The organism is Clostridium sp. YIM B02551, assembly GCF_022324735.1.
GTDB classification, from domain to species: Bacteria; Bacillota; Clostridia; order Clostridiales; family Clostridiaceae; genus Clostridium_T; species Clostridium_T paridis.
Genome location: NZ_JAKGTF010000001.1, coordinates 230,687 through 288,357, shown reverse-complemented (window position 1 = coordinate 288,357; position 57,671 = coordinate 230,687). Strand labels below are relative to the sequence as shown.

Genomic DNA, 57,671 nt, shown 5'->3' with positions numbered 1-57,671 from the left:
TTTTCTTCTAAAGTGCAAGCATATAAAATAATCAAATCAATCCGAGATAACTTATTAACCTCTTCAAAATATGCATTCCCTTTCATTGAGTATTTTATATGAAGCATTTCATAAAACTCTTCAATGCCACTTTTATCAATATCCTTAATATAAGTTAGTAGGTTGCAAAATCTCTCAGACAATACTTCTTGTCCTTTATATATTTTTCTTTCCTTAATCACTAATTCTTCACTGATCTCTCTTATAATTGTAATATTATCATCTTTAATAAGTTTGTCTAAAACATTTGGATACTTACTCCAAAGTCCTATTATTACATTAGTATCTAGTAAATATTTTATCATAATTATTACCCCTAAATTTATGACATAAATAGATAGTAAAACACATAATTCCCATACATTACGGATAATTTTAAATATTTTATAGCAGTTTATCTTTATTTTTCCTTAATATTGGATTAAAATTATTAGTATCTACGAATAAAAAAGGAATACTATTTTTCGTAATATGTTCTTTTTATAACTTAATTATACAGAATAAGAGAGGTAAAACTATGTCAAACGAAATTAATTCTTCTAATTTTATAAGAAATATAGTCCTAGAGGATCTTGAAAGTGGTAAGCATAAAGAGATTATTACCCGCTTTCCACCTGAACCAAACGGATACTTACATATAGGGCATGCTAAATCTATTCTTTTAAACTTTGGTTTAGCAGGAGAATTTAATGGAAAAACTCATTTAAGATTTGATGATACTAATCCAGTTAAAGAAGATACTGAATATGTTGAATCAATTAAAGAAGATGTAAAATGGCTTGGCGGAAATTGGGATGAGCTTTTCTTTGCATCTAATTACTTTGATACAATGTATGAAAAGGCTGTTTTATTAATAAAAAAAGGTTTAGCTTATGTTTGTGATTTAACCGCTGAAGAAGCTAAAGAATATAGAGGTACATTAACTAAACCTGGTAAAGAAAGTCCATATAGAAATAGATCTATTGAAGAAAACCTAGATTTATTTGAAAGAATGAAAAACGGAGAATTTGCTGACGGTGAAAAGGTTCTAAGAGCAAAAATAGATATGGCTTCACCAAATATAAATATGAGAGATCCAATTATCTACAGAATATCTCACTCTACACATCATAATACAGGAGACAAGTGGTGTATATATCCAATGTACGACTTTGCTCATCCATTAGAAGATGCTATAGAGCACGTAACTCACTCTATTTGTACTTTAGAGTTTGAAGATCATAGACCTTTATATGATTGGGTAGTACGTGAATGTGAAATGGAAGCTACTCCAAGACAAATTGAATTTGCAAGATTAAACATGACTAATACCGTTATGAGTAAGAGAAAGCTTAAGCAGTTAGTTGATGAAAAAGTCGTTGATGGATGGGATGACCCAAGAATGCCTACTATTTCTGGATTAAGAAGAAAAGGTTGTACTCCTGATGCATTAAGAAATTTCTGTACAGCAATTGGTGTTGCTAAAGCTAATTCTGTTGTTGATTCTCAAATGTTAGATTATTTCATAAGAGAAGATTTACAACTTAAAGCACCACTAGCTATGGCTGTATTAAATCCACTAAAGCTTGTAATAACTAACTATCCTGAAAATGAAACAGAAATGCTTGAAATTGAAAATAACTCTAAAGATGAAACTCAAGGTACTAGATTAGTTCCATTCTCAAGAGAATTATATATTGAGAGAGAAGATTTCATGGAGATTCCTCCAAAGAAATACTTTAGACTATTCCCTGGTAACGAAGTTAGATTAAAGGGAGCATATTTCGTTAAATGTAACGAAATAATTAAAGATGAAAATGGTGAAGTAATAGAAATCCACTGTACTTATGACCCAGAAACTAAGAGTGGTTCTGGATTTACTGGTAGAAAGGTTAAAGGAACAATCCACTGGGTAGATGCTAAATCTTGTGTTCCTGCAGAATTTAGATTGTATGAACCATTAATATTAGATGATTCAGAAGAAGGTGAAGATAAACACTTCTTAGAACAAATAAATCCAAACTCAATGGAGATATTACAAGGCTTTATTGAGCCAACTGCTATTAAAGATGCTAAACCTCAAGATAAATTCCAAATGGTTAGAAATGGTTTCTTTAATGTAGATACTAAGAATACTACTCCTGAAAAATTAGTATTTAACAGAATAGTATCTTTAAAATCATCATTTAAATTAAGCTAATAGCAAAGAATACCGTGCTAAAAAAACTAGCACGGTATTTTTAATTTTATTTATATTTATTATTAATTTAATTCTCTACTACATTTATTTATAAAGTTTATGATGGATATTGTAATTATAATCGTTGCAGCAAAAATCGCAAATGTATATATTAGTGCTAATATAGGTATGAATATCAATATTAGCACCATCCAGACTGCTATTTGCAACGTCAAATAGAGTTTCCATTTTTTCTGAGAGGCTTCAGCTAGCTCATACTGCTCTTGCGTATAAGCAACATCATGTATTCCCATAAATATATTATATACAACTAGTAAATTAAGAACTACTACTACGATACCTATAACTGCACCTAAGATTCCTAAAGAACCAAAGTGAATTCCCTCTGCTTGAGTAGGTCTTTGGTAAATTGAAAATATAGATAAAACTATCAATGCTATATTATATTTTGAAGCCAAGCTAAAAAACTCACTTCTTGAATTAAGATCTCTAAAAGCAAATGCAAATAACACATAACCAACTACATCTGGAAAAATATCAAAGCCTTGAATTCTAAAACTAAGCATTATAAATATAAAACCCAAATATAATTTACTTAACCCTTTTTCAACCATATAATTTCCCCCTCATATTTCCCAATTAATTATAAACTACTTTACACTTTTAATAACCACTGGCTCAAACCTATATATTTGTTCAATATTAGGATATTTTTCTTTATCAACTTCGCTTAAGAACATATCTATTGGCCTTGCATATACTCCACACTCTCCATATAAAGCTTGCCAGGAATGTCACATACTTTTTTAATAATTTATATTTTTACAGACGAAATTCAATGCATACTATTTTCAGTAAATTATTATATAAATTTAAAATCTTTCTAAAAAACAAATAAGTGATTTTTCCATCATTATCTTATGTCTGTTTAGATATTAAAGAATCTAACTTATAAACTTTCATCATTACCAGCATCACTGAATTCTAAATTATCTGAATCAATATTTAAATCAACTTGCTAAACATTTAGTGAACCCTAAATTCATCTAAAACTGTAGCGGCTTCTTCGTAGTTTATTTCAATAAGCATCTCCAAGATTTCTTCAAATGCCGTTGTCAAATCATCATCTTCTTTTATTCTGTCACTAAAATCTAAGAAAGCTTTTGTTATCATTGTTAGAACAATATCTTTTTTCTCTCTTACTATTTCTACAAACACATCGGAGCTAGATTTATTTGTTCGCGGAGTATTCTTGAACGCATCTCTTACTGATAAAAGTATCTCTGGCAGTAATTTATCTAAGTGAAGTTTATAAATTGTATCCAGCATCTGTTTTAAATGAAATCCGCCATATTTTCTGAATAAATCATTTAAAAACTGCTTATCTTGATAAGAGTACCCTGATTGGAATTTACTCCAATTTCCGCCACCTCCATATTTAGTAATAGACAATATTAGCGATTTGTACAATTCGACTTTAATCTTTTCTTCTTTTAATTCCATAATCTTACTCTCTAATGAGTAAATAATCTTTTCACAATGAGCTCGCCTATCCTTATCACTATGTGAATCAAAATACTCCGAAAGTAATGCCCCAAACACATTAAGATAAAACTTTATAGTTTCACTCGTAAATATTGAAAAATCAACCTCTGTAAAAAGAATGTCTAAAACAATTGAAGTATTAGTCTCACTTGCGACAAGTTCTCTTTTAAAAAAATCCATAACTTCATAAAGTGGATAAACTCCAAGTATATCATGCGAATGACGTGTATGCTCAGTTATTTTCCATACATTAATCATAGCCGTAAATGCTTTCTTAACAATCATTGCAAAATTAGCATCCTCTAAAGACAGCCCACAGTTAATAGCGTAGCATAATGTTGTTATATCATAATTGTCCATTTCAAAGTTAGATAACTCAAGCTTTGTATTATTGAATAAATACTCTATGATTATTTCATCTTTCTGACTTTTATATTTTTTTCTCTTATCCTTTTCTATATAATAATCAACTCCTAAAAGTTTGGGTTGTGCATTTGGTATAAATTTAAAATTTTCTTCTTTTCTATATTTATTAGTATATTTGGCATTGAATTTTTGATGATTCATTTCATCTTCTGCAAGCTTATAAATTGTATTGAATATAGCTCTTGCAAGTTGTTGATTGGTTCTTAAATATAATTTCGCATAACGTGCTATTTTCATTACGATTCCATCTTGTCCCTTATACAACATCAAATCTAGAACTAGTTGCTTTATCTGTTCTTTTATTGAGTCACAAACCTTTGTTTCTATTTGTGAAAAAAGTACAAAGCAATATCTATATTCAAAAACAAAACTCTTTCTTGAAAAATACCGTCTTATTCCATCTATCCATAATTGGCTAAATCTTGCTCTTGTGTTGTCATCAAGTGCCTTATCATTTAGAGCCATACTAATTAAATCAATAAGAAACTTATCATATTTTTCAGGTATACTACAATTTTTTCTTTTTTCTAACAGTAATTCTATCGCATCAAGACAATCTTTTAATTCAAATTTATTTTCACTTATTTTTTTATTGCAATCATCAATTAATAATGCGATGGAACTTTCAGGCAGTCTTTGTTTTTCATTTTCAATTGTTATCTTCTCCGCTTCGCCAGTGACGGTTGGGTACAATGCTATTGTAGTATCGTTAACCTTTACTGCCAGCGCTGTTCGTAAATCCATCTTTTGAATTTGCAAATAACTAGTTGCATTTATTTTATCATTTGGCACAATCGAATAGAGATAGTCTAAAATTTTGTAACACTTTACTTTAATTTCTTCACCATAATAAATTTCAGAATCTCGGACATAATCCAACAAATTATACTGCTTAATATCTTTTTTATTGTACCTATCAGGAAGTGGAAAAGGTGTTCCCATCTTTATGAACATTTGTTTTTCATACATTTCTATATATGGATCTTTTATTGATAAAGAAAGTCTTGTTAAGTCATTAAGGATAATATCAATATTTGTTGTTAGCTCTAATGCATAGCCAGGTAGCTTTTGACAAAACTCCATTCCTATATCAGCGATAATTGTTAGTAATGCTATATTATTTGATTTTTCATAGATAAGCTTTTTAACATTTTCAGCAAATTTAACAGTTTCTTTATTCTCAACAGCATCGTTTTCTATAGCACTGCGCAGCACTTCTTTTAAACAATATATTAAGTCACTTATAACCGTTGGCATTCTATCCTCTTCAGTAGTGGCTAACCACATTTCTGGTAAACCCAGATAAGACTTTTTTATGTTATCTTCAATAAAATTAATTTCATAAGTTAGTAAACCATTTTCATGTTTTTTTGCCAAATCTAATATTGCTTTATTAACAAAATCAATGGCCCAATTCATGCCTAACAAGAAATTTTTTTTGAATAAGAAATAAAAGAAATTACTATCTATTGCACTGTTCCGCGTTGATTCACTCCCATAATGCTCTGCATTTTTATTCAAACCATACTGATAAGAAATATCATGTCTATCTCTTTCATAAAATCCAAAGTCATGGCGATCGCGTTTTTTCTTAGGTGAATATGTCCAAAATATTTCTGCAAGATTGCATAATTCCATCGGTAAATATTCTGCTAGTTTCGTGTGCCTAAATTTGAGAGTTTCCTCGATAATATCTTCTGCCAGTCGCACCTTACCTCGTTCGTCGCATTTATAGTAAGAGTTTAACCTCCCCCAAAATTCTTTTATCCACTCTTTTGAATATTCTGCCATTAGATAAATAGGTGTAAGCAAACCATTTACAATATCATCTAATTTATAGTAATTTTTTGCTTCATATTCGACTATGTATTTATCAATGATATATTCCAAAATGCGACAAGCATCTTCTGCTATCTTCTTGTCTTTCAACTGTACTTTAGAATAATCTGTGCAAATTTTCACTAAATCTAATCGTAAAATTTCATCTTTTTCGTACAGTTTATTTTCTTCAATTAAATTTATTAGACTTCCCCTCCCCTCTCCACTTGGTCGTAACTGAATGTAAGAGGGCAACTTTGCAAAAAAGTCATTATTAATTTCAAAGGCATATAAGTTTGTTATTTTGATAAAATCATTAATCATCCCGTTTTTAATTATCGTTTGCCCATACTCACTAAAAAATTGACCACAATATCTTGATTTTACTAAACCTATTTCGGTTTGCTTTCTCCAATCTTGTGGCATTTTTGTTGAAAAAACCAATTCAAATAAGAATCTTTCACGATTATTCTTTGCTAATAATTTATTTGAAATCCAAATTTGATAACGCCTATAAATACATCTGCCAAAGGTTTTTATTTGCTCAAAAAATTCATTATACTTACCTTTGCATTTATTAAATTCGTTATCTAAATGCTGTTCAAAGCAAATATCTTCAAAAATATCATACTTTAATCTAACGGTTTCTTCATTTCTAACTAGTACCCCTTTTGAGACTAACTTTTTTATTGTTTTTGTGTCATAATTAGTGCTGGTCGCACCAAGTAAAAAATCCTTAGCCCTTGTAAAAACTATTGACTCAACAACTTTCTTAATCTGGTTGTCATCTAAACATATTATATGTTTCCAAATATGCTCTCTTAGTTGATTCTCATCAGAAATGTTATCAATGTTAGTTATTTCTGAAACTATCAAATTTATATAAAATGGTGATTTCAAAAGTTCAGCATACGAATTCATTTCCAACATTTTATTAATAATAAAGTATTTTCTAGCAATCGCCAATTGTTCTGATATTGTTAATTTGGGCACCTCGTATGAATAAACTGAGTAATTACTTTCAATTTTCATAAAAGCGTTTTTATCACTTGTACGACACGAAGTAATTATTTTAGCAGCTGGATATTTCTTGGTACTTTCATAGAGAGCACATAATAAATCAAGTTTTGTAGGACTATCTGCAATAAATTCAAGAGAATCTATAAAAAATATAATAGGCTTGCCATTTAAGTATTCAAGAGTTTGCCTAACATTAAACCCCCAGATATTGTTTATGTCACTTTCCTCAATAAATCGTTCTGCTCTTGCATAAATAAGGTTTCCTTCTTCTTCAACAATCTTCTTGCAAAGAACCGACTTACCGCTACCAGCTCCTCCTTGTATGGAAATATTTTTATGATTTTCTGCTTTTATCTTGGAAATAATCTCACTTCGATCGATTTCGTATTCTTTATTTATTTTGCAATCTAAATTACCCAGTCCAATACTTTTGCTATTCGCAATAGCTTCTTCAAATTTATATAAATTATCTTTAATACTCTCTACTTCTCTCTTAAGCAGTTTATATAGATCAATCTGAAAATCAAGATTGTTTATTGCTTTTTGAAGAATATTATTTGTAGTAATTAAGTCGTTTGCTTTAGTAAATGAAATACTACCTATCTGGTCATTTCCAGTATAGTCTTTTACCTTGTCCACACTATCATTGTTAAGCATGAAAAACTTTACATTTGTCAATGTGTTAATTTCGACTTTCTTTGAATCCCTAATACTTTCAAGAGTTTTTTTTATTTTTGCTGGAATGTCTTTCGCAGTACTTACTTGTATGTAAGTTTGCTTATCCGCAGAGATCAAATCAACACAAGGATAAGTGTATGTATCAATATTTAAATTACTAAACCTCTGGCCAAAGTATAGACTTCCTACTTCAATTGCAAACAACTCAAATAATTTAGCAGCATCAAAAAGTCCGTTAATATTAAGTAACTTGATTTTCTCTTCATATGCAGAAATATAATCTGCTATAAATTGAATTCGCTCGTCCGATTTTTCCAATTCTATTCCCCCCTTAACTTCTTTGTATTACAACTATTAACCTTCTGTAATTCACTTTTTAAATACAATACATATTCCATATCTCCATGGCACATATAATTTCAACGCTTCATCCACTTACAATAGTGATTTTCGTTTCACCTGCTCCTCATAACTTCAATTATGTAATAACTATCAAATTTACAAACTGCTCATCCCCATAGCAAACTAATTTCTTTAATTTACTGTGGAGCTACTACTACAGCAACACAGTAAATTGAACGTAACTTTTATATATAAAAGATGTCTTTTACATCTAAAGAGTCTTTTAAAACTTGTTATATTTATTATTGTATATCTTTAGGAGATTTGCTTCAACAAAAGAACATCATTTGAAAATTTTATCAAGTATTACTTTTTATTTCGAAAATTTTCAATACCCAAAGTCAGAATTCTTGTTTTGGTAACATTCATATTTATAAAGAACTACTATGCTTTTCAGAGAGTTTACTTAAATCAGATACTAATTTTTAGTTAACACAAAAATATAATAATAACCCACGAAATTTTATTAGATTTTCGTGGGATTTACGGTAGATGGAAGCGACTTGTAACAATCCCTTCAATTATATTCTTATTATTAAACTTTTTAGTCTATTAATTTGGGTTCTCTACAGATACGCTTCTCCATATTCATACTAAGTGAGGTTTTTTTATTTATTTCTTTACTGGCTTCTTTAATGCTCTTACTATTGCAAAAGTTGCCAATGCACAAGCTCCATTTATAAGCTTTTTTTAGTATATTCTTTTTTTGATTGATGGTAATTACAATACTTACCTCCATTTAATGCTTCATTATTGCACCCTTTTTTCTTGCAGTTATTTGTCATGCTTATTTTCCCCTTCTCCTATAAAATCTTTTATATTATATTCAATTATTAATCCATTCTTATATTGAGGCTTATCCAACAATCTATATTGCCACTCGTTATTACTACTTTTTGGAGCTAACCAATTTGATATCTTTCTTTTAGCTGAGTATCTACTTCGTTTAAATCCTGTATCATTAAATCAATTTTATACTTTTCCATGCCTTGACTTAATTTCAATTCTATTAAAGATGTCTTTGCACGATTTAAATATAAATAATCTTCACAAAGCTTGTTAAACTTTCTATTTATATTCCGTGAAGAGAATTTAACACTCCCAATATTCTTTTGTAAAAAATTTCTCTCTTCCCACTCCTTAAAAAAGTTCAATCCATCCTTAATCTCTTTATTTATTGCCTCTACGGCTTGATTTATTTCTATTTGAACCCGATCATATAGCCTATTTCTCCTATCCAAATCTGTTTCATCAAAAGATTGTTTTATTGTTCTTATAGCTCCATCAACTTTACCATACCTATCATTTCTTTGACCTCTTTCAATGTCTTCTACTAAGCACATAATGCACTCTAATTGTTCTTTGATAGCATCTAGTTTTTGTTCTGTTACATACTCTCCTAGCTTATCTACTCTTTTATCATCCAAATTTTCTTTTGTTTCTTCTAATCTAACTTGTTTTATTATCTTATTTCACCATCTACAATATTAGGCAATATCCCTCCTGCCTTACTTTTAATTAATTTTAAATTTCCATTTTTAAATTCTTCTATAAATTCTTCTAGAATAATTGCCTTTATAATTGGTTCAATTTCTTTATTATTTTCTTTCGCAACTTTAAATATATCAGCTATTGGTTTTGCAAATATATCTTTTATAGTTTCTAAATCCTTTTTATCTATATAATTCAATTCTTTATTATTTACATTAACTATTCTTTTTTCCATAATACCCACCATATTTCTAGTATTTATTCCTATATTTTCTATCATAACAAATTGAATTACATTATTTAAGAAAATAACAAAGTAGTAGTTAACCACTTCCATATATTAATAATTTTAAAGATTACTCTATATCTTCACCAATTAAACATTTCCTATCTTCATCAAGTTCTTGCCACTCCTCTTCATCACAACTTCCTTCCTCATAATGCTTATAGTCATAATCTAACACAAAAACTTCATCACAACTTTTACATATATACTCCCATTCATTTTCTCCATATTCATTCTCAAATTCAATATTTACATCTACTTTTTCACTATTACATAAAGGACATTTTATTTTTCTATACATTTTAGCTTTTAAATCAATTATTTCCATGCTTTTCTCCTTATTATTAATCTCTTAGTATATTAGATACTGTACTTTGACTTATTCCTAAATATGTAGCTATATCATCTTGAATAAGTCCTTTAGCATATTTAAGATATTTTACTAATTCATCTCTTTGTTCTGTAGTATAATATGATGGAATATCAATGTACTCATTACTTATAATTCCATTAGGCGCAACTATTTTTATAAATATCTTACCATCAACAGTTCTTACCTTCATGAACTTTTCTCCAGTTGAACGTTTTATCCCCATATTAAAACTTTCAATCTGATTTTCACTCAAAAACGGTTTTTTATTTATAAAATGTTCTGTTATTTCTGAAAACATATTTTCTACTCCCTACATATTAATTTATTAAATTAATACAAATTTAATATTAATTTGATGTGTATTATTTCCTTAATTATTCTTAATTATTCTATATTTCAATATGTAAATCTAATGTACTTATACCAATATTTCTTAACATAAAAGAAGAAGGCGTAACCTCTACGGATACTCCTTCTTCACTATTTATATAATCAACTAACTTATCTTTAATATTTAATTTTATTGAACCACACTCTCTCAACTAATTAATTGATATTTCTAATATTATCATCTGTAACTATTTCTTCTGCTGTTCTCTTGTAATATTACCACTTAACACTTTACTGAAATTCTCCTGTATGATTCTAGTAAACTCATATGGTATTTGCTCGCTTACATCATCTTACAATATACCCATTACTGGAGCTTTCAGTTCTTCAAGAACTTTAATCCTATTATTTAATTCTGCCCTTCTAGTTAAGAATTCATCTTTAGTTATAATTTCTTCCTAATATGCTTCAAATATTTTTTTCTATTTCTTATCTAATTTATATTTTCTCAATTATCCATAAACTAAAAAAATATCAATATTATAGCTACTAGTACTCTTTTTATATTATCTATACCTTACTTATGATACTCTATTCTAACTAGTAAAATCCCCATAACCTAAGTTATATCCACTTAAAAAGAAAACCTCATTTACTTATGGTACGGTTTTCCGTAACAGTGTTATCGGAGGTTTTTATTCTTAGTATTTATTGCTCCTGACACTGAATGAAAACAGTCTAACCTTTCAATTATACCAGGTAAATTTGTATAATTTATTCCTTATTATATTGATGATGGAAAACTATTTAGCTTTCCAAATCTTTTTATACTGTCATCTATAGATGGACTAAGCGACTAAAATGATCTTCATTCATTCCAATAATTTCACAGGTTTCTCCATAGCTTATTACTAATGAAATAAGTTCTTCTGTTTATCGAAATACATCTTATCATTCTTCACCGATGTTATGCAAACTTTATGCATGTGCCAGCAATTGCCTGATATTAAAGGGTTCGAGCAGTCCCCAATTATCAAAAATCAATTCAATAAACCATCCGTAACCCATGGAACTTGATGGCAATTCGCAATACTGCTTCATCTGCTCTCTGTCTTGATTATTTCCGTTTGCAAAAATACAACTCAAAATAGTTCCCCCACTACGAATCAAAAACCATAACTATATCATGATTTCCCACAGCATTTCTTATACTTTTTTCCACTTTTACAAGGGCACGGATGATTTCTTCCAATTTTATCACCTACTATTATTGGAGATTTAGTTATATGTTCAATATTGTCATTAGCCTTACGTTCATCTGATATACATTTCTCTTTGCTAGCTTCGTTACAGGAATCCAGTAATCTTATAGCTTGTTCGGAAGCTTTGCATATCTTTTCATCAACACACGTAGTAGTTGTTTGAGCTGCTGTTAATATCCTCCACATCAAATGAAAATCATCATTTTTCTTAGCCCAATTGCAGAGTTTAAGCATTTCTTCAGGCATACTATAGAATCCCTGCTGAATAGCATATGTTATTGGTTCTACGATACCTACATTTCTACACAACATACTACCGCGCCCTTCAATATCGTGAAAATGCAATCCTTCTAAATCATAATTATTTAAATCATCTGGCCTTCTTAGCAAACCTGAATATGAACCTAGTGTCGCTAAAATCCGCAAATGAATGTTCCTACTTCCATTTTCATCACCTATTGGCAAACAAGCAATCTGAGATAGAATAAGCCATGGATGATAATTTCCGATTGCTGTTTCATTCATTCCTTCACCAAAATGAAGATTAATTATACCAATACCTGGAAAGTCAGCACTTATTAAACTTCCTTCCCCTAAATTACTTTCACTTGGTTCATCCTCTAACAACCTATATACTATATCAGTAAATGCCTGAGCATTGCTGAGAGAAATCTCTATCAGAGCTTTTGCAGCAGCTATATCACCAAGTGGTAGAGGAAAACTACTTTCTATAATAAAATCATATGCTTGTTCAAATTGACCTTGACTTAACAAGCGCAATGCTTCTTGTGATATATAATAACCAGCTGCTATTGATAAAAGCTCTGGAGTTTTAGGTAGAACTAGTTCTTTTCCACGTGGTCCATTTATTCTTTCTAAAATTCCTTGTTCTAAAAGTCTATTTAATCTTTCATTCCCTAATGTACTCTCTGCAGTTTCCCATATTATATGGCCTCTGCCATGTGACATTATCGACAGCTCCGGGTACATTCTTCTATTGCTTTCATCCAGCACATGTGCCTTTGCAAGGAACTTCATATCAGAACGTAATATAGTATCTGTTGCAAACTTGTCCCAGCAAGAAGAGATAACAGATACATCAGTTAAGCTCGGTAATGAAAAAAAACTCATTCTTCCGTCATCTCTTTCATGCTTTGTTCCAATTCCTGATTTATAAAGACTTGCCAATAGAATTCGCAGTATTCTTGGATGACGATATTCAGCATTATGAAAAGCTCCATTATGAAAACATGCACTATATTTTTCAAAAATATATTCTGCTATGCTTTCCATCTCTTCCTTATCAATCGGTAACAAGTTTACTTGTTTTGCCCTTCTTCCTAGCTCAGTCTTAGTAGGACGGCTAGGAACATAAGAAACTTGTTTAAAGGTAGTATCATCCATTGATAAAACTATTGTTATATTTTTGTTATCACTCAACAGTATTAATTCTTCTACATCTTTCATTATTTCATCTTTTGCACAAGTCGACCATCCATCAATAATTATAACTAATTGACCATCAACATTATTTCTAAATGCAGTTAGTATCCATTGACGGACTTCTTCTATAGACATATTTTTAAACAGTGTTCTACTAAACTGCATGGCTAATTGCTTAAATATACCATGCATTGTTGTTGATGCATCAATATACAACGGAACTATTTTATCGAATTCAGATGAGGTGCATAATTGATATAATAAATTGGTTTTTCCAGAGAGTGGAGGTCCAATTAGTGATATAAGTTTTTCCCCTGAATATATTAGGTTACCCAAATCACTAACAATTTTTCTCTTAAATGAAATATCCTTTATTAACGGGTATGTAAAATCAGTAATTTCTCCTTTACGTCCTTCAAAAACAGTATTAGTAAATTCTTTGATAACTTTAGTCCAAATATCAGGTTGTTTACCAAGTAGAATATTAACCGCTTCATCATGTTCCTTTGCCGCACAATTAATTGCATCAAAAAAAAGTGTTTCGATAGTTTGCTCATCAACACTCTTAAATTGAAGCTCAGTTTTATCATATGTCTTATAAAACTTTACATTATCACCATTTGTTACAATTACAAGCGGTGGCATCGGAGTTATTAAACGAGCATACGAAATCCCCTGCTCCTTGTCGCCTATTGTTATTTCATTTCCTTTACGTTTCAATTCTATTATTGCAAGAGGCTTATTTTCATATTCAATAAGAACATCTGAACGTCCATATAAGCGCTCACGTTCCAAAGCATTTAGCCCTATTATATGATGCCCTAGCCTAAGCGTTAAAACTTTCTGATGGGTTATCTTTAAATGATTTAGTGTTGGAAATACCTTTTTAAGCTCCCCGTTTAACTGAGCTTCAAAGGTAGCTTCATTCATACAATTATTACTCATACTTGTCTCCATTCCTTTCGTTTCAATTAAGGCACAAACAAACTATAAAAACCCATTGCACCAATCCTCCATCTGATTTACTATTTTTTAATAGAATAGCAATACACTACAGTGCACGGAAGAGGGAGGGCGAATTAAATTCAAAAGTCATGAGCCTGTCACCTGTATTCCACAGACACACCACCTAATAGAAATTTTCTACTTTTTGTTAAACCATACGAAGTTTGTCCTATATTAAGAGTATAGTTGGCTTATAACACCATCAATAATATCATCATATGTTCGTATTATAAGATTTCTATAGCCTCTTTCTATATCCTTCCATTTATCCGCCGAAAACATCCATCTTCGGCATACCACTAACCACCTTTTTGGATACTTAACATTAATATCGTATTCTTCTTTTAAATACTGCCTATTCCTTGGATCCTCAAAATACTCTTCGTATACCCTAGTTTGTGCAATATACGAATATATTGCTGAGTTAAATGTTTTTCTATTTTCAATACCAACAACTGAATCATTTTTAAGAGACGGAAGTTTGAATTCAACTACATCACAGTATCCATTTGGTTGCTCAATATAAAAATCTGGTCTTATTGGCTGCTTTGAAGTATCTGCCCATTTACATTCAACTTCAGAGTGAATTTTTGATCCAAAGAATGCCATACATAGAATAAATTAATTTTGTGGCTCTGCCATAAATTTTGTTATTTCTGTCTCTCTAGCTGCTGTTGAACTAATTAGTTCAACGAATCTGTTTATTCTTGCATGTTTCTCATACTGAAATCCTTTTGCACTAGGATATTGACAGTGCGCAATTCTTCTTGCGTTTTCTTCTTCATCAGCCCAAAATGTTACTTCAATATCATCTGTCTCATCATCTATTCTATTTTTTTAATGGGGAATATCTCCATCCATTTAATAAGTCTTGTAAGGAGTCCATTTTCATCAGTGCCGTAGAAAAAACAGTTAACAAGGGTTGCTGTGCTATCCCTTAATATTTCAATACCCTTACTATTAATAGAATACATCATAGTCTCATCCATATAATTCCAATTATTTACACTTAGCAAATTTACTGCTTCAAGAGTAGGTATATATAATTGGCTACATATTCCTTCAACTGGTAAACGAATTCCTGATGTTCCATCATACTTAAAGCCTATAATCTCATCAATTATATGTTCAGCATCTGGAAAGTTAAATGTTGTTACTTTTAATTCCACTGAATCAGAAAGGTTAGCTCTTTCTGTAGGTCTAATATACTCTACTGCTACGTGATGTTTATCATAATATACTATAATCTGTTCAGGATTAATAATTAAAGCTGGTATACTTTTTTTAATGCTGGATTTTCTATAAGGTTATCCCATATTTTACTCCAATAATTCTTTCCTAAGTGATCAACAATCATTTTTGACACTTCATCTAATTCAATAGCTTTCTCAATCATCAGAACAGCTCCTTTTCATCCATTTATATTCCATACTGACACTATATTTATACAATTTATACTATCTATAAAAATGAGAATAGTTAGTATTAGGTGTAAGGGTTATAAGATTATATTCATGAAAAGCTATATTAGCCTAATAACCTACGAGTCTGGCACCGTAATCTAACTTTTCAGCAAATGAGGAATGAATGAAATCTAACGCAAAAAGTGGGAATTCTGCGCCTAAAGTGTTTCTCCTTTCCGCTGAAAACACTTGTTTCTACATATCGCATTTACTTATGATACGACTCTCCGTAACTATCATAATGGCGATTTTTATCAGTAATACATAACTTGGGAAAATGCACATTATGCCATGAAATTAATTGTATCGATATACCCATGCCCTTGTCATTCTATTAATTTGGCATTTTAAGAAGCACATGCATCAAATCTCTGTCCATACCACTTCTCTCAAAAGTTGATGAAAAAAATCTCACTTCACTGAACTGAGTTTTTGAAATCTCTCTCATATTCGATATAGGATAATCAAATTTTGCATCTTTTACATAGTCAATATACCTCTTCGTAAAAGCTTGAAAATCAGAGGTTGTAACATAGCTCAATACAATATTCCATCTCATGCCATTAGCATCATACTTAGTAATCTTGTTGATGTGCAAATCAATACTAGTTTTATCTATCGAACTTAAGCAAAGTGCCTCGATAATGCAGAAGGGTGATTTATCATTATTTAAAATCAACAAATCAACTTCACCAGATTGAATACCGCTAGCAGATTGCCCTCTAAAAGTTTGGTCAAGAGCATCATATTTCCTCGCAGTTAATTGACTTCTAATAAAAACGGTTTTGTCATCCTCTGAACCTTCTATTGCTGGTTTATTAGCCTGTAACTCAAGACAAGATCTCATAAAATCATCAAAGAAAATCTTGAAATTGAGCTCTGGGTTAAATCTAAGTGGCTCATCAGGTTTTGGAGCAAAAGATTTATGCTTAAACTTCAAATACAACTTATATCTATGTGTTGAATCGTCATCATTAGATTCAACCAGAACATAACCGTATTCCTTCATCTTTTCCCCTAGCTCTCTTGATGCAGTCTTTACCTTAAGCATATCATTTGCTTCTAGTTTCACATCCCATTCATACTCATCAGCCTGTCTCCAACCAATTTGAGAACGACCGCAACTCTGTACCAAGTACATTAAGACATTGGCAAAATCATATTTTACCTTTATTTCATTTAATAGTCTAAGTAGTATTTCCGAATTGAATTCCTTGATAATGAGCTCATTCTCCTCTATGTAATCTTCAGCAACATGAGTTAAGTTTGCAATGTATGGCATATCATCTGCCCAAAATATATCTATCATGCCATCTTCCCTAAGCTCTTTTAGTCTGCTTCTTAGTCTTGAATCTTCTTTTATATCCGCATTTTTAAGTAGACCACTAATATAATCCGCTACGTTATCTTCATGCTTATACATTTCTATCAATAATTTTTCTGTTGATTTGCTAATCACTATTCCAACCCCCTCGACACATTTCATAAGTATTCTTATACAAATTGTATCACTAATTCCATGCATTTCCAATAATTAGTGACATAAAAAAAGAACATTTGCAACATGGCAAGCGGGATGGTCCTTGCTTGCTTTTGGCGTAGACTTTATTTATCAAACCACTTTCTACACCTTGTAAATACAAGCTTCCACAAAAAAACGCCGTTACTTATGGTACGGTTCACCGCACCGTAAGGCAAACATTTCTCCCCTTACAATATAACCATTTCAAATATTGATTATATTTTTCTCAAAAAATAAGATAGGCTTTTAAACCTATCCTGTTCTTTGCATTTCTTAATTCCTTATACGTATAATAGATTTCTATAACATTATCATTTCTATCCTACCTATTTCAATGTATTCACCTACACAAATTGAAATTTATTGATTTATTTCTAATTCCTCGAAAGTATTAGGCTTCAATACATAAAACATCAACAATCTTTCCAATGCTCCATTGGCTTTATTTCAAGAATATCCATAGGTGGTATCTGTATATGATTTTTAATCAAAAGTATATTTTCACTCGGTTCACTAAAGGCAGTCAAATATGCCTTTGTTAAATAATTCAGAACCTTATCCTCATCGCTTTGATCATCATCACTATCATATATAACTTTTTCACCACTTACCTTGGCCACTATCTCATAAGAATCATGCGTAGACATCCACTCTCGGGACAAATTCAATCCTAGAAGATCGTCGATGTCCATTAAAATTTCTGGTCGATGATGAACTTGTCCACCATAAGAGCTTCGTTCCCACACTGATAAGAACCCACATATAGTGTAATCGAAGTAAAATTTTCTCCCAATGGACCAACATTTATAAGCCTCTGTGTTTTGTCTTGGGCAAGCTCCGAAAGTAATATCGAATTCTTGTTCCCGATATATCAGTATTCTCTCATCTAAATTGATATTGATATCGCGTTTTTCCAAGAACGCTCTCAGCTCAGAGTCATGGCACGAATAAGATTGTTTTAAATCTAATATTCCATGTTTACGAAAAGATGCACATCCATTAGCACTTGTCGTCACATGAAAGTAGACAAATTCGAAATCTCTGTAGCTACGTGGAAGATATCCATGAGAGTTGATCACATCTGCCACAAGATAATCCGTATATTCATATTCGCGCTCGTGACTAAGATATTGCTTCCACACTGAGATTGGTATGCCAGTGAGATTGGTTAATGTCTGTTGAGCATATTCAGTTGTGCGAATATCGTAAATCATATTAGTCATAATCATCTATTTTCCCATCCCTTCATCTAGTTTCACATAAACAAATTACCATTTATATCTTAACCCTAATTTCAAATTTATAAAATCAACTAGTTTGCTGAGTTTCCTTGATTATACCTTTTAATTAATTCTAAAATTCTATCAAATGAAATTTTTTTTCTGAGTTCAGCGCATGCCCTTCTACAATTTTTGATATTCTTAATTTCATTTACAATCTCTAATAGAACTTCTTCATCTTCGCCAAGTGATTCTGCTAACCAAAGTAGTGTTTCTGGACGTCCAAACTTATTATACATAACTCTTGCACTATTATTGGGTTCATGTTCAAACCCTGGAATCCCTGGTGTTGCTTGATGAAGACACCAAATGGTTAGATGTTCACGTTGACAAGCCCACCATCTTTTTTCTTTTTGTCCATAATTCTTATCGAACTCAATAGAAATTGGGGTATCAATAGAAAGCATACTTATTGAGCACCCAAATTCAAGAACATTCATATCATTTACTTGTTTATCCATAGTTAATAACTATCTCCTTTCAAAGACAAATTCTAAGTTCGTCCATTTTATTAATAATCAATAATTTACTATTTATAATACTCAACCTTAAATTGGAACTTATCTGAATCGTGTTATTAACATGATGGTCAACTCTAAAATATCTTTTAAATTTTGTCTTTTATGTCTTCATTTTTTATCAGCAAATAGTTCTTTACTCAAGAATTGGCTTGCGCTGGTAACTCATTTTTCCATTCTCCAATTCTTTTCTTAACATCATTAATTTCAATTGTTTTTTTTACATTAGGAAGCTCTGTCGCTAAGACAAAAGCAACGGTTGATTCAATAATTTTTTCATCTAGAGTCCAAAAATCTTTGGTTATTCGCACTCTTTCAATTACTTTTATAAACTCCGAAGTACTGATAAATTTCGTGTAAGAATCATCTCGAAGTTCATAATCACATACTTCCCCGTCAGACGACCAAGAAGTTACATGTAATGCCAAAAATTTAATAGCATTGAGTTCATTTGTTATCGCAGTTTTTATATACTCTGAATATGTTTCTTTCTCTATAAACTCCCAAAGAAACGAAACTCTTCGCAGTTCTTTCCAATCAAATAAATTTCTATTCGCTACAAAACTTTTTGTCCTTTCTAAAAATATTGCTTCAATCTTGTACAAATTATCTAGACTAATAAGTTTTGGTTCTTGCGCACTAGATGTTTCAGCAACTCTCCCATAAGTCAGCTCAATTATATGTAGAAGATGTAATAAAAACTGAAATGATAAGAAGTCTGAGTTGGAAAACATATTTGCTATAATATTAAAACGTATGTTTTCGTCACTTATTCTAAAGAGTAAATCCGAAATCGTATAAACACTAATTTTTGTTAAATCAGCACCTATCAACTGCTTCTTTTTCTCTGCAATTCTTCCACTTTTAAATACTAACACACTCAAAATGAGCTCAATTCTTTCTTCAGGAATCCTTGACAAATTATATTGAATTTCATTTAAATAAGCATAAAACAGGTCGCGTTCATTAATCACTTCAATATATGACCTCAACTCATCTTCTTTCATGTGCAATAAAGAATCATCAATTTCATTTCTACTGATTTTTATATTGTCTAAAGAAAGTGAAAAATACAAATCGAATTTACTCTCAGAAGCTATTCTCATTGCTTGATGAATTTCTGCAGGTGTTTGAAAAGAACTTGAAAATGAAATTTCATTAGAGAACATAGGAAATAGACTAGCAACAGCCTTTAGCATGACTTGAGGATTTTGGGGATAAATATCTCGAAACCGTTGTAACGTTTCCGCCTCTTTTTTCTTTACATCATTAAGAGAAATACCTCTACCATTATAACCTCCAACAAGCGAAAATTTATTTTCTCTAATCCATTCAAAAATCGAAGAAGCAAATACTCGTAAGGAACATATTCCCGCCATATCAATAAAGTCCACTTCTTCCTTTACTGTCGAATACATAAACGCTAAAGTATTACAAAATCTATTAATATCACGCAATGTGTTTATAAATGGACTGATGCAAGAATTAAAAACTTTTGACCAGCGTGCTGAATCAAATTCAATGCCACCATGAACTTCAACTAAATCATCGAGCTTTTCAAATAGAATATCATGAAGCCTTTTAATACTTAATTGTGGCACATCAAACGGAACCTGAATTATTTTTTCCAGATATTCATCTCCATCACAATGTTGGACATTGCTTAATGCACGCACCACAATATCTTTATCAAATGAAAGCAAATATGTTATGTTTGGAAAACCAGCAACAGCATTTACCAATTGAAAAATAAGTTGAATTTGTTCATTCGAAAGTCTGTCAATATCATCAATCACTACTAAAATTCTGGTATCTAACTCTCTTAATGCTTGTTCTACTTCGTTTCTTCTATAAGAAACATCATTTTCTTTCGACTTCGCCTTATCCTTCATTGACTTACCTATAATCGCAGCCAGTTTAGGCAATTGTTTTAAGTATGGTCCTACTATAGGTATATACTCTGAATACTCTAAAGCGGACGAATACTTTTCAATTGCAGAACCTACATTTTGCATTTTCTGCTCTTTATTATTAAACTTCAAAGAATTAGAGAGAGTTAGGAAAAATTGATTTATCAATTGATTGGTATCAGTAAAGTTCCAAGGATCAAATTGTACAATAATTATTTTTTTACTATTATCTACTACTTCAGATAATTGTCTGATTTCTTCAACTGCCATATTTATAACGGAAGTCTTTCCGCAACCCCATTTTCCTTGCAGTGAGATTGCATAATTATCTTTTGTCTTAAATTGCATTATTGCATTTGCGAGTTGTTTGGCAAATGAACTCCGTCCAAGCTTGTCTTCACTTATTTTATTTATCGGCTTATCTGTATTAAACACATTATTTCCTCCTATTTACATAGTTATAGAAAAACTATTAGTTTGACCGATTTGAGGCTGGCATTTCATTATTATGCCATTTTGCCTCCAACAAATATATTATTTCCATACACAAAAGACCCATCAATTTGCTCGACAGTTACCTTATAGCTTGTCCTAGGTTCCAATCCTTCGTAATTTAATAATTAATTAATTATTAGTTCGAAGTCACAACCTCTATTTCTATACCATTGTACAGCTACGGACACATGAGGATTATTTAACTTTTCATATTCCTTTTTTATATCAATAAGATGACTGCTTTTGTACTTAAATATTGAAATCTTATCATTCAGTGATTTGTTTACATAAGTTGAGAATTCTTTTAATTTTGCTTCTATAAATAGCTTGTCCACATTTAAGAATATATTTTCTAACTCAATCCTTGCTATATCTAATAATTCATTTACTGTTGGCATGGTTATACCTCCTAATAAAGATAAAGATATGAACAACATTGTTACCATAATTGTATAACTTTGCCTACTACTCTTCAACATTAAATATCCACTTAGTACACATATTTACAAAAGGCTTGTATATTATCTAGTAAAATTGTTAAAAATAAACCCTCAGTAAACTGAGGGTTTATTTTTAACAATTATATTCGTATAAATAGAAACATAATTTATACTCATTATATACTTTTAATTCTTTGTCCTGTCTAGATACTTAATACCAACTTACATTCAAGAAATTCTCTTAATCTATTTGTAATGCTTTGAGCCAAATAGTTTCTAATTCTTACAACGTGGGATTTATATTACTCCCGTTTTAACTTTTTAATCGTATTAGTTTAATATGAAATTATATACTGCTCTACTTCACACTTTTAATAACCACTGGCTCAAACCTAAATCTTTGCCCTATGTTTGGATATTTTTCTTTATCAACTTCACTTAAAAACATATCTATTGGTCTTGCATACACTCCACAATCTCCATATAATGCTTTATAAATAACTAGTTCCTCTCGAGTTTCTGAATGCACTGCTATATCTATTAATAAGTACAAATCTCCTTTAAAATGTCTAAATATAGTTCCTTTATAATCCATTAAGTTTATGTCTTGCATGTTTATTTCTCCCTTCTATTGTACAAGTTACTTATTCACCCATATCATCAATAAGCCATGGGGAATTTTCATTTTCCCTGATTACAAAAAACCACCAATCATATACCCCACTATCTTGTGGCCCTACACCATCTTTAAGATATTTCACTTCATACTTAACCTTATATACCTTTAGGTTATTTTCAGTAGTATTATTTACACTTCCTCTTCCATTTTGCAAATACCCTTTTCGCACATTTTCACTGTTTTCCTCTTTAATATCTTCTATCTTTATACTATATAAATTTTCAAAATTCCAAACAGTATTAGGAGCATCGTGCCATTTTGTTAAAGTTTTAAGTATTTCTTTTTTATTTTTTTCATTTCTATATTTAAAATAATTTTCTACCACTTGTTTTGGATCTAATGATTTCTTATTAGAATTTGAAGTTAGTCCTTGGACTACATAATACCCTCCAATAACAATCACCAAAAATAAAGCTATTGCAAATACCCTTTTCTTCATTCATTCACCCCAATTATACAAAACTCTCATATATCCAAATTATAACATTTAATTTTACTTAAATACATCTAAATATTAAAGGACTCCACAAAAATAATTGCGAAGTCCTCTTTTTTTATATGTTTAAGAATTTTTCAAATCTTGATCTAGTTTTTTCTTCACCCATTATTTGCATTATAGTGTAAAGATCAGGTGTGTTAGTTCTATGTGATAATGCAATTCTAACAGCTCCAGCCACATCAGATATCATTCCTTTATATTGGTCTGGATTTGCTTTAAATTCTTTTCTATTTGCACAGTATCCAAGTCTTGTTCCAATTTCTTTTAAATCTTCAAACCAAGCTTCTTGGCTTCCTGCATTAAAGTTAAATTCATTTTTATAAACTTCAATTACAGCCTTAGCTGCTTCAAGTGAAAGTCCTTTTGGCATTTCAATTTGTTCTGCTGTTTCTTTGTCAAATAATTCATCAAAGAAATAGAATACTTTTTCTTTAACTTCATCCCATTTTGCATAGTCTTTTCTTGGCTTTGGACCTTCTTTATCTATATTAAATATCTCTTTAGCCATAGCTTCATTTTCTGTAACCAACTTATACATTTCACTATCAAACTCTTTAGCCCAAGCAGTATAAATTTCATAAACATCATTAGCTTTCATAGCTGCAATGCGATCCTTAGATACATCATTTAATTTAACTAAATCAAATAATGCTCCACTTTTACTCATTTTTTCTAGATGAATCTCGAATTCATGATAATCAGTTGTAGGATTTTCTGCTCTCCAATCCTCAAAGGTTGAATTTATGATATTTAATAAATACTCAATTACAGTTACTGTTGGATAACCAACTTCTTTATAATATGAAACAGCCGCTTCTGCATCTTTTCTCTTTGAAAGCTTTCTCTTTGATCCACCATCTTGCTTCATAATAGTTGGTATATGAGCATATCTTGGAGCTTCAAAACCTAATACTTCAAATAATTGAACATGTATTGGAAGAGATGATAACCACTCTTCTCCTCTTATTACATCTGTAGTTCTCATTAAGAAATCATCTATTGCATGAGCAAAGTGATATGTAGGAAGTCCATCACCCTTAATAAGTACTATATCTTGATTATTTTCTGGGAAAGATATATCCCCTTTAATTAAATCATGGAATTCAACTCTATTATCTGGATTTCCTGGAGACTTTAATCTTATTATATATTTCTCTCCATTTTCAATTCTCTTAATTGCTTCTTCCTCAGTTATATTTCTAAACTTAGCATATTCACCATAATAACCTGGAGTTATTTTATTAGCTACTTGTTTTTCTCTAAGTTCAGCTAATTCTTCTGGTGTGCAGAAACATGGATAAGCTAACCCCTTTTTAAGTAAGTCTTTAGCAAAAGCATTGTATATTTCAGCTCTTTGACTTTGTCTATAAGGACCATATTCTCCTTTATAAGTTTCTTGGCCAGTCATTCCTTCATTAAAGTCCATTCCAAAGTTGTGCATTGTTGCTATAGTATCATCAATAGCGCCTTCAACTTCTCTCTTTTGATCAGTATCTTCTATTCTTAAATAAAATACACCTTCTGATTGACTTGCTAATCTTTCATTGATTAATGCAGCAAACACTCCACCAATATGTTGAAAACCAGTTGGACTTGGTGCGTATCTTGTTACTCTAGCACCTTCTTTTAGATTTCTTTTTGGATATTTTTCAATATAATATTCTGTTGAATGATTAACTTCTGGGAATATCATATCTGCTAATTTTTCAAAACTCATTATCTACATCTCCTTTAAAACTTAAAATAAAAAAAGCCTTCATCCTAAAAACCTTAGGACGAAAGACTAACTTCCGCGTTACCACCTAAATTGATTAAAATATTAATGTAATACTTCAATCCACTTAATAATCTTTAAGGGAATAACCCCATAAATATACTACGTCCTACTAGACTTTCTATTTATTGCTCCAAAGCTTCCTTCAATAGATTTAAATTCTAGGATTTCACCATCCCTAGATCTCTAAGATTTAAATTTCTATTTACTCTTCTTTTTCACTGCACTTATTAAATATATAATTTTAAATTAATATTTACCAAATACAAAACAATTATACAGTTTGAAGAAATGATTGTAAAGAAATTTTGATTATTATTTCAAATAATCTAAAGCTAGAGTATTTTATATTCACTTTCTACTAATGATAAGTGAATAATAAAAGACTATAAACAAACACTATTTTTGTTAGTTAAATTCAAAAATAATATTAGGAAGTGATTAAAATGGAGTTACTACAACAGGATGTAAATGATGTTAGAACACTAAGTCAATGGGAATGGAGAAATCCGCTTCCTCAAGGTAATGTACTATTATCTTCAGCAACAGATGATACTACGCTTGTAGTAGTAGGATTCTTTGACACTATTCTTACTTCCACTGATTTTGGGCAAACCTGGACTCAAAGGGAAACTGGGACTTGCGCTTCTTTTAGAAAGATTACTTATTCAAATAACACTTTTGTTGCTGTAGGAGAAGCAGGTGTAGTTTTCACTTCTACAGATAGCGGTGCTACTTGGACACAAAGAACTTCTGGTACTGATAGTTGTCTGTATGACATTACTTTTGGTAATGATACTTTTGTTGCTGTTGGTGATGGAGTTATTATAGCTTCAACCGATTATGGTGCAACTTGGACTCAGATTGCAGTTCAAGCATCTTTTTATGGAATTACTTTTGGTAATAATACATTTATTACAGTTGGAGATTATGGATTAATTGGTATATCAAAAGAAGGCATAGATTGGTCAATGTCATCTGATGTTACAGGCAATGCTCTATATTCAATTACCTTTGGGAACAATGTCTTTGTTGCTGTTGGCCAAGAAGGTATTGTATGCACTTCAAAGAATAACGGCAAAACTTGGTCTGCAAAACGTTCAGCTTTTATTACTGATCTTCTAGGAATTAGTTATACTCAAAATACCTTAATGGCCGTGGGAGAAGATAATTGTGTTATTACTTCCACAGACATTGGAGTTACTTGGAAAGATGTCGCTCCTGAATCTCCTATTAGCTTTTATGGTGTCGCTTCATCCTATAATACTTTTGTTATTGTTGGTAGCTGTGGGGCAATATTTACAACTAATGATTATGGAGAAAGCTGGTCACTAAAAACTAGTAATATATGGAATCAGTTTTTAGGTAGTGCTATTTGTGCTAATAACACCATAATTGTAGTTGGTGAAACTGGAGGGATTTTTTCCTCAGGTGATGGCGGCCTTACTTGGATTGAACGCATTTCTGGAGTATCTCACACTCTTACCAGTGTAGCTTATGGTAATGGTAAACTTATCGCCGTTGGTGATCCTGGACCTATTTTAGTTTCTAATAATAATGGTGGAACTTGGTCGACACTAGCTCCTTCTCGTGATTACTTAAGTAAAATATTTTTCAACGGAAATGATACTTTTATCGCGGTTGGAATTAATGGTCTTATCTATACATCAAACGGTACTAATTGGCTTCAGAAAACTTCTGGAAGCACTGCATATCTCCTTGGAATTACTTATGGAAATGGAACCTATGTTGTAGTTGGAGAAGATGGTACCCTTCTTACTTCTACAGACCTTACAACTTGGACAAAAGCAAACTTTGAAACTCAAAATTCAATTATGGATATAACTTATGGAAATGGCATGTTTGTTGCTGTTGGCTACTTAGGAGAGTTTTACATATCTTCAGACGCTGTAACATGGAATATAATAAGCCCTGTTACCCAAGGTAACTTTACAAGAATTATCTATGATAACAACGTATTTATTGCAATCGGTTATGAAGGAATAATGGTTACTTCACCTAATGGAACTAACTGGGAACCATTAAATTCTCCTACTTATAATAATTTATTCAGTATCATGGCCAATAACAATTCCTTCTTTGCTACCGGAGAAGGTGGTACTATTATTCAATGTCAGAATACGTAACCTTTATAATGCTACTAGGAGATGATTTATATGGAATTGTTGTTAGATAAAGAAGTTAAGACAAATTTAAATCAAGTATGGGAATGGAGAAATCCTCTTCCTCAAGGCAATTTATTGACAGCTGTTGCTACAGACAATAATACACTTATAGCTGTTGGTTTCTTAGACACTATACTTACTACTACTGATATGGGTCAAACCTGGTCCAAAAGAACTTCAAATAGCTACACTTCATTTAGAAGCATTGCTTATGGTAATAATACTTTTGTAGCTGTAGGTGAACAAGGAGCAATTTTTATTTCTATAGATAACGGGGCAACTTGGACTCAGAAATCCTCTGGTACTGAATGTCGTCTTTGGGGAATTACTTATGGTAATAATAAATTCGTTGCAATTGGTGAATTTGTAATTTTAACTTCAAATGATTATGGAGAAACCTGGAATGTAATTGAATTATCTTATCCACTATATGGAATTTCTTTTGGTAATAACACCTTTATTGCTGTTGGGCAATATGGTGGAATAACCACTTCAAGTGATGGTGTAAATTGGTCTGAAGCGTGCATTGGAATAGAAGATTCTCTTTTGGGAATTACCTTTGGTAATAATATTTTTGTTGCAACAGCAGAGAATGGAACAATCTGTATCTCTAAAAATAATGGTAAGACTTGGTCAGCAAGACGCACCCCTTTCACTGAGGATCTTCTAGGAATTGCTTATAGTAACAATACATTTATGGCTATTGGTGAAAATGACTGCATTATAACCTCTTCAGATAATGGTGTTACTTGGAAGGATGTAGGTCAAACTTCAACTCTTAATTTTTATGGAATTACTTCATCATATAATACTTTTATAGTTATTGGCGATTGTGGAGTTGTTTTACTTTCTAACGACTACGGAGAAAGTTGGTCAGTTAAAACCTCCAACATATGGAATAGATTTTTAGGAAGTACTTTAGCTGCAAATAACACATTAATTGTAGTTGGTAGCGATGGAGGTATTTTTACTTCAACTGATAATGGAATTACCTGGATTGAAAAAATTGCTGGAGTTTCCCATACACTCACAAGTGTAGCATATGGAAATGGCAAACTTATAGCGGTAGGTGAACCTGGTCCTATATTAGTTTCAAATAATATAGGAGAAACCTGGACTACTTTATCACCATCAAATAATTCTTTTAATAAGATTTGCTTTAATGGAATTAATACTTTTGTTGCTATTGGAGATAGGGTTATATATACCTCTGATGGAACTAATTGGACCAAGCAAACATTTGATATAAATTCATCTCTTAATGGAGTTACCTATGGTAATAATACCTTTGTTGCTGTTGGTGATGGTGGCACTATAGTTACATCACAAGATGGAACTACTTGGGTAAAAAGAGAGTCTGGAACTGGTTCTATAATTGAAGATATTACATATGGAAATTATATTTTTCTAGCAATAGGTAATGGTTCAGATGTATTTACATCTTCTGATGGGATAACATGGAGCAAAAGGCAAATAGAAGCTTCTGGATACTACAATAGTGTATTTTATGGTGGCAATCTCTTTATTGCTGTTGGAGATGATGGTTTAATAGCTACTTCATCAGATGGAATTACATGGGAAGCACAAATATCTTGGACATATAATGACTTACATAGTATTATTTCAACAAACAACTTTGCATTAGCTACTGGCGACTGTGGTACCATTATTCAATGTCAAAATACTTAATTTAAAATTATAACACACACACTTCCTATTAATAGACGTATTATATTAAGTCAGTATATTTATTAGGAAGTGTTTTTTCATGGCATTTTTAGATAATTGGGGTTGGAGTAATCCTATACCTCAAGGCAATACTCTTAGAGCTGTTACTTCAGGTAATAATATGCTAGTTGCAGTTGGTATAAATGGAACTATAATAACATCTAAGGATAAAGGAGCTACTTGGACTTCTCAGAATTCTGGCACCCTAGAGACACTTTATTCAGTTGCATTTGGAAATAACGTCTATATAGCTGTTGGTACAAATGGAATAATTCTAATTTCCTACGATGGTATAAGTTGGTCCAACCTTCCTTCTAAAACTACAAATAATTTAAATGGAGTTTGTTTCGGAAATGGTATTTTTATTGCGGTAGGTGATAACTTAACAATAATTTGTTTTGATAATATTCAAGGAATTATTAGAATCCCTAAACCTAGTATAACTTCTGCAAAACTTAATGGTATTACCTTTGGTAATAATACCTTTATAGCAGTTGGAAATAGTATAATTATATCTTCTAATGGAAATGGCAAGTATTGGTCATTAAGACCCATCTCCGGCTCTCCTTCAGGCACCTTTTTAGGAATTACTTTTGGTAATAATACTTTTGTTACAGTTGGTTTAAATGCACTTATATACATTTCTACTAATAATGGAGGCTCCTGGACAAGAATTTCCATTGCTCCTACCTTATCAAAAGCAATTAACGGAGTATTCTATGGTAATAATACCTTTACCGCAGTATGTGATACTGGCTCAGTTGTTACTGCTACTGATCCTAGTGCTACTTGGACTAATCAAACTCAAAATTACAATTTAAGTAATTCTCTTTATGGTATTACTTTTTACCAAGATACTTTTATAACTGTTGGAAGCAATGGAGCAATATTCACTAACACTAATCCTAACGGTACTAATTGGACTCCAATAGCCACTAAATTCTTTTCTTCTCTCTACTCAAGTGTTATGTTAAATAAAGACACTTATCTTGCTGTAGGCGACAATGGAACAATTATACGTTCACTTAATGGCGGAAAAAGTTGGAGCATCCTTTCTTCTCATGTTTCTACTAAGCTAAATGGAATTGCTTTCGGAAATGGTACTCTTTTGGTTGTTGGCAATACAGGTACAGTACTTATTTCTACAAATAATGGTGATACCTGGACAACTATATCTTCTGGTATCACAAATAATTTTTCCAGTATATGTTGTGGAAATAATAATTTTGTTGGGGTTACCAATAATCCAAGTGGTTCAATGTATGTTTTTAATAATCAAGGTATTATACAATCATCCTTTACACCTACAGGCAATCAATCTTTAACTGGAGTTGCCTTTGGAAATGGCACCTTTGTTGCTGTCTCTAATCTTGGAAACATTTATACTTCAACTAATGGTAGTTCTTGGACACTTTCTGTTAATTTAACTACCGCATATCCATTCTCAAGTGTCTACTACTATAATGGGACTTTTGTTGCCGTCACTAATACTAATGGATCTAATACCGGTGGTGCTATAGCTATTTCTAAAGACTTTGGAATCACTTGGAGTATATCACTAAATCCAAATTCTTATACTTCATTCAACCGTGTTTCCTATGTTGGTAATAGCTTTGTAGTTCTAGGAAATGATGGATTAATTGTCACTTCAGAAAATAATGGTGCTACTTGGAATGAAAAAGAATCCATTATAGGTGCAAGCCTTTATAACTTATCTTCTTTTAATGATGATTATATTATAGTTGGTGCCGAAGGAAACATTATTAAGTCACTTCCAAAGATAATTCCACCTGCGCCATCTCTTCCTTTAGCTGCTATGGAACCTAGTCGTGGAATTAACTTAATAGAATATGATTAAGGACGTATTGTTTGCCACAAGTGGCAGACTATACGTCCTTATGTCATCATTATATACTCATATATTTTATATGGAATATAATCTATTTCAGTAGAGTTTATAGAATAAATAATATAATTTCCTCTTCTTTCTTTAATTACTAGATTGCCTTCATGCATGATTTTTAATGCCTTCGAAACTGCAGCCTCTGAGATATTTAAAATTCCACTTAGTTCTTGAGTACTTTTTCCTCTTTTAGATATCTCCTTTAGAATTTTAAGTCTAGTACTATCTCCTAGTGCCTTAAGTGTTCTTTCCAGATCTAACGGACTTTCCTTTTCAATTGAACCTAAGTCAATTAAGTGTGTTAAATATAAATTATCACCTATTATTCCAAGCATAAGGTGAGGACTTACAAATGTAGAGGAATTTATAGTTATGCATTTAAGCTTTTCTCTACTTACTACATATTCCTTATTTTTAATGAACTTAATCTTCTCATCATTAAGCTGTATTCTTTCATGTATAGTGTCAACTATATAAAATATTCCCTTTTCCCGTCCTAATGCTGCTTGTTTTTTGAGAACTCTTGTAATTATAGGTTCTATATATTTAAGTTCTTCTTGAAATATCTCAATATAAAATCTTTTTAATAGTTCTAAAAATGATAAATATTCTCTTTGTGTAATTCTTTTATCATACTCTTTGAATATCTTATTTATCTTATAAATTGTGACATTTGATAGGAATTCTATAGAGCTCAATATACTTAAATCATTGCACTCCTCAAAACAATTGCAAAAATCCATCACTATACAATATTGATTTGTAAGCTCTCCACATTTTACAACTTCTTCTAAAAACTTATTATCTATCTTTTCTTGAACTTTTTGCACCCACTGCTTTCTATGTAAATGATGGTCTGGAGATGATAAAACATGCATTGCACAAAACATTTCATAAAGCGGTGAATACTTAAATTTACATAATATTCCTTTTTCATAAATTACATCTATCTTCATATTACCTCTAAAAATAAGTGAAATTACCTGTTTTTCTGCTGTGAACCTCCACTATTTTTATTATCTTTATGCAAGCAAAGTATAATAAAGCTACTATACTTACTCCAATAATAATAAAGTTTGTTATCCCACTTAATGAACTTCCTTTTAATATAACGCTTCTAACAGCTTCAATTGCATAAGTTAAAGGGAAAAATAAGCTTATTCCTTTTGCCCAAAATGGAAATACTGATGTTGGCACCTTTACTCCAGAAAATATCTCCATAGGTTCTTCTAAAATTGTAAACAAAAATCCAGAATCCCTTGAGAATAAAAACAAAGAATTTAAAAGCATACCCCAGATAACAGCCATTGTTAAAGTTATTATAAAAACCACCATTAAGGAAAGATAATTAATATTCAATACTTCTCTTTTAAATATTAGAACACCTAAGGTAAATATCACCATAAATATAACGCTCTCAAATAATGAAGATAATGCATTTCCTAAAATGACTCCTTGTCTTGTGGCTGGGGATAAATAAATAAGCTCTAAGGTACCACTCATCCTCTCAAAAGAAAAATTCCAAGCAGATTGCACTAGGCTTCTAAACAGGCTCATAGTCATATATCCTAATACTATAAATACTACCACATTTTGCTCATTTAAGTAATTAATATTGCTATTATTTATCTTAAAGGGCTTAAAGCTATAATATGAAGTAATAAAACTTAAGATTGGCCATATAAATAATGAAATATATATTAGTTTGCTATGAAAATAATTAAGATGCTGCTTTTTCATTTCTCCAATAACAACTTTAAAAAACTGCCTCATAGCTATGCCCCTTTCTTTGAAAGCTTAATTATAGTATCCTCAAGTCTTGGTACTATCTCGTAAAATTCTTTTATAATTGCTCCCTTGCTAGAACAAATTTTAGATATATCTAGACTTAAATTCTTTGAACTAATAATTTTATAAGAATTTTCATCCTGCTCTATTTCTACGGTATTGTCTTTTAAAATAAGGTTATTTAGCATATATGAATTAAATTCACCAGAATTATTATGAAGTGTTAATTTATATACAATCTTTGTAAATACATCCTTAGATAACTCTTTAACTGTTCCCTGCTTTATTATTTGTCCCTTATCTAAGACATAAATATAATCTGAAAGTTCCTCAACCTCATCCATATAGTGTGAAGTTAATAATATTCCCTTCCTATTTTCCTTTGACAATAATTTTACATGTTCTCTTAATTCTTTAGATACTACGGCATCTAATCCCAAAGTTGGTTCATCCATAAAAATATAACTTGGATCATTAATAAGACCTCTAGCTATTTGTAATCTTTGTTTCATTCCCTTTGAGAATTCTTCTACCTTCTTATCCTTGCTTTCTTGTAAGCCTACTAGATTAAGTAAGTAATCTATTCGCTTTTTTAAGATATCATTTGGTATTCCATATAATTGTCCATAATACCAAAGGTTTTCATTTGCAGTTAGCCTCCAATATATCATCCTTTCTCCACCAGCTATCATATTAATCTTTCCTTTTATAACCCTAGGATTTTTGATAGCATCTATTCCATCAAGAAAATATTCGCCATGGGTAGGTGAAAGTAATGTAGTTAACATTTTAATAGTTGTTGTTTTTCCTGCTCCATTTATGCCTAAAAGACCTATAATCTCTCCTTCATTTATTCTTATTGATACATCATTTACTGCTTCTACACTTATTTTTTCATTTTTAAATAATCCTCTACTTGTTTTTGTTTCATAAATCTTTTTCAAATTATTTGCTTCTATCATATTTAACACCTACCCCTGAATTTTTTCTAATGCTATAAATTCAATTCTTTTAAGACTTAAGAACCCAATTATTATATAAACCGTACTTAATATAAACACATAAATTATGGTATTACTTTGCTCAAATATGCCCTTACCTAATATAGCTGTTCCTCTTATTAAATTTGAAATCTCTGTTACTGGTATTAATTCTCCTATACTTCTAATTACCTTAGGTAAATACTCTGTTGGAAAAGTAATTCCGCATAACAAAAGCATGGATACAAATAAAGTATTTTGAGAAATATATGTATCTCTTGTGTATAGCATTATTGACGCAAGTACCATAGATAATCCAAAAAAGCCATATAAGGCCAAGATAACAATTAATAAAAAAGATTTTACATTCATATTTGATAAATTAAGACCAAAGGGCAATGCAATTATCAATGATACCGTTACTTCAAAGGTAGTAGCAACAGTTTGCTGAAGCATATTCCCAATAAAATATTCTCCCCTTCTAAATGGAGTAATCATTAAACTCTCCAAAGTTCCTTCTCTTAGTTCTGTAATAAGACTTCTACTAACATTTAGGCAGGTCCTTACCACAAATATATACGTAAGAGAACCTAATATAACATAGCTCATATAATCTCCAGTTCCAGCAAATTTGAGAAAATCCTCCCCAACCACCCCATTAAAAAGCATCTTATACATAAATAATGCTCCAATAACGGTGTAAAAACCTGTTAATACATTCCCAATGAAAAAATCTTTTGGATACGCTCTTAACATTACAATAAAATTTCTTTTGAAAGTTGCTACTAAAACCTTCCCCCTCATTTTCATCTTCCTTCCCAATTTGATTAACCTTTTAGTTAATCAAATTACATATTTATGATTCCGGTAGCATTGTAATTTGTTAGGAATAATTTGTCAACTTATTAGAAATAATAAATTTTATATTACTTATAGGGGAGGTGAGCAAAATGAAACATGTTACAGCATTAATTATTAAATTTGTTATGGTTGCAATTGTATTAGAAATTATTCTTTCTCTACTTACTAATTTAACTTTTACTGAAACCTTGTATATAGCTGCTGCCGTAACAATTATTGCATATATATTGGGAGATCTTATTATATTGCCTGCTTCAAACAATATCGTTGCAACCATTTCGGATGTAGTATTATCTCTTGTAGTAATCTACTTATTCGACTTTATTTGGAGTGGTAAGGGAATATCTATTACAGATGCGTTAATTGCTGCAGTTGTAATAGGTGTAGGTGAATGGATCTTTCACAAATATGTTGCAAATAATGTTTTACCAAATAATAAAGAATACTAGATTAATATAATGTTATTTAGAGGTGTATCCATGGAAAATGTGTTTGATTATGAAGATATTCAATTAATTCCTGCAAAGTGTATTGTAAATAGCCGATTAGAGTGTGATACTAGCGTAACTTTAGGAAAACATACCTTTAGATTACCAGTTGTACCTGCAAATATGCAGACTATTATAGATGAGAAGATTGCACTTTACTTGGCTGAAAATGGTTATTTCTATATTATGCATAGATTTAATCCTGAGAAACGTATAGATTTTATTAAAGATATGAAATCACGAGGTTTACTAACTTCAATTAGTGTTGGTGTAAAAGATGACGAATATGAATTTATAAAAAAGCTTGCAGCTGACAATCTTTTACCTGACTACATTACCATAGATATAGCTCATGGTCACGCAAATTCAGTTATAAGCATGATTCAGCATATTAAAAACTTTTTACCCGATAGTTTCCTAATCGCAGGAAATGTTGGTACTCCTGAGGCTGTTAGGGAATTAGAACACGCTGGTGCTGATGCTACAAAGGTTGGAATTGGACCTGGTAAGGTATGTATAACTAAGATTAAGACTGGTTTTGGTACTGGAGGCTGGCAGTTAGCAGCTCTACGATGGTGTGGGAAAGCAGCTAGCAAACCAATAATTGCAGATGGAGGTATTCGTACACATGGAGATATAGCTAAATCTATTAGATTCGGCGCATCAATGGTAATGATTGGTTCACTATTTGCTGGACATGAAGAATCTCCAGGTGAAACTATTGAAATGGATGGTAAGCTATATAAAGAATATTTTGGTTCAGCCTCAGAATTCCAAAAAGGGGAAAGGAAAAACGTTGAAGGCAAAAAAATGTTTGTTGAATTCAAAGGTTCACTAAAAAATACCTTAATTGAAATGGAACAAGATCTTCAATCATCAATTTCTTATGCTGGAGGGAATAACATAGAGGCAATTCGCACCGTTGACTATGTAATAGTTAAGAACTCAATTTTTAATGGAGATAGAGTATATTAAGGAAAAACCTATTGCTTGCTAAAAGTAGCAAGCAATAGGTTTTAAGCTTCAACCCCTTGAGAAATTCTTATTATCTCCATCTTTCTATCCTCATCAAAGCTATCTATGTATATCTTAAGTTTTTCATGCCATTCTCTTTCACTCTCTGTACCATAATCAATATCCATAAATTCTCCTTGTGGTGTGTTCTTAAGTAATAGAGCTATCTCAAAATCATCTAATGCTTCAAAAACATGAGTAAATTCATCACCAAAAATACAATCTGCCCCCAAGACATCTACTAAATCTTTTAAGCTATGAAATTCCTCTCTTATAATTTTTATTTTATCTTCTACAATATTACAATCTCTAATTTCTTCAGTTATACTCTTAAATATATCATTTTCTACACTCTCACCATCTTCATACCTAATAACCTCATCTTGGGATTTATCTGGTGTTATAAATATATTTTCTAAGGTATCAGTTTTAAGCCCATTTTCTATTTCTGGTATCACCTTTAATATGGATTCTGTTATATAATCAATTAAACTCTTATTTACAATAGAAAGTTCTTTAATTATCTTATCCTTTGCTTCAATAACAAGTTCTATAAAATCATTCTTTGACAAATGCTTTACTGATTCTTTAATATATTCCCTATCATTTCTAGTTATATCTAGTGATTTTTCCTTTTTCCCTATAAGTATAACACCTAGGTAATTAACTAAAACAAGTTGAAATATATTTATAAGCATATGATAAGAATTTTTATGAAAGCCTTTTAACAATGCCTCTATTTCTATGATATCAAAGTTTGAGCAGAACTCATTTTCCATATTTATTTTATTTAAATAGTCCTCCATATATTCAATTCCTACTAATTTCATCTCATCATTTGCTAAAGGATAATCTATTGAACCTGCTGCTTCATGACTTGCAAACCTAATATCATACTCATCAAAAAATAGTGGAAGCCCATAATCAATTGTGTCATTATACGCATAATTGTTTGTATTGAGTTTTGTTTCTTGAATAAGTTTTAATAAGCTATTACATTCTTCGTACTTTAATCTTATAAGCTTCTCTCCTTCTGTAAATAAATGTTTCATTCCTTTTTCATTAATTAGAGTTTTACTACCTTTAATTGAGGAATTGTTCTTTATGAATAATCCAATTGTATAATAAATTGATAACATAATTTTATCTGCAACTTCAACCCTTACTGAATAACTCTCATTTCTGGTATAATAGCCTAGTGTTTCTGTTAATATGCTAAATAGCTGAGATTGAATATTTTCTATTTCTTTCATACTTAGTAGCTCTTTGGTATAAAGTACATGTAATAATGATTGAAGATAATGTTCATCATCTAGTAAATCTTCATGCAAATCATCTTTATCAATAATATAATTCCCCACTATTCTTCGTCACCTTCCATACTAAAGTATTCCTCCAAAATCTTCATTTCGTCTTCACCAGCAAAATCATTTACTCCAAACTTTATATTATGGGCTACATTATATAAATATCTATCGCTAAGTAATTCTAGGGAACCCTGGCACTCGTTATCAAAATAGTTTTTCATTAGATCTATTAGTTCATCATCACTTATTTCATCCATTGTTTCATTTTTATAAAAATAGAAAATATCAATAAGCTCATCTATTGTTTCAAGATAATTATATTGAGAAATATACGGAGATTCGCAAAATGCAGAAATAATTTTTTTAACTATTACTCCTCCAAATTCAAATCTTCCATTACTTCTTAATGCATTATTTCTTGTTTTTAAAATCACTTTTATATCTTCATCGGAAAGCTTTAAACCATATTCTAAAGTCTCTTCATTACATTGCTGAATTTCTAAAAAAGTTTGTTTGTTTACTAAAGAATCTGAAATAGACATAAGTTGTTTCTCCATAAAATAACCCTCCAATTTTTAAATTAACTATTGACATTTATATTTAGGTGTGATATGATTAATATGTATAGATATGTTTGCAGTGTTATGCTAACAATTAATTTTATCATCGGCATATATTCATGTCAATGATATTTTTTGTGGTTATTTTAAGAACTTCAATATAAAAGCTTAGGTTATATAATTAACCTAAGCTTTTTCATTAATTATTCTTCATTTAAGATACACTTAGCAAGTTCATCATTTACCTCTGTCATGAACTTTATTCCAGTTTCTTTCTCTGTTTCCCTATTAGCTGAGAATAAATCTCCCCTAGAAATTTCAGATACTCTAAATTTTCTAGCCCCTGCCATTAATTGCTGTAATCCAGCAGTAAGTTTATCTGACAATGTCCAAACGCCTATTGCTCCTAAAGGTATATTCTTCATCTCATCAGCCCCGACTTTGTTTTTAACATCATAGTAGCCAGCAAATATTTCTTCGGGGGTTGTACCAAATTCTTCAGTTAAATTCTTAGGTAAGGTATCCCAATTTCCATTTAGTTTACTTCTCTTTTCAGGATATAATGCACCTTCAATATTAGCTCCTAAAAATCCAGGTATCATAAGTGATCTACCCATACATACAAGTTTAGTAAATGGTGCACCAAGAGCAAGAGCTTTAAATATATGATCTTCTCTAGCTAGACCACCAGCAAAAGCCATATCTACTACATCATAGCCTTTATCAGAAAGAATCTTTGCATATTCATATGCCTTTGCATGAAGGAATATAGATGGAACTCCCCATGACTCCATCATATTCCATGGACTCATACCTGTGCCACCACCTGATCCATCGATAGTTAATAAATCAAGTTTTGCTTCAGTTGCAAACTTAATTGACATAGCAAGTGCTTCCATTCCATATGATCCTGTCTTCAGTGTTATTCTCTTATATCCAAGCCCTCTTAAATAATCAACTGACTTCATAAATTCATCTTTGACCTCATGATAATTATTCAAATTAGTATACCCAAGCCTACTATGTCTAGCAAAAGATTTGATAGCTCCACTGGTAAATGCCTCTTGAACTTCAGGTTTTGTTGGATCAGGATCAACAATATAGCCTCTATTTTTTAAGAAGATTGCGTATTCAAGACTAGTTACTTGTATCTCTCCTCCTATATCTTTCGCTCCTTGCCCCCATTTAAGTTCTAAAATTACCTTATCACCATATTTTTCAATAACGTATTCTGCCACTCCATTTCTTGTATCTTCTACATTCATTTGAACAATTATTGCACCGTAGCCATCGTAGTACTTTAAATATGTGTCAATTCTACGTTCCAACTCTGGTGATTTTACTATCTTTCCATTCTCTATTATAGAATTTTTATCAACACCTACAACGTTTTCACCAATTACGATTGGAAACCCAACTAATGCTGCACCTATAGCAAAAGATTCCCAATACTTCTGAGCTATAAAAGTTGAACCTAATGCCCCTGTCATGAATGGTACCCTAGACCTTGTTTTTATAGTCTTTCCAAACTCTGTTTCAATATTTACATTAGGGAATATACAATCATCCGCGTTATTAGTAAGTCCATCTCTTACTCCAAACGCACCATAATTATATCCTTGTATCCTGAGATTGTTATAACATACCCCAACGTGGTTAATATTTGAACTTCCAGCTGTTACAGCTCCAAAATCCCTTGGATATAATAATTTTCTGCCTTTCATACTAGACATCCATGTTTCACATTTTCCTCTACAATCTGCCCTACAAAGTGTACAAACTCCAGATTCTGCAGGATTCCCCCTGTTTACAGTGTTTAAAACATCATTGTTTTTTTGATATATACTCATCTACTCTCCCCCTATTAATATTTCTTTTATAGACATTATATAAATATAACTACATAACTGCATTTATTACACAAATATCAATGTTTTACTTTAATTACTAACAAATATTCCAATGTCATTTTCATTTTTTACCAATATATTAATAGAAATTAATTTTTTCACAAACAAAAAAAACGCTATGCATATTAAATTCATAACGTTTTTAAGTCTAATTATATATTAAGCTATTGGAGCCATTAAGATTCTACCAGTTCCTCGGTATACATTAACTAACCCTTCTCCTGAAACTGCGGATCCAATTAAGCTTTTGCCTGACTTTTCTACTCTAAAATCTAAAGTATCTGACCAAGCAATTGCGTAGTTTCCATCAATTCTAACTTCATCATTTTGAAGAACAAATTCTACTAATTCATCTCTAGGAACAGGACTTTCTAATACAGCAATTCCTTTACCTCTAAGACATAAATTAAACAATCCTTCTTTTCCAAGCACTGCTGATGAAAGATTTGTTCTAGCCACTACCTTTTGTTGAACACTTCCCTCACAAGCAAGGAAAAGTCCGTCATCCAGCACTAGTCCCCCCCAATCTGATACCTCTTCTAATAATATATGTTTGTAAGTAGGCTCTAGCATTAACAAACCATTACCTTCATATTTAGGTTTTATTGCTGATTCCTTTGTAACCTTTGATGATAATGCTTTCCCTAATAAATCTCCAAAGCCTTTAACATCAGCTCCCATACCAACTTTCCCTGCAGTCCATTGCATTGCACCAGCACTAATAACGAAAGCGTTTCCATTTAATTCTATTAGTACTTGTCTCTTTCTAACATTCATCTCTGATGCAAAATAAGCATTAATTGCAGTTGAGCTATCTACGCTTAAATCCTTTTTGTATTCAAGAACTTTGACATTGCCTTTAGTCTCAATGATTTCAATATTCTTGTTGTCATAAAGATTTTTATAAGTTACCATTTACCAAAACTCCCCTTTTATACAATTTTGTACTACATAAAGATTATACCTTATAATGGAAGTTTATTCAATTTATTACAAAATTATAATTCAAGACTCGCTTCTACAGAAAACCAGAATAATGCTTCCCTTACAAATCTTCTATCAACTTCACTTCTTGAGTTCCATTCCTCACAACTAATATCATCACCACTATAAATCATTTGTCCAAATATAACATTTCTATATTCAGCAACAGCGCAAAAAGCTGAGCATTCCATTTCTACCACCAAACAACCTTCATCTTTTCTTTGTTTCATCTTATCTTTAGTTTCTCTATAAAAGGAATCAGTACTCCAAGTTTTAGCGCGAATATAATTGCATTTATGAGCCTTTAAAGTTTTTTCAATTGCTTCAATAGCTTTATTGTTAATAGAGATTTCTCTACTTGGCTCAACATAATGATAAGAAGTGCCTTCATCTCTAATCGCCGAATTTGGTACAATAATATTTCCTACTGCAATATCTTTATCTAAAACGCCTCCGCTACCGCAAGAGATAAACTTTCTCCCACCTAATGCAATAACTTCTTCCATAAGTGAAGCTCCGAGTGCAGCTCCTACTCCTGGATGAAATACTGTGACTTTTTTGCCTTTATAATCTAGTTCATAAATTGGATGTTTACCAATCTGAGAATAAAGTGTTTTAATCTCTTTAAGCCTTCCATCATTAGCTAATTTCTCAATTACTTCACTATAAAAGCACATAACAACACTTTCAGACATATTCATCTTTTTTATGAATTTTGATGGTTCAATTATATTCTCAGTAACACCATCAAACTCAAGTATTGGAAAGTCTTTCTTACCCATATCATCGCCCCCAACTCTTTCTAACCCCATTTTAAGACATATTAGTCCATATATTCTTAATAGTATACCATATGAATGCAATGTTTCAAATATCTAACATACATAATTCATATTCTTGTATCTCACACTTTTCATTCACAACAAAAACATAATTAAAATGCACATTAAATATTAGCCTTATCTAATATTCAATGTGCATTTCATTTATCTCATTCCATTTCATAATTTTCTACATCTATAATTGTTGGAACTTCTTCTTTATTATATATTTCACTTTTTTTCTTCTTAGGTAATGTTAATAATAAAACACTATTATCAAAACTAGCAGAAATTTTTGATTTATCTATTTCTTCAACATCAAAGGTTTTTACTATATATCCTCCTGTTTGAATAACTGTCATCATAATATTAGTGCCATTACTATAAATTTGTTTTTTCTTAATAGATAAAATAGCTTTATTTTTCTCAAAATCAATTCTTACATCTCTAGGGGTTAACCCTGGTAAGTAACCTTTTACTAAGTAATAATCTCCCTGATCCTTAAAATCAATATCATAAGTGTTTTCATCGACATTTTCATTTACTAAATTGTTTGGAATCTGATTCATAACGTTATTAAATATTACATCATTAAATAACTCTCCAATAATATCAGTATTCTTAAACATGAACGGAAACATACTAAACATATATACCAACCTCTCGCAAATATACTGTTTATTATATATGTATTAAATTCGCCTTAGTTTGACACATGTTTTTTAAGTAAAAATGTACATTAAACCTCACACTTCCAATTATAATCATCATTATAAATCATTAGTTTAGTCATACCGCCATCCACTGTAATATTTTCCCCTGTTATAAAATCATTATCCTCTGAACATAAAAACATAACAGCTTTTGCTATATCTATTGGCTTACCGACACGCTTTACAGGATGCTGTTCCTTATCGCCTATGCTATGCTTACTTTCATAGTCATTATTATAATTTGCACTTACATCAATCCAGCCTGGACTAACGCTATTTACTCTGACCTTTCCTGAAAGGCTCATTGCTAATGCATGAGTTAATGCAGAAATGCCTCCCTTTGTTGCAGAATAACTTTCAGTATCTTCTTGAGACATAGTTGCTCTAGTTGATGAAATATTAACTATTGCTCCACCCTGGTTAAAATACTCTAAAAATAGTTTTGAAAGCATATATGGCGCTGTAACTCCCACTCTCAAAACATAATTAAAATCATCAAAACTACAATCTGAGAGAATTCCCTTACGACTCAAACAAGCATTATTAATAAGATAATCTACTTTACCATAAGTTCTAATTACTTCTCTTGAAAATTCCTTAAGTGTATTTTCTTCTGCAATATCACCACAGAAAAAAAGCCCATCTCCTCCATCTTTTTTAATATTTAAAAATAGTTTTTCTCCCGCTATTTTATCTATATCTATAAAAGCTACCTTTGCCCCTTTTTTTATAAATTCATTTACCAAGCAAAATCCTATTCCATTTGCTCCCCCGGTTATTACACACACTTTATTTTTAAACTCCATAAATACCTCCTTAAGTAGGATTATATATTCAACCTTTAAACAAAATATCCTCATGTCTTATATTACATATTTATCATGTGAAATTACAATACTATCTCTAGTATCATTTATCATTTTAACAAATTGCTTGACAAAAACATTTATTTAGCAGATACTTTACTAAGTAAACTATTTATCAAATAAATAATTTACTTAGTAAAAAACTAATAGAGGTGTAAAAAATGAATGATGATGAAAAACTTATTCTTGCTAAAGAAATTCTTGAAACTTTTCTACGATTCAAGAAAATGCATATGGAAGAATCCAAACCAAAAGACATTAAAAAAAATGAATGCATTTTATTAATGCTAATTGATGATAGAACATGTCCAGGTTCAAAAGGAATTAAAGTCTCTGAATTAAGTACAATTTTAGATATTACACCCGCTGCTGTCACTCATATGATTAACTCACTAGAACAAAAGGATTATTTAGAGAGATTATCAGATAAAACTGACAGAAGAATTGTACTCATTAGACCTACCGAGGCTGGAAAACAAGCTATTGAATCTATGAAAACTCGATTATTTAATAGTTTAAATGAATTAATTAGCTTTTTAGGAGAAAAGGACAGCAAAGAATTGGTGAGAATTTCAAATTTAGTAATCAACTTTCATAAACAAAGAACTTAAACTAAAGAATTAAACAAAGGAGGAAAAATAGTGAAAACTAATTCTAAACGCAGTATTTTAATAGTAGGACTCTTACTAGGTATATTCTTCTCCTCATTGGATCAAACAATTGTAGGAACAGCAATGCCAAGGATAATCGGTGACTTAGGCGGCTTAAGTATAATGGCTTGGGTAACAACTGCTTATTTGTTAACTTCAACAACTGTAGTTCCTATTGCCGGAAAAATGTCTGATTTATTCGGACGTCGTATAATGTATGTAGGTGGAATTATAATATTTATAGTTGGTTCTATGCTATGTGGAACTAGTCAAAATATGACTCAACTAATTTTATATCGTGGACTCCAAGGAGTAGGTGGAGGAATTTTAATGCCAATGGCTATGACTATAGTTGGTGATATTTTCCCACCAGAAAACCGTGGTAAATGGCAAGGAGTAATAACTGCAGTATTCGGTCTTTCATCCATAGTAGGTCCAAGTATTGGTGGTTGGTTTGTAGATAATGCAACTTGGAGATGGGTATTCTACATTAATATACCAGTAGGATTACTTGCTGCTTTTACTGTTTTCATTGGATTAACTGGAGAAAAACGTGTTGAAGATAAAGTAATCATAGATTATGCTGGTGCTATAACCCTTATCATTTCAATTGTATCCTTATTATTAGGCTTAAGCCTTGGAGGAAAAGATTATCCTTGGACTTCATGGCAAATAATTGGCTTATTCGTTACATTTGTAGTGGTTGGATTAATATTTATTTTCGTTGAATTAAAGGCTGAAGATCCAATTTTAAACCTTCATCTTTTTCAAAATAAAGTTTTTGTAGGTGCAAATATTGTTGGATTTTTAATGGGTCTTGGTATGTTTGGTGCCATGATGTTTTTACCACTTTTCATGCAAGGAATAATTGGTATAAGTGCCACAAAATCAGGTAATTCAATGATTCCTATGATGTTAGGAATGATGGTTACAAGCGTACTAGGTGGTCAATTAGTAACTAGAATAAAATTTAGAACTATTTTTATTTCAGGTATACTTTTAATGGGACTAAGCTTGTACTTATTAAGTACAATGGATGTTGATACAACACGTTTAACAATTAGCTTATATATAGTAATTTTAGGTCTTGGACTTGGACTAATAATGCCGACTATAACTTTATCAGTTCAAACAGCCTTCTCTATTGAGCAACGTGCAGTAGTTACTTCTGCAACTCAATTTTTCCGTAGTATAGGAAGTACTCTTGGAGTTACTGTACTTGGTGTTGTTCTAAATAATAGATCGACTACTCTATTAGATAAGAACTTCTTCCCAACAATTGATAAAATACCAGCATTACAAACAGGCGCTATAGGTACATTGCTTAAAGAGGCTCATAATGCCCCACAAGATTTATTTAATACTCTATTAAATCCAGAGATAATAAATAAAATACCAGCACAATTACAGGCAATAATGCTTCCTCCATTAAAACTAGCATTATCAGATTCACTTCATACTGTATTTATCGTTTGTACAGTTATTGTTTTACTTGGCATACCTGCAAGCTTTTTACTAGGCAACTCAAAAGTCGAGAAAAAACATTAAAATATACTATTGATTTTTTTCATATATTTTGCTAAAATTACTTTAATAGAAGAGCAAATGACGCAGGTGTCTAATATAATATTAGACACCTGCTTTTTTTTCATAGGTATTCATGACAATGGGGTCAAAGTTTAAAACTTTGCTCCATTTTTTATTCTCATTCTTTACTAAAAGGAGGTTCTAAAATGAAAAAACAAATTACTTTAGCGCTATCAAAGGCTTCAAAGAAAATAATAATAAGTTTCCTTTATCTTTCTGTAATGATAATTCTATTCCTTGGTATATTTTTTAGTTTATTTTCTGCGGTAAATGGTATAAGCTTAACAGTTCTAAAAGTTCAAATACCTGGAGTTATATTTGGAGTTCTAGTTTTATACTTGGGATTGAAATATTACTTTTCCGTTATTAAACTACAGGAAGAACTTTATAAGTCTACTTCTAAATTTTCATGGGATAACTTTAAAAGCAAAAAGATAAAACAATAATTTTTAATTATACAAAAATAAGTTTATACGGAGGATGGTTTATGAAAAAGTCAGTTAAATTAGGCGCAATATTACTTTTCTTAGGTGCTTTAGCTGTTATGTTAGTCGTAGCACTATCGCCAGCTGGAGGCTCTGACCCAACGGGAGCATCTTATATTGCTACAACCGGAAGTGAAACTTTAAATGATGTAGCTACAACAGCTAATAAAGGTTACTACGGTGCGAACTTCACTTGGGTTATGATAACAGGCTTTATGGTATTTTTCTTTCAATGTGGTTTTGCTATGGTTGAAACTGGTTTCTGCCGAGGTAAAAATGCAGCACATACCATAACAATGAATTTTATGGTTTTCTTAGTTGGCGCAATTGGATATTTTTTAGTTGGTTTTGCATTACAATTTGGTGGTTCCGGTGGTGCTGCTGGACTAGGAAGTGGCGGTGCTGCACTAAACTCAATGATTTCTATTCCTGGGCTCGGTGGTATCATGGGAGGTACTGGCTTCCTATTATCAGGTAAGGGAATATACGATCCAGGTATATATGCTCTATTCTTTTTCCAAATGGTATTTATGGATACTACAGTAACGATTCCAACAGGAGCTGTAGCTGAGAGGGTTAAATATTCTGCAATTGTAATTTTATCTTTCTTCATTTCAATGTTCCTATACCCTTTATTCGGAAATTGGGTATGGGGAGGTGGGTGGCTCGCTACCCTTGGCAAAAACTTTGGATTAGGTCATGGTGTTGTAGACTTTGCTGGTTCTGCAGTAGTTCATTCCATGGGTGGTATGCTTGCTTTAGCAGGAGCTATTGTGATTGGTCCTAGAATAGGAAAATTTAAAAAAGATGGAACCTCAAGAGCTTTCCCTGGTCATGATATTCCAATGGCAATCATTGGTACAATTATTTTATTCTTCTGTTGGTTCTCATTTAACGCAGGATCAACTCTTAATTCTTCTGACTTTAGACTTGCTGTTGTAGCAACAAATACTATGATTGCTGGCGCAATAGGTGGCTTGGTTGCAATGTTCTATATGTGGATTAAGTATGGTAAACCAGACCCTTCCATGACAGCAAATGGTGCACTAGCAGGGCTAGTTGCGATTACTGCTCCTTGTGCCTTTGTAAGTGGTGCTTCAGCATTCTTTATTGGTGCAGTTGCTGGATTTCTAGTTTGCGTTGCAGTACCATTTATAGAAAATAAGTTTAAACTTGACGATCCAGTTGGGGCTATATCAGTCCATGGTGTTAATGGATTTTGGGGAGTTATCTCTTTAGGTTTATTTGCAGATGGTTCTTATGGAGACGGAATTAATGGTGTTTCAGGTGGAGTTACTGGATTATTCTTTGGTGACCCTTCCCAACTAGTTGCACAATTAATTGCTATTGGTGTTTTATTAGTATGGGGTTTTGGTATCTCATTTATTTTCTTGAAGTTTCTTGATAAGGTATGGGGAATAAGGATTTCACCTGAAGCAGAATTAGATGGTTTAGACATTCCAGAGATGGGCGTTAATGCTTATCCAGATACCCAATTAGTTAAATCTCCTGAACTTGATTATAGTTCTTCAGACAATGCTGAAATAAAACAATTATTAAGATTTAAACAAAATAAATCCTCAACTGTTAGCGAAGGTAGGTGATTTTATGAAGAAGTTAGAAATTGTTATAAAAAGTGAAAAACTTGAAGATTTAAAAAAGATTTTATCTGAATGTAATGCTAATGGCGTTATGATTTCAAATATAATGGGATATGGTAACCAAAAGGGATATAAAACTATCTACAGAGGGCATGAAACTCAAGTAAATTTACTTCCTAAAGTCAAAGTTGAAACTATTGTGCCTGCTGAAGTGGCTGAGACTATAATTGATAAAGTATTAAAAGAAATTAGCACAGGTAATATTGGAGATGGCAAAATATTTATATATGATGCTGATGATGTTGTAAGAATTCGTACAGGTGAGCGTGGAAAAGATGCATTATAATAACAAGGACGTTTTGTTTGTCTTATTGGACAAATAAAACGTCCTTTTATTTAAAAATACCTCATACTGCATTTCTTAAGTTCTCTTATACTATATAACATTTCATAATCATGCATGTTAGTTGCCTTAGAAATCTCACTAACAATTTTCTCACATTCTTCTTTGCTTTCTCCATGTATCATTGTATAAATATTATATCTCCAATTAGGTAGTACCCTACGCTCATAACAATGACTTACTCCTTCAAAAGATGTCATCCTATCTCCTACTTCATTAACTTTTTCTTCAGGCACACTCCAAACAACCATCGGATTTTCTTTAAATCCAACATTTCTGTGATTTAGTGTTGCTCCAAACCTTCTAATTACTCCGCTAATCAAGAAATCTTTTATCTTGTCTAAAAGCTCATTTTCAGTAATTTCTAACTCTTCAGCTATAAGCTTATAGGGTTCAGGGACTAATGGCAACTCCCCTTGAAGTCTATGTATAATTTTTTTATCTAATAAACTAAACATATATTTTCTCCTTAACATGAAAATCAACTTTAATTTTGAACATTTTAGTTGAAGGTAAATATAATATATCCTCTATACCTGTTCTATATTTTATCTCATTTATAAACCTTTTTATTTCTTCCTCTGTGGATGCAATTACAGTAAACCACATATTGTACGAGTGATTTCTTAAGTAATTATGTGTAACTCCCTCATAACTATTTATGAATTCTGAAACTTCCTCTATTCTTTCTTTTGGTACTTTAATAGCACATAAAGTGCTGCTAAAGCCCATCTTTTTTGAATTAAAAACTCCACCTATCCGTCTGATTTCGCCACCTTCCTTAAGTTCCTTAATAAATTTAATAACCTCTTCTTCTGTAATATTTAATTTCTTTGCTAAAGCTAAATATGGTCTTGATTCTAATGGAAAACCCTCTTGAATTGAATTAAGCAATTCTATATACTCTCTATTCATACCTAACAATTCCTCCTATGAGTTAGAATATTGGCACCATTCTTCTTCTGCCATATAATCCCCGTTATTATAAAAAGCTGCTCTCGCCCTACAACCACCGCATGCTTTTTTATGCTTACATACTCCACACTTTCCTTTATACTCTAAAGTCCTAAGTTCCTTGAATATTTTATTATCTCTCCATATTTCACTAAACTTATTTTTTCTAACATTTCCAATAGGCATATTTAGGTAAGCGCATGGTTGAACATCCCCTATTGGGCTTATTATGCAGTAGCTAGTTCCTGCAAGGCATCCTCTTCCATACCTTAGGTTCATCTCCATTTCTCTTGCAATCCTCATAAACTGTGGGGCACAAGTAGGTTTAAGTTCTATATCTACGTGCTTTTGCTTCATCATAATAGCTCTTAATAGTTCCTCATACATTTCTGGCGTCAATGACTCATTTTCAATATCCTCTCCTCTACCAGTAGGCACTAAGAAAAATGTGTGATGAGCAACTGCCCCCATACCAACTGCAAAATCAGTTAAATCTAAAATTTCATCTTTATTCCATAGCATCACAGTTGTATGTATTTGAAATGGCAAACCCTCATCTCTACAATTTTTCATACCAAGAACAGTTTCTCTCCATGCACCATTATAATTTCTAAATTCATCATGTTTTTTTGCATTAAGACTATCTAGACTTATTCCTACTCCCATAACGCCTGAAGCTTTTAATCTCTTTGCAACTTCCCTTGTGATCATTACTCCATTGCTTCCTAGAACAGGACGAAGTCCAAGCTTTGAAGCATAATTGACTAATTCATAAATGTCTGGTCTCATTAATGGTTCTCCTCCTGAGAAAATCATTATTTTGAAACCAGCTTTAGCTATTTCATTTATAAGTTCTTTAGCCTCCAGTGTACTTAGTTCCTGTTCTGCTTGCATTCCTGCATCTCTATAACAATGCTTACAGTACATATTGCATTTATTTGTTGAATTCCATGAAACAATCATATATCCCACTCCTTAAACAAGCCCCATATTATCAGAAATACCAATTTCCTCATCTGTTAAATAGCATGCTGGATCTGAAGCCCAAAAGTCTCCAGTAATTGATTCAGCTCTTGTTCTTAAATTTCCATTACATACATTTATCCATTTACATTTACTACATCTACCTTTTAATAACTCTTTTCTGTTTTTCAGCCCTCCGATAATTGGATTTGAAGCATCTGTCCAAATATCCTTAAACCTTCTATTCTTAATATTTCCAAAAGTATGTTGCCAGGTAAACTGATCTGCATGAACGTTTCCATAATAATCAACATTCGCTATAGCTATACCTGAACGATTTCCTCCATTAATTTTCATTAATTTTAAGATACTTTCTGCTAAATGAGGATATTTTTTGAGTGCCTGCAAATATAAATAAATTCCATCAGCATGATTATCAACTGTAAGTATCTCAACCTTATCTTTTAACTCAAGTGATTTTTCCATAATTAGATCCATAGCTATTCTTGCTTCTTCATGAGTAATATCTTCATCTATCATTTTGCTACCCCTACCTGAGTAAACTAAATGATAAAAGCACACTCTATCAATATCTTCATCTTTAATTAAATGAAATATATCCTCTAATTGATTAAAGTTATGGCGATTTATTGTAAATCTTAGTCCAACTCTTTGATTAACTTCCTTACAATTACGAATACCATTTAATGCTAGGTTAAAAGCTCCCTTTGTTCTTCTAAACTCATCATGACTAGCTCCAACTCCATCTAAGCTTATTCCTACATATCCTACCCCTGAATTTTTAATTTTAGTCGCAATTTCTTTATCAATAAGAGTTCCATTTGTTGATATTGTGCTGCGTATTTTATACTTATTTGCATACTGTACTAATTCAAAAAGATCCTCTCTAAGTAGAGGCTCTCCCCCTGAAAATAAGATTACAGGAACCCTAAATTCATCTAGTTCATCAATAAATCTCTTACCTTCTTCAGTACTTAGTTCTCCATCATACTTTTTATTATCTGAACTTGCATAACAGTGAACACATTTCAAATTACAAGTCCTTGTGCAATTCCATACAACAACTGGGCCATAGCCTAAACTTACACCATTTCTTTGATTGTTCGCTCCTTGAACATATCTTAATCTATCTCCATAATTTTCTACTCCACATAATAATTTTGATATTCCAATCATTTATTTACTTCCCTTCCTCAGTTAAATAACCTAAGTTATTTTTCCCAATTGCGTCTAATATATTAAAAAAATCACCAAACCCATTAGGTTCGGTGATTTTAAAACTAAATTTCCATATCTTCTTTTTTGCTCACTAGCCATTTAAACATTTCATGATTAATCTCTGAAAGTTCTTGGAATTTATCTTTGTCACTAAGGTATGCCATAAATATCATTTGAATTGAATAAACAACATATGGAATAGCTTTTTTCTCTTCAATTGATAACTTACATACACTGTCGTATCCTTTTATTATATTCTTAAAAATTAAAAGCCATTTATTAAGCCTATTTATATTATTAATGTCGAAGCTTTCAGATAAAATTGCAGTAGCTGCATAACAGGGGTCAAAAATTCTCACATTTCTTTCTGATAATTCAAAATCTATAAAGCCCCTAAGCTTACCATCTTTAACTATAATATTGTTAGGGTTAGGATCTCGATGTATAACATGCTTTATTAATTGAGGATATATCTTCTTAAAATTCCTTTGGTAATCTTCATAAAATTTATAATTAAGCTCCATCTTTTGCTTAATCCTTGGTATTGCCCATTCACTTACAGTTTCATAAAGATTTTGGTCATTACATATAACTTCATTATCTTTTTCTTGTAAAACTAAATGCAACTTTCCAATAGACTCTCCTATGCTTATTGCTTTACTTTCATATTCACCTTCATATATCTCGATACTTTTTATAACTTCTCCTTGAATACGATTTGTTAAACAAAAATATAAATCTTCTTCTACTACATACTCTTTTTTATCTTTCGTTAATATAGGAATTGCAACTTCAAAACCAGAGTCAGCTAGAGCCTTTGATACAGAAATATGCTGTTTTAATCTAGAGATGTTTGTACCTATCTTTATTATAAAATCATTATTTATTATCCATGATGTATCTGATTTATTTCCATTAGATTCGTAATATACGCTTTTAATATCAATTGGTTCTATTAGATTCCAAATTTTTAGCTTTTCTTTAATTTTCTTTTCAGTTATCATAACATTCTCCTTCTGCTTTAAATTTATCCTATAAGGCTTAACTACCTTATGTTTTTTAAGATATTCAGTTGGAGAACAGTCATATTCACGCTTAAAAGCCTTAAAGAATCCTGAATGTGTGTCAAAGCCATAACTTAGTGCAACTTCAATCATCATGTTGCCTAAACTTATATCATATATAGCATTGCAAAGTTTTCGCTTTAATACATATTGCATAACAGGAATTCCAACTTCATTTTGGAATAATCTATAATAATGAAAAAGTGAAAAACCTGCCGCTTGAGCAATCTCATTAGCTGACAATTCAGATTTTAAATTTTCTTCAATATAATCAATACTTTTTTGCATGATATCCTTGTAATCCATACTGCACTCCTTTAGCAAAAGTTCTTGCAAGTTATTTGCTAATACTATGATAACAAAAAATTCTAATTAAACATTTCCAATTTTGCTATATTGCATTAATGATTTTTAATTATCATTTCATTTAAACTAACATTAGGATTTTTATATCTATTTCTATTTATAGTCTTTGTCCCAAATTGAATTGCTTTTTCTGGACAGTACTGAATACATGCTGTACATTGTTCACATTTATGTTTCCAAATAGGTTTATTATTCTTAAGTTCAATATTGTTTACTGGACAAATCTTTTCACATATTCTACAGCTATTACAGTTGTTTTTAGCCCAAAATTCACTATCCTTCTCATGCAGCTTATTCATGATTTTATTAGTAGCTTTAGAGAACAGCTTATCAATGCCTCTATCAATTACTAATTTACTTACTTCACATTTTTGACTTTTACGTTCCCTAATGATTGCTGATATTTTTTTAACCTTTTCCTTTTCCCTATCAAAGGTTTTATTATGTTTTTCTGGTGTTTTAGGATTATAAGCTAGTACATTATTTGCTGGCATATGAATTAAAAATCCAGAATTAAGTCCTAATCCATTTTCTTTAAGCTTGTTATCAAGTCTAATTAATACATTAGCTGGGGCTCCTCCATGACTTGCAATTCCAAAAACATAAGTATCAAGGCTAATCTTTAGTTTTTTAGCAACATTCTCTACTATTAATGGCATACGTGCGTAATATACTGGAAAAACTATCCCTATAGTCCTCGCTTTAACTTCTATCTTTTTTTCATTTAGAAGAGATCCTATATTTATCAAATTAAACTCTCCTAATTTACTAGAAATATCTTTAGCTATCTGCAAACTATTACCTGAACCCGAAAAATATAATATTGTATCCTTGGTAATTTCCATAAAGCTCTCCCCTTATTTAATACTATTAATATTTTTATGCGAATTAAATGAAATTAAGTATTTTAGTAATTAATAGTATTTTAAAGCATGTACTATACTACATAGTCAAGAATTATTTTTTTAAAAACATCTCTATATCATCACAATTCTCTCTTTTGCTAGATAAAATATTATCATTTATCTTTTCAAGCAGTCTTCTCGTATTATCTAATTCTTTAATTATACTGTTTATTTCATAAATCTTACTTATAACTATTTTTTTAATACTCTCAACATCTGCTCCTAATATCTCATCATATATTTTTGATAATAACTCTTTTATTTCTTTTAATGAAAATCCATATGATTTTAAAATTAGTATAAATGTTATTTTATCAAAATCTTCTTTTGAATAAACTCTATACCCGTTGTTATCTCTTTTAGGCTCTTCAAGTAAACCAATCTTTTCATAATATCTTATGGTTTCCTTATTTATATTAAAATGTTTTACTAGGTCTTTTATAGTGTAATTTTTCATGTTTTATACCCCAATTGTTCTAAATTTTCATTGCATTTTCACTCTATTAATACTAATTAAAATATTCTATATAAAGTCTTCTAATCCTTTAATTTATTTCTTTTAAAACTTTACATGTACAACTTTATACTATATTGACATTTATATCCATATGAGGTATAGTACATTATATCAGTAATGCACTAATGTGCATTTCTAGTTAGGAGGTTTTAAAGTGATACTTAATACCGAAAGCATAAAACCTATTTATATACAAATATCCGAATGGCTTGAAAATCAAATACTTAACGATAGCATCGCTGCTGATGAAAAAATGTACTCACAATATCAATTAGCTGAAATGTACAATATTAACCCAGCAACTGCAGCAAAAGGTATTACTATTTTACTAAACGAAAATATACTCTATAAAAAACGCGGCCTTGGTATGTTTGTATCAAAGGATGCAAAAGAGCTTATTTTTAAGAAAAGAAAAAATGAAACCTTAAGAACTTTGGCTATTGAACTGTTAACTGAAGCAAATCGTCTTAATGTTGGTGAAGATGAATTATTTGAATTACTTAAATCTCTAAATATAGAAAGTAGGGAGGATTAGCTATGGCTATAATTGAATGTACAAATCTTACTAAGGATTACAGAAATACTAAAGCGCTTGATAATATTTCGTTTACTATTGAGGAAAATACTATAACTGGTCTTATTGGAAGAAACGGGGCTGGAAAAACTACTCTATTAAAAATAATAGCAGGGTTTATGAAAAATACCTCTGGTGAAATTTCTGTTTTGGGTAGCAATCCATTTAATTCTCTAAATGTTTCTTCAAATTTATTTTTTGCAGATGATAATATTGAATACCCTGCTTCATTAAATCTATCAGAGCTATTAGTTGAGATAAGTAAGTTTTACTCCAACTGGGACATGTCTCTTGCAAAAGGCCTTTTTGAATACTTTAGACTAAATCCAAAGCAATATCACTCCAAGCTTTCAAAAGGTCAAAGAAGTACTTTTAATGTAATAGTTGCACTATCTACTCACTCTCCAATAACTATATTTGATGAGCCTACAACAGGAATGGATGCTTCTGTTAGAAAAGACTTTTATAGAGCTCTACTTAAAGATTACATTCGCTATCCTCGTACAATTATACTTTCTAGCCATCTACTTTCAGAGATTGAAGATATATTAGAAAATATACTTCTTATAAAGAACGGGACAAAGATGCTACATTCATCTGTTGAAGAAATAAAAGAAATGGCAATTTGTCTTAGAGGCGACACTGATTATATACATGAGTTATGTAGAAATAAAGATATTATTTACACTGAAAAGTTAAGCGGGAATCTAACTTCTATAGTAGTAAAGAATGAATTTACTGAAACTGATCTACAAAAAGCTAAGATAAAAGGAATAGAGATATTTACTGTTTCTGCAGATGATTTATGTGTATATCTGACAAATAGTTCTCAAGGAGGAATTGATGATGTATTTAACAGAAAATAGTTTACTTAATATTACTAAGAAGCAATACTTTTTTAAACTTAAAACTAATATTGGTTTATTTTTCAGCTTAATAGTAGTGCATTTTTTTGCAACTTTATTAACTATGAATGCACTAAGAATCTCTTCAACAAGTGGTTCTGGTGTGTCAGTTGATTTCTTCTATTATTCAGGAAATGCAATAATTATTTTTACACTAATATGGTCATTCGTTGTTTCATTAACAATCTCAAACCGAAAAAATAAAAATATGGATTTTTCTTTTATAACTAATAGGCTCTCAAGCAATATTTCAAATATCGTTTTTTTAATTACTCTTGCAATCTATGCTAGTATAACATCTACTTTTTCTGGCAATATCATTAGAGCTATATTTTATTTTACTAGTAGAAATGAAAATATTATACGAGAAGGTTTTATAATAGAGCCTCATGTTATGCTTTTAAATATAATTAGTATTTTATTTTACATTATATTTATAGCTAGCATTGGGTACTTTATAGGTTCAGTTGGTAGTATAAATCAAATATTCACAATAATTTTCTCAACGATATCTATTTTAGGTTTATTTTTATTACTTAAGCTTTTTGGTAGTTTAAATAATTCGTCGTTATACTCTTTAATCACTAAAATAATACACTTTTACTTTTATGAAAATTCACTTTTACTATTTGTACTTAAAACTTTAGTTACCTCAATAGCATTATTTGCTTGTTCTATTTTTATAACTAATAGATTGGAGGTCAAAAAATAATGAGTATTCTTTTTATAATTTTAAATATCCTATTGATTCTACTTTTAGTTATTTTTGTAGTAAAAAAGAACATAGTTAGATTTTCAATGCCAAATAATATTAAAAAGTACATTATTGCTATTTATTGCGCTATCCTTATTATCGGGACTATACTATTAAATTTTATTCCTACGAAAAACTTTGTAAGTATTAATGAAACAAATGGTCAAATTGAGCAAATTCCGAGTACAGATTACTTCAAAGATCTTGCAAGTAAAGGGCTTTTAAATACAACAGATGCCTATAAGCAAAATCAAAACTTAAGTTTAGATTATACGGATAAAAAGCTTAAGATAACAAATAGTTCTAATAATATAACAATAATATGTAAGATTAAAGATGTGGATGATGGGAAAATTGATATTCAAAATTTTGTAACTAACTGTTCTTTTAATGGTGTTAATATTACTGATAAAATTATGCCATCTAAAATCACATTAAAAAATAACGAATTATCAATCTACGATGATTCAAGTTTTGACATTAAGTTTAGGAAATTTGACTATGATTTTACAACAACCCAGTTTTCAAAAGCTAATTCTGAAAATAGTGATTATCTTTCACCATTTTTTATTATGAAAATTATGTATATACAAATTCCGAAGAATTTACAACTTAATGAATCAAGCATGGAAACACTAGATATAATCAACTAATTTTTCTTTTAAAACAAAAGGTGTATAAAAGACTTTTTTTCTTTTATACACCTTTAATTTTATACTAACATTATGTTAATTGTTTATTTAATTTATTGTTAATTGAGCATTTTGATCTAATATATGCCACCAGGTCTTACCTACATTTAGTGGTACTATATTACCTTTTTCATCCTTAAATATTGTTTGAGAATTAAGATCTGCTTTAGACCAAGTAACCTTTATTTGTTTTCCATTACTTAGGATAACTCCATCTCCATTACCAACTAAATCTGCATCTAAATAAGGCTCCCCTGCCCTTGTTCTATATTTAACATTCTGTATAACTACATTTTTCACTGCTACTGGAACATTATCATCACGATTAAGTGTTGGTTCATTATTCATTGATTTATAATATAAACCATCTTTAAACTGATAACTCGTTGTATAGGATGGATTGAATTTTATAGATACTGCATTTGCTTTATTTAAATCACTATTTTCCCAGAAAGTTTTATCAAATTTAAGTTTTACATTTGATGGTTTTATATAGTTCTTTTCCTTTAGAAGTTTAAGCAAATTTTCTGAACTTGAAAAAAGGCTATGTTCTTGAACTTTAATAGTTTTATCTCTGTAGTAATAGGAGCCATTTGCCATTTCATCTAATGTCATAGAGTTTTCTTTTTTAATTCTATCTAGCGCATCATGACTTCCCCCACAATGTGCAAAAGGAACATTATACTCATATGCTAAATCAATAAAATATGTCCTCATACTTCTAACTGGTCCAATCTTTGCTGCCTCATCTTTTTGATATAGTGCTAGACACCTGGTAATGCCTCCTTCTGCCATTAACTCATATACTATATCTGCAGAAGTAAAACCTGCTTGTGGCCTAGCTGGTACTGCATTTTCTATGGACACCATATAAGCTGGTTTTTCAGCTATTTCTTTAGTAACTTCTTCTCCTGTATAAGGAGCATAGTATTTACTTACTGTTTTATCTGAGGAAGCACTTTTACTTGTATCAGCTGCCTTCTTATGACAACCAGTTAATAACATAATTGTACTAAGTGCTATAAG

Annotated in this window: 55 protein-coding genes, 1 pseudogene and 1 other annotated feature (2 of these 57 running past the window's edge); of the genes and pseudogenes, 15 read left to right on the top strand and 41 right to left on the bottom strand. The window is 30.9% G+C overall.

Features of this window, described 5'->3' with window-relative positions; translation table 11 throughout:
- Nucleotides 1–344, bottom strand: partial view of a PIN domain-containing protein gene (locus L1S47_RS01515; protein ID WP_238881723.1) — the 5' portion only. Its footprint begins 106 nt before the window's first position; the window shows 344 of its 450 coding nt (coding positions 1–344); the start codon lies at nt 342–344; the stop codon falls past the left edge of the window.
- Between the two features lie 212 nt (nt 345–556).
- Here L1S47_RS01515 and L1S47_RS01510 point away from each other — a divergent pair, with 212 nt between their 5' ends.
- Nucleotides 557–2,218 (top strand): glutamine--tRNA ligase/YqeY domain fusion protein, encoded by a 1,662-nt coding sequence (locus L1S47_RS01510; protein ID WP_238881722.1) that lies wholly within the window; start codon nt 557–559, stop codon nt 2,216–2,218.
- Between the two features lie 62 nt (nt 2,219–2,280).
- On the opposite strand, the gene L1S47_RS01505 is transcribed toward L1S47_RS01510, so the two are convergent.
- The 21 genes and pseudogenes from L1S47_RS01505 to gltX form a co-directional block, all read right to left on the bottom strand.
- Complete coding sequence (locus tag L1S47_RS01505; protein ID WP_238881721.1) at nt 2,281–2,832, bottom strand: hypothetical protein; 552 nt, start codon at nt 2,830–2,832, stop codon at nt 2,281–2,283.
- Between the two features lie 36 nt (nt 2,833–2,868).
- Nucleotides 2,869–2,994: pseudogene (locus L1S47_RS01500) on the bottom strand (DUF1653 domain-containing protein); the annotation flags it as partial.
- A gap of 250 nt (nt 2,995–3,244) precedes the next feature.
- A complete protein-coding gene (locus tag L1S47_RS01495) occupies nt 3,245–8,023 on the bottom strand; it encodes an SMEK domain-containing protein (protein ID WP_238881720.1) in 4,779 nt (1,592 codons plus the stop codon).
- Between the two features lie 986 nt (nt 8,024–9,009).
- Complete coding sequence (locus L1S47_RS01490; RefSeq protein ID WP_238881719.1) at nt 9,010–9,534, bottom strand: hypothetical protein; 525 nt, start codon at nt 9,532–9,534, stop codon at nt 9,010–9,012.
- A 35-nt stretch (nt 9,535–9,569) separates the two neighbouring features.
- On the bottom strand, nt 9,570–9,935 hold the full coding sequence (locus L1S47_RS01485; protein ID WP_238881718.1) for a hypothetical protein: 366 nt from the start codon (nt 9,933–9,935) through the stop codon (nt 9,570–9,572).
- A gap of 19 nt (nt 9,936–9,954) precedes the next feature.
- Entirely contained in the window at nt 9,955–10,212 is a 258-nt protein-coding gene (locus L1S47_RS01480; RefSeq protein ID WP_238881717.1) for a hypothetical protein, read from the bottom strand.
- A 16-nt stretch (nt 10,213–10,228) separates the two neighbouring features.
- Nucleotides 10,229–10,555, bottom strand: coding sequence for a helix-turn-helix domain-containing protein (locus tag L1S47_RS01475; protein WP_238881716.1), 327 nt, complete (start codon nt 10,553–10,555; stop codon nt 10,229–10,231).
- A gap of 91 nt (nt 10,556–10,646) precedes the next feature.
- Nucleotides 10,647–10,799 carry a hypothetical protein gene (locus L1S47_RS01470; RefSeq protein WP_238881715.1) on the bottom strand — a complete coding sequence of 51 codons (153 nt, stop codon included), beginning with the start codon at nt 10,797–10,799 and terminating at the stop codon, nt 10,647–10,649.
- Nucleotides 10,800–11,565: 766 nt separating this feature from the next.
- Nucleotides 11,566–11,733, bottom strand: coding sequence for a hypothetical protein (locus tag L1S47_RS01465; RefSeq protein WP_238881714.1), 168 nt, complete (start codon nt 11,731–11,733; stop codon nt 11,566–11,568).
- A 38-nt stretch (nt 11,734–11,771) separates the two neighbouring features.
- Nucleotides 11,772–14,237, bottom strand: coding sequence for an SEC-C metal-binding domain-containing protein (locus L1S47_RS01460; RefSeq protein WP_238881713.1), 2,466 nt, complete (start codon nt 14,235–14,237; stop codon nt 11,772–11,774).
- A 234-nt stretch (nt 14,238–14,471) separates the two neighbouring features.
- Nucleotides 14,472–14,906 (bottom strand): hypothetical protein, encoded by a 435-nt coding sequence (locus L1S47_RS01455; protein ID WP_238881712.1) that lies wholly within the window; start codon nt 14,904–14,906, stop codon nt 14,472–14,474.
- A gap of 215 nt (nt 14,907–15,121) precedes the next feature.
- Nucleotides 15,122–15,466, bottom strand: a complete 345-nt coding sequence (locus L1S47_RS01450) for a hypothetical protein (protein WP_238881711.1) — start codon at nt 15,464–15,466, stop codon at nt 15,122–15,124.
- A gap of 95 nt (nt 15,467–15,561) precedes the next feature.
- Entirely contained in the window at nt 15,562–15,693 is a 132-nt protein-coding gene (locus L1S47_RS20525; RefSeq protein ID WP_275297757.1) for a hypothetical protein, read from the bottom strand.
- Between the two features lie 401 nt (nt 15,694–16,094).
- On the bottom strand, nt 16,095–17,219 hold the full coding sequence (locus L1S47_RS01445) for a hypothetical protein (protein WP_238881710.1): 1,125 nt from the start codon (nt 17,217–17,219) through the stop codon (nt 16,095–16,097).
- Between the two features lie 476 nt (nt 17,220–17,695).
- Nucleotides 17,696–18,298: a hypothetical protein gene (locus L1S47_RS01440; protein WP_238881709.1), complete on the bottom strand. Its 603-nt coding sequence runs from the start codon at nt 18,296–18,298 to the stop codon at nt 17,696–17,698.
- Between the two features lie 296 nt (nt 18,299–18,594).
- Nucleotides 18,595–19,023 (bottom strand): hypothetical protein, encoded by a 429-nt coding sequence (locus L1S47_RS01435; protein WP_238881708.1) that lies wholly within the window; start codon nt 19,021–19,023, stop codon nt 18,595–18,597.
- A 197-nt stretch (nt 19,024–19,220) separates the two neighbouring features.
- Nucleotides 19,221–21,425: a P-loop NTPase fold protein gene (locus L1S47_RS01430; RefSeq protein WP_238881707.1), complete on the bottom strand. Its 2,205-nt coding sequence runs from the start codon at nt 21,423–21,425 to the stop codon at nt 19,221–19,223.
- Nucleotides 21,426–21,610: 185 nt separating this feature from the next.
- Complete coding sequence (locus L1S47_RS01425) at nt 21,611–21,883, bottom strand: hypothetical protein (RefSeq protein WP_238881706.1); 273 nt, start codon at nt 21,881–21,883, stop codon at nt 21,611–21,613.
- A gap of 400 nt (nt 21,884–22,283) precedes the next feature.
- The gene (locus tag L1S47_RS01420) at nt 22,284–22,538 is read right to left on the bottom strand and encodes a DUF1653 domain-containing protein (protein WP_238881705.1); all 255 of its coding nucleotides are present in this window, start codon (nt 22,536–22,538) and stop codon (nt 22,284–22,286) included.
- Between the two features lie 31 nt (nt 22,539–22,569).
- Entirely contained in the window at nt 22,570–23,043 is a 474-nt protein-coding gene (locus tag L1S47_RS01415; protein WP_238881704.1) for a DUF4829 domain-containing protein, read from the bottom strand.
- Between the two features lie 115 nt (nt 23,044–23,158).
- Nucleotides 23,159–24,820 (bottom strand): glutamate--tRNA ligase, encoded by a 1,662-nt coding sequence (gene gltX, locus L1S47_RS01410; RefSeq protein WP_238881703.1) that lies wholly within the window; start codon nt 24,818–24,820, stop codon nt 23,159–23,161.
- A gap of 51 nt (nt 24,821–24,871) precedes the next feature.
- Nucleotides 24,872–25,108: a binding site (T-box leader), on the bottom strand.
- A gap of 215 nt (nt 25,109–25,323) precedes the next feature.
- On the opposite strand from gltX, the gene L1S47_RS01405 reads away from it, so the two are divergent.
- The 3 genes from L1S47_RS01405 (at nt 25,324) to L1S47_RS01395 (ending at nt 30,649) form a co-directional block, all read left to right on the top strand.
- The gene (locus tag L1S47_RS01405; RefSeq protein WP_238881702.1) at nt 25,324–27,024 is read left to right on the top strand and encodes a YCF48-related protein; all 1,701 of its coding nucleotides are present in this window, start codon (nt 25,324–25,326) and stop codon (nt 27,022–27,024) included.
- A gap of 30 nt (nt 27,025–27,054) precedes the next feature.
- Nucleotides 27,055–28,752: a YCF48-related protein gene (locus tag L1S47_RS01400; RefSeq protein ID WP_238881701.1), complete on the top strand. Its 1,698-nt coding sequence runs from the start codon at nt 27,055–27,057 to the stop codon at nt 28,750–28,752.
- Nucleotides 28,753–28,831: 79 nt separating this feature from the next.
- Nucleotides 28,832–30,649 carry a YCF48-related protein gene (locus L1S47_RS01395; RefSeq protein WP_238881700.1) on the top strand — a complete coding sequence of 606 codons (1,818 nt, stop codon included), beginning with the start codon at nt 28,832–28,834 and terminating at the stop codon, nt 30,647–30,649.
- Between the two features lie 38 nt (nt 30,650–30,687).
- Here L1S47_RS01395 and L1S47_RS01390 read toward each other — a convergent pair whose 3' ends face one another.
- The 4 genes from L1S47_RS01390 to L1S47_RS01375 are packed head-to-tail and all read right to left on the bottom strand — an operon-like array spanning nt 30,688 to nt 34,266.
- Nucleotides 30,688–31,650: a helix-turn-helix transcriptional regulator gene (locus tag L1S47_RS01390; protein WP_238881699.1), complete on the bottom strand. Its 963-nt coding sequence runs from the start codon at nt 31,648–31,650 to the stop codon at nt 30,688–30,690.
- Between the two features lie 7 nt (nt 31,651–31,657).
- Nucleotides 31,658–32,467, bottom strand: coding sequence for an ABC transporter permease (locus L1S47_RS01385; protein ID WP_238881698.1), 810 nt, complete (start codon nt 32,465–32,467; stop codon nt 31,658–31,660).
- Between the two features lie 2 nt (nt 32,468–32,469).
- Nucleotides 32,470–33,444: an ABC transporter ATP-binding protein gene (locus L1S47_RS01380; RefSeq protein WP_238881697.1), complete on the bottom strand. Its 975-nt coding sequence runs from the start codon at nt 33,442–33,444 to the stop codon at nt 32,470–32,472.
- A gap of 9 nt (nt 33,445–33,453) precedes the next feature.
- Nucleotides 33,454–34,266 (bottom strand): ABC transporter permease, encoded by an 813-nt coding sequence (locus L1S47_RS01375; protein ID WP_238881696.1) that lies wholly within the window; start codon nt 34,264–34,266, stop codon nt 33,454–33,456.
- A gap of 146 nt (nt 34,267–34,412) precedes the next feature.
- Here L1S47_RS01375 and L1S47_RS01370 point away from each other — a divergent pair, with 146 nt between their 5' ends.
- Together L1S47_RS01370 and guaC are read left to right on the top strand one after the other, a co-directional pair.
- A complete protein-coding gene (locus L1S47_RS01370; protein WP_238881695.1) occupies nt 34,413–34,772 on the top strand; it encodes a DUF2512 family protein in 360 nt (119 codons plus the stop codon).
- A gap of 30 nt (nt 34,773–34,802) precedes the next feature.
- Entirely contained in the window at nt 34,803–35,786 is a 984-nt protein-coding gene (guaC, locus tag L1S47_RS01365) for a GMP reductase (RefSeq protein WP_238881694.1), read from the top strand.
- A 41-nt stretch (nt 35,787–35,827) separates the two neighbouring features.
- Here the strand turns inward: guaC and L1S47_RS01360 are convergent, their stop codons facing one another.
- The 7 genes from L1S47_RS01360 to L1S47_RS01330 all read right to left on the bottom strand — a co-directional run bounded on the left by L1S47_RS01360 (nt 35,828) and on the right by L1S47_RS01330 (nt 42,926).
- Nucleotides 35,828–37,186, bottom strand: coding sequence for a DUF6179 domain-containing protein (locus tag L1S47_RS01360; protein ID WP_238881693.1), 1,359 nt, complete (start codon nt 37,184–37,186; stop codon nt 35,828–35,830).
- Nucleotides 37,186–37,689: a DUF6323 family protein gene (locus tag L1S47_RS01355; RefSeq protein WP_238881692.1), complete on the bottom strand. Its 504-nt coding sequence runs from the start codon at nt 37,687–37,689 to the stop codon at nt 37,186–37,188. Before L1S47_RS01355 ends, L1S47_RS01360 begins: the two co-directional genes overlap by 1 nt.
- A gap of 206 nt (nt 37,690–37,895) precedes the next feature.
- Complete coding sequence (locus tag L1S47_RS01350; RefSeq protein WP_238881691.1) at nt 37,896–39,542, bottom strand: glutamate synthase-related protein; 1,647 nt, start codon at nt 39,540–39,542, stop codon at nt 37,896–37,898.
- 219 nt (nt 39,543–39,761) lie between these two features.
- Nucleotides 39,762–40,517 carry an AIM24 family protein gene (locus L1S47_RS01345; protein ID WP_238881690.1) on the bottom strand — a complete coding sequence of 252 codons (756 nt, stop codon included), beginning with the start codon at nt 40,515–40,517 and terminating at the stop codon, nt 39,762–39,764.
- A gap of 83 nt (nt 40,518–40,600) precedes the next feature.
- Complete coding sequence (locus L1S47_RS01340) at nt 40,601–41,398, bottom strand: nucleoside phosphorylase (protein ID WP_238881689.1); 798 nt, start codon at nt 41,396–41,398, stop codon at nt 40,601–40,603.
- 179 nt (nt 41,399–41,577) lie between these two features.
- Complete coding sequence (locus tag L1S47_RS01335; RefSeq protein ID WP_238881688.1) at nt 41,578–42,057, bottom strand: Hsp20/alpha crystallin family protein; 480 nt, start codon at nt 42,055–42,057, stop codon at nt 41,578–41,580.
- Between the two features lie 89 nt (nt 42,058–42,146).
- On the bottom strand, nt 42,147–42,926 hold the full coding sequence (locus L1S47_RS01330) for an SDR family oxidoreductase (RefSeq protein ID WP_238881687.1): 780 nt from the start codon (nt 42,924–42,926) through the stop codon (nt 42,147–42,149).
- Nucleotides 42,927–43,219: 293 nt separating this feature from the next.
- On the opposite strand from L1S47_RS01330, the gene L1S47_RS01325 reads away from it, so the two are divergent.
- The 5 genes from L1S47_RS01325 (at nt 43,220) to L1S47_RS01305 (ending at nt 47,655) form a co-directional block, all read left to right on the top strand.
- Entirely contained in the window at nt 43,220–43,597 is a 378-nt protein-coding gene (locus tag L1S47_RS01325) for a MarR family transcriptional regulator (RefSeq protein WP_238881686.1), read from the top strand.
- A 30-nt stretch (nt 43,598–43,627) separates the two neighbouring features.
- On the top strand, nt 43,628–45,184 hold the full coding sequence (locus tag L1S47_RS01320) for an MDR family MFS transporter (RefSeq protein ID WP_238881685.1): 1,557 nt from the start codon (nt 43,628–43,630) through the stop codon (nt 45,182–45,184).
- Nucleotides 45,185–45,369: 185 nt separating this feature from the next.
- On the top strand, nt 45,370–45,669 hold the full coding sequence (locus tag L1S47_RS01315) for a hypothetical protein (protein WP_238881684.1): 300 nt from the start codon (nt 45,370–45,372) through the stop codon (nt 45,667–45,669).
- A 41-nt stretch (nt 45,670–45,710) separates the two neighbouring features.
- A complete protein-coding gene (locus tag L1S47_RS01310) occupies nt 45,711–47,312 on the top strand; it encodes an ammonium transporter (protein ID WP_238881683.1) in 1,602 nt (533 codons plus the stop codon).
- Nucleotides 47,313–47,316: 4 nt separating this feature from the next.
- Nucleotides 47,317–47,655, top strand: coding sequence for a P-II family nitrogen regulator (locus L1S47_RS01305; RefSeq protein WP_238881682.1), 339 nt, complete (start codon nt 47,317–47,319; stop codon nt 47,653–47,655).
- A gap of 50 nt (nt 47,656–47,705) precedes the next feature.
- Here L1S47_RS01305 and L1S47_RS01300 read toward each other — a convergent pair whose 3' ends face one another.
- The 7 genes from L1S47_RS01300 to L1S47_RS01270 form a co-directional block, all read right to left on the bottom strand.
- Nucleotides 47,706–48,170: an Lrp/AsnC family transcriptional regulator gene (locus tag L1S47_RS01300; protein WP_238881681.1), complete on the bottom strand. Its 465-nt coding sequence runs from the start codon at nt 48,168–48,170 to the stop codon at nt 47,706–47,708.
- Nucleotides 48,163–48,627, bottom strand: a complete 465-nt coding sequence (locus L1S47_RS01295) for an Lrp/AsnC family transcriptional regulator (RefSeq protein ID WP_238881680.1) — start codon at nt 48,625–48,627, stop codon at nt 48,163–48,165. The genes L1S47_RS01300 and L1S47_RS01295 overlap by 8 nt, the downstream gene beginning before the upstream one ends.
- 15 nt (nt 48,628–48,642) lie before the next feature.
- On the bottom strand, nt 48,643–49,629 hold the full coding sequence (gene nirJ2, locus L1S47_RS01290) for a putative heme d1 biosynthesis radical SAM protein NirJ2 (protein ID WP_238881679.1): 987 nt from the start codon (nt 49,627–49,629) through the stop codon (nt 48,643–48,645).
- 12 nt (nt 49,630–49,641) lie between these two features.
- Nucleotides 49,642–50,826: a putative heme d1 biosynthesis radical SAM protein NirJ1 gene (nirJ1, locus tag L1S47_RS01285; protein WP_238881678.1), complete on the bottom strand. Its 1,185-nt coding sequence runs from the start codon at nt 50,824–50,826 to the stop codon at nt 49,642–49,644.
- Nucleotides 50,827–50,930: 104 nt separating this feature from the next.
- Nucleotides 50,931–52,238: a helix-turn-helix domain-containing protein gene (locus L1S47_RS01280; RefSeq protein WP_238881677.1), complete on the bottom strand. Its 1,308-nt coding sequence runs from the start codon at nt 52,236–52,238 to the stop codon at nt 50,931–50,933.
- A gap of 95 nt (nt 52,239–52,333) precedes the next feature.
- A complete protein-coding gene (locus L1S47_RS01275; RefSeq protein ID WP_238881676.1) occupies nt 52,334–53,143 on the bottom strand; it encodes an EFR1 family ferrodoxin in 810 nt (269 codons plus the stop codon).
- 112 nt (nt 53,144–53,255) lie between these two features.
- Complete coding sequence (locus tag L1S47_RS01270) at nt 53,256–53,660, bottom strand: MerR family transcriptional regulator (protein WP_238881675.1); 405 nt, start codon at nt 53,658–53,660, stop codon at nt 53,256–53,258.
- Nucleotides 53,661–53,874: 214 nt separating this feature from the next.
- Here L1S47_RS01270 and L1S47_RS01265 point away from each other — a divergent pair, with 214 nt between their 5' ends.
- Genes L1S47_RS01265 through L1S47_RS01250 form a run of 4 tightly spaced genes read left to right on the top strand, consistent with a single transcriptional unit; the run spans nt 53,875 to nt 56,606 of the window.
- Nucleotides 53,875–54,255: a GntR family transcriptional regulator gene (locus L1S47_RS01265; protein WP_238881674.1), complete on the top strand. Its 381-nt coding sequence runs from the start codon at nt 53,875–53,877 to the stop codon at nt 54,253–54,255.
- Between the two features lie 2 nt (nt 54,256–54,257).
- Nucleotides 54,258–55,160, top strand: coding sequence for an ABC transporter ATP-binding protein (locus L1S47_RS01260; protein WP_238881673.1), 903 nt, complete (start codon nt 54,258–54,260; stop codon nt 55,158–55,160).
- A complete protein-coding gene (locus tag L1S47_RS01255) occupies nt 55,138–55,911 on the top strand; it encodes a hypothetical protein (protein ID WP_238881672.1) in 774 nt (257 codons plus the stop codon). The genes L1S47_RS01260 and L1S47_RS01255 overlap by 23 nt, the downstream gene beginning before the upstream one ends.
- Nucleotides 55,911–56,606 (top strand): hypothetical protein, encoded by a 696-nt coding sequence (locus L1S47_RS01250; RefSeq protein WP_238881671.1) that lies wholly within the window; start codon nt 55,911–55,913, stop codon nt 56,604–56,606. Before L1S47_RS01255 ends, L1S47_RS01250 begins: the two co-directional genes overlap by 1 nt.
- A gap of 87 nt (nt 56,607–56,693) precedes the next feature.
- Here L1S47_RS01250 and L1S47_RS01245 read toward each other — a convergent pair whose 3' ends face one another.
- A protein-coding gene (locus L1S47_RS01245; protein ID WP_238881670.1) for a DUF3048 domain-containing protein crosses the window boundary here: on the bottom strand, nt 56,694–57,671 show its 3' portion. The gene runs 21 nt beyond the window's last position; 978 of the gene's 999 nt are visible here — the last part of the coding sequence; its start codon lies off the right edge, out of view; it ends in the stop codon at nt 56,694–56,696.

What these genes read in the sequence shown, in the direction of transcription:
- L1S47_RS01510 (WP_238881722.1), top strand. Translation starts at nt 557, where the DNA reads ATGTCAAACGAAATTAATTCTTCTAATTTTATAAGAAATATAGTCCTA.
- L1S47_RS01505 (WP_238881721.1), bottom strand. Translation starts at nt 2,832, where the DNA reads ATGGTTGAAAAAGGGTTAAGTAAATTATATTTGGGTTTTATATTTATA.
- L1S47_RS01485 (WP_238881718.1), bottom strand. Translation starts at nt 9,935, where the DNA reads ATGGAAGTGGTTAACTACTACTTTGTTATTTTCTTAAATAATGTAATT.
- L1S47_RS01480 (WP_238881717.1), bottom strand. Translation starts at nt 10,212, where the DNA reads ATGGAAATAATTGATTTAAAAGCTAAAATGTATAGAAAAATAAAATGT.
- L1S47_RS01475 (WP_238881716.1), bottom strand. Translation starts at nt 10,555, where the DNA reads ATGTTTTCAGAAATAACAGAACATTTTATAAATAAAAAACCGTTTTTG.
- L1S47_RS01460 (WP_238881713.1), bottom strand. Translation starts at nt 14,237, where the DNA reads ATGAGTAATAATTGTATGAATGAAGCTACCTTTGAAGCTCAGTTAAAC.
- L1S47_RS01455 (WP_238881712.1), bottom strand. Translation starts at nt 14,906, where the DNA reads ATGGCATTCTTTGGATCAAAAATTCACTCTGAAGTTGAATGTAAATGG.
- L1S47_RS20525 (WP_275297757.1), bottom strand. Translation starts at nt 15,693, where the DNA reads ATGATTGAGAAAGCTATTGAATTAGATGAAGTGTCAAAAATGATTGTT.
- L1S47_RS01435 (WP_238881708.1), bottom strand. Translation starts at nt 19,023, where the DNA reads ATGGATAAACAAGTAAATGATATGAATGTTCTTGAATTTGGGTGCTCA.
- L1S47_RS01425 (WP_238881706.1), bottom strand. Translation starts at nt 21,883, where the DNA reads ATGCCAACAGTAAATGAATTATTAGATATAGCAAGGATTGAGTTAGAA.
- L1S47_RS01420 (WP_238881705.1), bottom strand. Translation starts at nt 22,538, where the DNA reads ATGCAAGACATAAACTTAATGGATTATAAAGGAACTATATTTAGACAT.
- L1S47_RS01415 (WP_238881704.1), bottom strand. Translation starts at nt 23,043, where the DNA reads ATGAAGAAAAGGGTATTTGCAATAGCTTTATTTTTGGTGATTGTTATT.
- gltX (WP_238881703.1), bottom strand. Translation starts at nt 24,820, where the DNA reads ATGAGTTTTGAAAAATTAGCAGATATGATATTCCCAGAAGTTAATCAT.
- L1S47_RS01405 (WP_238881702.1), top strand. Translation starts at nt 25,324, where the DNA reads ATGGAGTTACTACAACAGGATGTAAATGATGTTAGAACACTAAGTCAA.
- L1S47_RS01400 (WP_238881701.1), top strand. Translation starts at nt 27,055, where the DNA reads ATGGAATTGTTGTTAGATAAAGAAGTTAAGACAAATTTAAATCAAGTA.
- L1S47_RS01395 (WP_238881700.1), top strand. Translation starts at nt 28,832, where the DNA reads ATGGCATTTTTAGATAATTGGGGTTGGAGTAATCCTATACCTCAAGGC.
- L1S47_RS01390 (WP_238881699.1), bottom strand. Translation starts at nt 31,650, where the DNA reads ATGAAGATAGATGTAATTTATGAAAAAGGAATATTATGTAAATTTAAG.
- L1S47_RS01385 (WP_238881698.1), bottom strand. Translation starts at nt 32,467, where the DNA reads ATGAGGCAGTTTTTTAAAGTTGTTATTGGAGAAATGAAAAAGCAGCAT.
- L1S47_RS01380 (WP_238881697.1), bottom strand. Translation starts at nt 33,444, where the DNA reads ATGATAGAAGCAAATAATTTGAAAAAGATTTATGAAACAAAAACAAGT.
- L1S47_RS01375 (WP_238881696.1), bottom strand. Translation starts at nt 34,266, where the DNA reads ATGAGGGGGAAGGTTTTAGTAGCAACTTTCAAAAGAAATTTTATTGTA.
- L1S47_RS01370 (WP_238881695.1), top strand. Translation starts at nt 34,413, where the DNA reads ATGAAACATGTTACAGCATTAATTATTAAATTTGTTATGGTTGCAATT.
- guaC (WP_238881694.1), top strand. Translation starts at nt 34,803, where the DNA reads ATGGAAAATGTGTTTGATTATGAAGATATTCAATTAATTCCTGCAAAG.
- L1S47_RS01355 (WP_238881692.1), bottom strand. Translation starts at nt 37,689, where the DNA reads ATGGAGAAACAACTTATGTCTATTTCAGATTCTTTAGTAAACAAACAA.
- L1S47_RS01350 (WP_238881691.1), bottom strand. Translation starts at nt 39,542, where the DNA reads ATGAGTATATATCAAAAAAACAATGATGTTTTAAACACTGTAAACAGG.
- L1S47_RS01345 (WP_238881690.1), bottom strand. Translation starts at nt 40,517, where the DNA reads ATGGTAACTTATAAAAATCTTTATGACAACAAGAATATTGAAATCATT.
- L1S47_RS01340 (WP_238881689.1), bottom strand. Translation starts at nt 41,398, where the DNA reads ATGGGGTTAGAAAGAGTTGGGGGCGATGATATGGGTAAGAAAGACTTT.
- L1S47_RS01335 (WP_238881688.1), bottom strand. Translation starts at nt 42,057, where the DNA reads ATGTTTAGTATGTTTCCGTTCATGTTTAAGAATACTGATATTATTGGA.
- L1S47_RS01330 (WP_238881687.1), bottom strand. Translation starts at nt 42,926, where the DNA reads ATGGAGTTTAAAAATAAAGTGTGTGTAATAACCGGGGGAGCAAATGGA.
- L1S47_RS01325 (WP_238881686.1), top strand. Translation starts at nt 43,220, where the DNA reads ATGGAAGAATCCAAACCAAAAGACATTAAAAAAAATGAATGCATTTTA.
- L1S47_RS01315 (WP_238881684.1), top strand. Translation starts at nt 45,370, where the DNA reads ATGAAAAAACAAATTACTTTAGCGCTATCAAAGGCTTCAAAGAAAATA.
- L1S47_RS01310 (WP_238881683.1), top strand. Translation starts at nt 45,711, where the DNA reads ATGAAAAAGTCAGTTAAATTAGGCGCAATATTACTTTTCTTAGGTGCT.
- L1S47_RS01305 (WP_238881682.1), top strand. Translation starts at nt 47,317, where the DNA reads ATGAAGAAGTTAGAAATTGTTATAAAAAGTGAAAAACTTGAAGATTTA.
- L1S47_RS01300 (WP_238881681.1), bottom strand. Translation starts at nt 48,170, where the DNA reads ATGTTTAGTTTATTAGATAAAAAAATTATACATAGACTTCAAGGGGAG.
- L1S47_RS01295 (WP_238881680.1), bottom strand. Translation starts at nt 48,627, where the DNA reads ATGAATAGAGAGTATATAGAATTGCTTAATTCAATTCAAGAGGGTTTT.
- nirJ2 (WP_238881679.1), bottom strand. Translation starts at nt 49,629, where the DNA reads ATGATTGTTTCATGGAATTCAACAAATAAATGCAATATGTACTGTAAG.
- nirJ1 (WP_238881678.1), bottom strand. Translation starts at nt 50,826, where the DNA reads ATGATTGGAATATCAAAATTATTATGTGGAGTAGAAAATTATGGAGAT.
- L1S47_RS01280 (WP_238881677.1), bottom strand. Translation starts at nt 52,238, where the DNA reads ATGGATTACAAGGATATCATGCAAAAAAGTATTGATTATATTGAAGAA.
- L1S47_RS01275 (WP_238881676.1), bottom strand. Translation starts at nt 53,143, where the DNA reads ATGGAAATTACCAAGGATACAATATTATATTTTTCGGGTTCAGGTAAT.
- L1S47_RS01270 (WP_238881675.1), bottom strand. Translation starts at nt 53,660, where the DNA reads ATGAAAAATTACACTATAAAAGACCTAGTAAAACATTTTAATATAAAT.
- L1S47_RS01260 (WP_238881673.1), top strand. Translation starts at nt 54,258, where the DNA reads ATGGCTATAATTGAATGTACAAATCTTACTAAGGATTACAGAAATACT.
- L1S47_RS01255 (WP_238881672.1), top strand. Translation starts at nt 55,138, where the DNA reads ATGATGTATTTAACAGAAAATAGTTTACTTAATATTACTAAGAAGCAA.
- L1S47_RS01250 (WP_238881671.1), top strand. Translation starts at nt 55,911, where the DNA reads ATGAGTATTCTTTTTATAATTTTAAATATCCTATTGATTCTACTTTTA.